This window comes from Methanobrevibacter sp. (genome assembly GCF_030539665.1).
In the GTDB taxonomy this organism is placed as follows: domain Archaea; phylum Methanobacteriota; class Methanobacteria; order Methanobacteriales; family Methanobacteriaceae; genus Methanocatella.
Window position 1 is genome coordinate 173,015 of the sequence record NZ_JAUNXR010000002.1, and the last position, 57,671, is coordinate 230,685.

59 protein-coding genes, 1 tRNA gene and 2 pseudogenes (2 of these 62 running past the window's edge) are annotated in these 57,671 nt (G+C 33.8%); 36 read left to right on the plus strand and 26 right to left on the minus strand.

The window, feature by feature from the left end; genetic code table 11:
• The 5 genes from Q4P18_RS03355 to Q4P18_RS03375 all read left to right on the plus strand — a co-directional run.
• Positions 1 to 382, plus strand: partial view of a homocitrate synthase family protein gene (locus Q4P18_RS03355; RefSeq protein WP_303335573.1) — the end only. The gene continues 788 nt to the left of window position 1, outside the view; the window shows 382 of its 1,170 coding nt (coding positions 789-1,170); its start codon lies beyond the left edge, outside the window; it ends in the stop codon at positions 380 to 382.
• Positions 383 to 385: 3 nt separating this feature from the next.
• Positions 386 to 1,645: a homoaconitase large subunit gene (hacA, locus tag Q4P18_RS03360; protein WP_303335576.1), complete on the plus strand. Its 1,260-nt coding sequence runs from the start codon at positions 386 to 388 to the stop codon at positions 1,643 to 1,645.
• A 1-nt stretch (position 1,646) separates the two neighbouring features.
• Positions 1,647 to 2,210, plus strand: coding sequence for a chorismate lyase (locus Q4P18_RS03365; protein ID WP_303335578.1), 564 nt, complete (start codon positions 1,647 to 1,649; stop codon positions 2,208 to 2,210).
• A 12-nt stretch (positions 2,211 to 2,222) separates the two neighbouring features.
• The gene (gene fen / locus Q4P18_RS03370; protein WP_303335581.1) at positions 2,223 to 3,206 is read left to right on the plus strand and encodes a flap endonuclease-1; all 984 of its coding nucleotides are present in this window, start codon (positions 2,223 to 2,225) and stop codon (positions 3,204 to 3,206) included.
• Between the two features lie 427 nt (positions 3,207 to 3,633).
• The gene (locus Q4P18_RS03375) at positions 3,634 to 4,026 is read left to right on the plus strand and encodes a C-GCAxxG-C-C family protein (protein ID WP_303335586.1); all 393 of its coding nucleotides are present in this window, start codon (positions 3,634 to 3,636) and stop codon (positions 4,024 to 4,026) included.
• Between the two features lie 25 nt (positions 4,027 to 4,051).
• Here Q4P18_RS03375 and Q4P18_RS03380 read toward each other — a convergent pair whose 3' ends face one another.
• Positions 4,052 to 4,702 carry a DUF2119 domain-containing protein gene (locus tag Q4P18_RS03380; RefSeq protein WP_303335589.1) on the minus strand — a complete coding sequence of 217 codons (651 nt, stop codon included), beginning with the start codon at positions 4,700 to 4,702 and terminating at the stop codon, positions 4,052 to 4,054.
• A 112-nt stretch (positions 4,703 to 4,814) separates the two neighbouring features.
• On the opposite strand from Q4P18_RS03380, the gene Q4P18_RS03385 reads away from it, so the two are divergent.
• The gene (locus Q4P18_RS03385) at positions 4,815 to 5,264 is read left to right on the plus strand and encodes a MarR family winged helix-turn-helix transcriptional regulator (protein WP_303335592.1); all 450 of its coding nucleotides are present in this window, start codon (positions 4,815 to 4,817) and stop codon (positions 5,262 to 5,264) included.
• A 21-nt stretch (positions 5,265 to 5,285) separates the two neighbouring features.
• Here Q4P18_RS03385 and ahcY read toward each other — a convergent pair whose 3' ends face one another.
• Positions 5,286 to 6,536, minus strand: a complete 1,251-nt coding sequence (gene ahcY, locus Q4P18_RS03390; RefSeq protein ID WP_303335594.1) for an adenosylhomocysteinase — start codon at positions 6,534 to 6,536, stop codon at positions 5,286 to 5,288.
• Positions 6,537 to 6,650: 114 nt separating this feature from the next.
• Between ahcY and Q4P18_RS03395 the strand changes: the two genes are divergently transcribed.
• The 5 genes from Q4P18_RS03395 to Q4P18_RS03415 all read left to right on the plus strand — a co-directional run bounded on the left by Q4P18_RS03395 (position 6,651) and on the right by Q4P18_RS03415 (position 11,792).
• A complete protein-coding gene (locus Q4P18_RS03395) occupies positions 6,651 to 7,388 on the plus strand; it encodes a hypothetical protein (RefSeq protein WP_303335597.1) in 738 nt (245 codons plus the stop codon).
• 49 nt (positions 7,389 to 7,437) lie between these two features.
• Positions 7,438 to 7,546, plus strand: a tRNA-Met gene (locus Q4P18_RS03400).
• Between the two features lie 132 nt (positions 7,547 to 7,678).
• The gene (locus Q4P18_RS03405) at positions 7,679 to 8,434 is read left to right on the plus strand and encodes a HesA/MoeB/ThiF family protein (RefSeq protein WP_303335599.1); all 756 of its coding nucleotides are present in this window, start codon (positions 7,679 to 7,681) and stop codon (positions 8,432 to 8,434) included.
• 277 nt (positions 8,435 to 8,711) lie between these two features.
• Positions 8,712 to 10,067: a type I glutamate--ammonia ligase gene (gene glnA / locus Q4P18_RS03410; protein ID WP_303335600.1), complete on the plus strand. Its 1,356-nt coding sequence runs from the start codon at positions 8,712 to 8,714 to the stop codon at positions 10,065 to 10,067.
• Positions 10,068 to 10,115: 48 nt separating this feature from the next.
• Complete coding sequence (locus Q4P18_RS03415) at positions 10,116 to 11,792, plus strand: DUF128 domain-containing protein (protein ID WP_303335602.1); 1,677 nt, start codon at positions 10,116 to 10,118, stop codon at positions 11,790 to 11,792.
• A 60-nt stretch (positions 11,793 to 11,852) separates the two neighbouring features.
• On the opposite strand, the gene Q4P18_RS03420 is transcribed toward Q4P18_RS03415, so the two are convergent.
• Positions 11,853 to 12,149: a DUF2097 family protein gene (locus Q4P18_RS03420; protein WP_303335603.1), complete on the minus strand. Its 297-nt coding sequence runs from the start codon at positions 12,147 to 12,149 to the stop codon at positions 11,853 to 11,855.
• Between the two features lie 262 nt (positions 12,150 to 12,411).
• On the opposite strand from Q4P18_RS03420, the gene Q4P18_RS03425 reads away from it, so the two are divergent.
• Positions 12,412 to 13,788 (plus strand): MFS transporter, encoded by a 1,377-nt coding sequence (locus Q4P18_RS03425; RefSeq protein WP_303335605.1) that lies wholly within the window; start codon positions 12,412 to 12,414, stop codon positions 13,786 to 13,788.
• 51 nt (positions 13,789 to 13,839) lie between these two features.
• On the opposite strand, the gene Q4P18_RS03430 is transcribed toward Q4P18_RS03425, so the two are convergent.
• From Q4P18_RS03430 to Q4P18_RS03465, 8 genes are read right to left on the minus strand one after another with little or no spacing between them, the layout of a single operon-like run.
• Positions 13,840 to 14,130, minus strand: a complete 291-nt coding sequence (locus tag Q4P18_RS03430) for a DUF2097 domain-containing protein (RefSeq protein WP_303335607.1) — start codon at positions 14,128 to 14,130, stop codon at positions 13,840 to 13,842.
• Positions 14,131 to 14,164: 34 nt separating this feature from the next.
• Entirely contained in the window at positions 14,165 to 15,040 is an 876-nt protein-coding gene (locus Q4P18_RS03435) for a formylmethanofuran dehydrogenase subunit C (RefSeq protein WP_303335609.1), read from the minus strand.
• Positions 15,041 to 15,045: 5 nt separating this feature from the next.
• Entirely contained in the window at positions 15,046 to 16,755 is a 1,710-nt protein-coding gene (locus Q4P18_RS03440; RefSeq protein ID WP_303335924.1) for a formylmethanofuran dehydrogenase subunit A, read from the minus strand.
• A gap of 5 nt (positions 16,756 to 16,760) precedes the next feature.
• Positions 16,761 to 18,137, minus strand: a complete 1,377-nt coding sequence (locus tag Q4P18_RS03445) for a formylmethanofuran dehydrogenase subunit B (protein WP_303335611.1) — start codon at positions 18,135 to 18,137, stop codon at positions 16,761 to 16,763.
• Positions 18,127 to 18,696 carry a molybdopterin dinucleotide binding domain-containing protein gene (locus Q4P18_RS03450; protein WP_303335612.1) on the minus strand — a complete coding sequence of 190 codons (570 nt, stop codon included), beginning with the start codon at positions 18,694 to 18,696 and terminating at the stop codon, positions 18,127 to 18,129. Before Q4P18_RS03450 ends, Q4P18_RS03445 begins: the two co-directional genes overlap by 11 nt.
• Before the next feature lie 11 nt (positions 18,697 to 18,707).
• The gene (locus Q4P18_RS03455) at positions 18,708 to 18,938 is read right to left on the minus strand and encodes a ferredoxin family protein (RefSeq protein ID WP_303335614.1); all 231 of its coding nucleotides are present in this window, start codon (positions 18,936 to 18,938) and stop codon (positions 18,708 to 18,710) included.
• Between the two features lie 8 nt (positions 18,939 to 18,946).
• The gene (fwdF, locus tag Q4P18_RS03460; RefSeq protein WP_303335616.1) at positions 18,947 to 20,038 is read right to left on the minus strand and encodes a tungsten-dependent formylmethanofuran dehydrogenase subunit FwdF; all 1,092 of its coding nucleotides are present in this window, start codon (positions 20,036 to 20,038) and stop codon (positions 18,947 to 18,949) included.
• Position 20,039: 1 nt separating this feature from the next.
• Positions 20,040 to 20,501 (minus strand): 4Fe-4S binding protein, encoded by a 462-nt coding sequence (locus Q4P18_RS03465; protein ID WP_303335618.1) that lies wholly within the window; start codon positions 20,499 to 20,501, stop codon positions 20,040 to 20,042.
• A gap of 410 nt (positions 20,502 to 20,911) precedes the next feature.
• On the opposite strand from Q4P18_RS03465, the gene mobB reads away from it, so the two are divergent.
• The 3 genes from mobB to moaA are packed head-to-tail and all read left to right on the plus strand — an operon-like array spanning position 20,912 to position 22,920.
• Complete coding sequence (gene mobB / locus Q4P18_RS03470) at positions 20,912 to 21,628, plus strand: molybdopterin-guanine dinucleotide biosynthesis protein B (RefSeq protein ID WP_303335620.1); 717 nt, start codon at positions 20,912 to 20,914, stop codon at positions 21,626 to 21,628.
• Between the two features lies 1 nt (position 21,629).
• Positions 21,630 to 21,989 carry a hypothetical protein gene (locus Q4P18_RS03475; RefSeq protein ID WP_303335622.1) on the plus strand — a complete coding sequence of 120 codons (360 nt, stop codon included), beginning with the start codon at positions 21,630 to 21,632 and terminating at the stop codon, positions 21,987 to 21,989.
• Positions 21,990 to 21,993: 4 nt separating this feature from the next.
• On the plus strand, positions 21,994 to 22,920 hold the full coding sequence (gene moaA / locus Q4P18_RS03480) for a GTP 3',8-cyclase MoaA (protein WP_303335624.1): 927 nt from the start codon (positions 21,994 to 21,996) through the stop codon (positions 22,918 to 22,920).
• Between the two features lie 114 nt (positions 22,921 to 23,034).
• Here the strand turns inward: moaA and Q4P18_RS03485 are convergent, their stop codons facing one another.
• The 3 genes from Q4P18_RS03485 to Q4P18_RS03495 form a co-directional block, all read right to left on the minus strand.
• Positions 23,035 to 24,240 carry a Coenzyme F420 hydrogenase/dehydrogenase, beta subunit C-terminal domain gene (locus Q4P18_RS03485; protein WP_303335626.1) on the minus strand — a complete coding sequence of 402 codons (1,206 nt, stop codon included), beginning with the start codon at positions 24,238 to 24,240 and terminating at the stop codon, positions 23,035 to 23,037.
• Between the two features lie 5 nt (positions 24,241 to 24,245).
• Entirely contained in the window at positions 24,246 to 26,309 is a 2,064-nt protein-coding gene (gene fdhF / locus Q4P18_RS03490) for a formate dehydrogenase subunit alpha (RefSeq protein ID WP_303335628.1), read from the minus strand.
• 78 nt (positions 26,310 to 26,387) lie between these two features.
• Complete coding sequence (locus Q4P18_RS03495) at positions 26,388 to 27,191, minus strand: formate/nitrite transporter family protein (RefSeq protein WP_303335630.1); 804 nt, start codon at positions 27,189 to 27,191, stop codon at positions 26,388 to 26,390.
• Between the two features lie 713 nt (positions 27,192 to 27,904).
• On the opposite strand from Q4P18_RS03495, the gene Q4P18_RS03500 reads away from it, so the two are divergent.
• From Q4P18_RS03500 to Q4P18_RS03510, 3 genes are all read left to right on the plus strand, one after another.
• Entirely contained in the window at positions 27,905 to 28,132 is a 228-nt protein-coding gene (locus Q4P18_RS03500; RefSeq protein ID WP_303335631.1) for a hypothetical protein, read from the plus strand.
• Complete coding sequence (locus tag Q4P18_RS03505; protein ID WP_303335633.1) at positions 28,092 to 28,793, plus strand: right-handed parallel beta-helix repeat-containing protein; 702 nt, start codon at positions 28,092 to 28,094, stop codon at positions 28,791 to 28,793. Before Q4P18_RS03500 ends, Q4P18_RS03505 begins: the two co-directional genes overlap by 41 nt.
• Positions 28,794 to 28,856: 63 nt before the next feature.
• Entirely contained in the window at positions 28,857 to 29,147 is a 291-nt protein-coding gene (locus tag Q4P18_RS03510) for a hypothetical protein (RefSeq protein ID WP_303335636.1), read from the plus strand.
• Between the two features lie 25 nt (positions 29,148 to 29,172).
• Here Q4P18_RS03510 and Q4P18_RS03515 read toward each other — a convergent pair whose 3' ends face one another.
• The 3 genes and pseudogenes from Q4P18_RS03515 to Q4P18_RS03525 form a co-directional block, all read right to left on the minus strand.
• Positions 29,173 to 29,748, minus strand: a complete 576-nt coding sequence (locus Q4P18_RS03515; protein ID WP_303335640.1) for an FmdE family protein — start codon at positions 29,746 to 29,748, stop codon at positions 29,173 to 29,175.
• Between the two features lie 9 nt (positions 29,749 to 29,757).
• Positions 29,758 to 30,568 (minus strand): annotated as a pseudogene (locus Q4P18_RS03520) (ABC transporter ATP-binding protein).
• A 9-nt stretch (positions 30,569 to 30,577) separates the two neighbouring features.
• Positions 30,578 to 30,831 (minus strand): annotated as a pseudogene (locus tag Q4P18_RS03525) (iron chelate uptake ABC transporter family permease subunit); the annotation flags it as partial.
• Positions 30,832 to 31,369: 538 nt separating this feature from the next.
• On the opposite strand from Q4P18_RS03525, the gene fdhD reads away from it, so the two are divergent.
• Positions 31,370 to 32,119: a formate dehydrogenase accessory sulfurtransferase FdhD gene (gene fdhD / locus Q4P18_RS03530; protein WP_303335642.1), complete on the plus strand. Its 750-nt coding sequence runs from the start codon at positions 31,370 to 31,372 to the stop codon at positions 32,117 to 32,119.
• A 9-nt stretch (positions 32,120 to 32,128) separates the two neighbouring features.
• Here fdhD and hxlB read toward each other — a convergent pair whose 3' ends face one another.
• Positions 32,129 to 32,719: a 6-phospho-3-hexuloisomerase gene (hxlB, locus tag Q4P18_RS03535; protein WP_303335644.1), complete on the minus strand. Its 591-nt coding sequence runs from the start codon at positions 32,717 to 32,719 to the stop codon at positions 32,129 to 32,131.
• 65 nt (positions 32,720 to 32,784) lie between these two features.
• Between hxlB and Q4P18_RS03540 the strand changes: the two genes are divergently transcribed.
• The 5 genes from Q4P18_RS03540 (at position 32,785) to lysS (ending at position 38,400) form a co-directional block, all read left to right on the plus strand.
• Complete coding sequence (locus Q4P18_RS03540) at positions 32,785 to 33,651, plus strand: LysR family transcriptional regulator (RefSeq protein WP_303335647.1); 867 nt, start codon at positions 32,785 to 32,787, stop codon at positions 33,649 to 33,651.
• Positions 33,652 to 33,795: 144 nt separating this feature from the next.
• Positions 33,796 to 34,716, plus strand: coding sequence for a carbohydrate kinase family protein (locus Q4P18_RS03545; protein ID WP_303335650.1), 921 nt, complete (start codon positions 33,796 to 33,798; stop codon positions 34,714 to 34,716).
• A 166-nt stretch (positions 34,717 to 34,882) separates the two neighbouring features.
• Complete coding sequence (gene thiC / locus Q4P18_RS03550; RefSeq protein ID WP_303335653.1) at positions 34,883 to 36,181, plus strand: phosphomethylpyrimidine synthase; 1,299 nt, start codon at positions 34,883 to 34,885, stop codon at positions 36,179 to 36,181.
• Between the two features lie 91 nt (positions 36,182 to 36,272).
• The gene (locus Q4P18_RS03555) at positions 36,273 to 36,725 is read left to right on the plus strand and encodes a hypothetical protein (RefSeq protein ID WP_303335656.1); all 453 of its coding nucleotides are present in this window, start codon (positions 36,273 to 36,275) and stop codon (positions 36,723 to 36,725) included.
• A gap of 91 nt (positions 36,726 to 36,816) precedes the next feature.
• Positions 36,817 to 38,400: a lysine--tRNA ligase gene (lysS, locus tag Q4P18_RS03560; protein WP_303335658.1), complete on the plus strand. Its 1,584-nt coding sequence runs from the start codon at positions 36,817 to 36,819 to the stop codon at positions 38,398 to 38,400.
• Here the strand turns inward: lysS and Q4P18_RS03565 are convergent.
• Genes Q4P18_RS03565 through Q4P18_RS03575 form a run of 3 tightly spaced genes read right to left on the minus strand, consistent with a single transcriptional unit; the run spans position 38,397 to position 40,178 of the window.
• A complete protein-coding gene (locus Q4P18_RS03565; RefSeq protein WP_303335660.1) occupies positions 38,397 to 38,855 on the minus strand; it encodes a GNAT family N-acetyltransferase in 459 nt (152 codons plus the stop codon). The two genes, lysS and Q4P18_RS03565, sit on opposite strands and share 4 nt — an antisense overlap.
• Positions 38,855 to 39,325, minus strand: a complete 471-nt coding sequence (locus Q4P18_RS03570; RefSeq protein WP_303335663.1) for a nucleoside deaminase — start codon at positions 39,323 to 39,325, stop codon at positions 38,855 to 38,857. The genes Q4P18_RS03565 and Q4P18_RS03570 overlap by 1 nt, the downstream gene beginning before the upstream one ends.
• 34 nt (positions 39,326 to 39,359) lie before the next feature.
• Complete coding sequence (locus Q4P18_RS03575; RefSeq protein WP_303335666.1) at positions 39,360 to 40,178, minus strand: acyltransferase; 819 nt, start codon at positions 40,176 to 40,178, stop codon at positions 39,360 to 39,362.
• 198 nt (positions 40,179 to 40,376) lie between these two features.
• Between Q4P18_RS03575 and polC the strand changes: the two genes are divergently transcribed.
• Both polC and nrdD read left to right on the plus strand, forming a co-directional pair.
• The gene (polC, locus tag Q4P18_RS03580; RefSeq protein ID WP_303335668.1) at positions 40,377 to 43,670 is read left to right on the plus strand and encodes a DNA polymerase II large subunit; all 3,294 of its coding nucleotides are present in this window, start codon (positions 40,377 to 40,379) and stop codon (positions 43,668 to 43,670) included.
• A gap of 223 nt (positions 43,671 to 43,893) precedes the next feature.
• Positions 43,894 to 46,209 (plus strand): anaerobic ribonucleoside-triphosphate reductase, encoded by a 2,316-nt coding sequence (gene nrdD, locus Q4P18_RS03585; protein WP_303335671.1) that lies wholly within the window; start codon positions 43,894 to 43,896, stop codon positions 46,207 to 46,209.
• Positions 46,210 to 46,237: 28 nt separating this feature from the next.
• Here nrdD and amrS read toward each other — a convergent pair whose 3' ends face one another.
• Positions 46,238 to 47,095: an AmmeMemoRadiSam system radical SAM enzyme gene (amrS, locus tag Q4P18_RS03590; protein ID WP_303335673.1), complete on the minus strand. Its 858-nt coding sequence runs from the start codon at positions 47,093 to 47,095 to the stop codon at positions 46,238 to 46,240.
• A 63-nt stretch (positions 47,096 to 47,158) separates the two neighbouring features.
• Complete coding sequence (locus tag Q4P18_RS03595; RefSeq protein ID WP_303335676.1) at positions 47,159 to 47,710, minus strand: hypothetical protein; 552 nt, start codon at positions 47,708 to 47,710, stop codon at positions 47,159 to 47,161.
• 394 nt (positions 47,711 to 48,104) lie between these two features.
• Here Q4P18_RS03595 and Q4P18_RS03600 point away from each other — a divergent pair, with 394 nt between their 5' ends.
• The 7 genes from Q4P18_RS03600 to Q4P18_RS03630 all read left to right on the plus strand — a co-directional run bounded on the left by Q4P18_RS03600 (position 48,105) and on the right by Q4P18_RS03630 (position 52,930).
• Positions 48,105 to 48,722: a queuosine precursor transporter gene (locus Q4P18_RS03600; protein WP_368660185.1), complete on the plus strand. Its 618-nt coding sequence runs from the start codon at positions 48,105 to 48,107 to the stop codon at positions 48,720 to 48,722.
• Positions 48,723 to 48,867: 145 nt separating this feature from the next.
• Positions 48,868 to 49,785, plus strand: a complete 918-nt coding sequence (locus Q4P18_RS03605) for a manganese-dependent inorganic pyrophosphatase (protein ID WP_303335681.1) — start codon at positions 48,868 to 48,870, stop codon at positions 49,783 to 49,785.
• 225 nt (positions 49,786 to 50,010) lie between these two features.
• The gene (locus tag Q4P18_RS03610) at positions 50,011 to 50,304 is read left to right on the plus strand and encodes a 50S ribosomal protein L21e (RefSeq protein WP_303335684.1); all 294 of its coding nucleotides are present in this window, start codon (positions 50,011 to 50,013) and stop codon (positions 50,302 to 50,304) included.
• Positions 50,305 to 50,309: 5 nt separating this feature from the next.
• Complete coding sequence (locus Q4P18_RS03615; RefSeq protein ID WP_303335687.1) at positions 50,310 to 50,651, plus strand: RNA polymerase Rpb4 family protein; 342 nt, start codon at positions 50,310 to 50,312, stop codon at positions 50,649 to 50,651.
• Between the two features lie 149 nt (positions 50,652 to 50,800).
• A complete protein-coding gene (locus Q4P18_RS03620) occupies positions 50,801 to 51,439 on the plus strand; it encodes a DUF655 domain-containing protein (protein WP_303335690.1) in 639 nt (212 codons plus the stop codon).
• Between the two features lie 7 nt (positions 51,440 to 51,446).
• Positions 51,447 to 52,343, plus strand: coding sequence for a 16S rRNA (adenine(1518)-N(6)/adenine(1519)-N(6))-dimethyltransferase RsmA (rsmA, locus tag Q4P18_RS03625; RefSeq protein ID WP_303335693.1), 897 nt, complete (start codon positions 51,447 to 51,449; stop codon positions 52,341 to 52,343).
• Between the two features lie 8 nt (positions 52,344 to 52,351).
• Positions 52,352 to 52,930, plus strand: a complete 579-nt coding sequence (locus tag Q4P18_RS03630; protein WP_303335695.1) for a HemK2/MTQ2 family protein methyltransferase — start codon at positions 52,352 to 52,354, stop codon at positions 52,928 to 52,930.
• Positions 52,931 to 52,951: 21 nt separating this feature from the next.
• Here Q4P18_RS03630 and dapF read toward each other — a convergent pair whose 3' ends face one another.
• Together dapF and lysA are read right to left on the minus strand one after the other, a co-directional pair.
• Positions 52,952 to 53,812: a diaminopimelate epimerase gene (gene dapF / locus Q4P18_RS03635; protein ID WP_303335697.1), complete on the minus strand. Its 861-nt coding sequence runs from the start codon at positions 53,810 to 53,812 to the stop codon at positions 52,952 to 52,954.
• A gap of 9 nt (positions 53,813 to 53,821) precedes the next feature.
• Positions 53,822 to 55,105, minus strand: a complete 1,284-nt coding sequence (gene lysA, locus Q4P18_RS03640) for a diaminopimelate decarboxylase (protein ID WP_303335700.1) — start codon at positions 55,103 to 55,105, stop codon at positions 53,822 to 53,824.
• A gap of 158 nt (positions 55,106 to 55,263) precedes the next feature.
• Here lysA and Q4P18_RS03645 point away from each other — a divergent pair, with 158 nt between their 5' ends.
• A complete protein-coding gene (locus Q4P18_RS03645) occupies positions 55,264 to 55,668 on the plus strand; it encodes an NUDIX domain-containing protein (RefSeq protein ID WP_303335702.1) in 405 nt (134 codons plus the stop codon).
• Positions 55,669 to 55,678: 10 nt separating this feature from the next.
• Here the strand turns inward: Q4P18_RS03645 and Q4P18_RS03650 are convergent, their stop codons facing one another.
• Complete coding sequence (locus tag Q4P18_RS03650) at positions 55,679 to 56,845, minus strand: aspartate aminotransferase family protein (protein WP_303335705.1); 1,167 nt, start codon at positions 56,843 to 56,845, stop codon at positions 55,679 to 55,681.
• A gap of 74 nt (positions 56,846 to 56,919) precedes the next feature.
• Here Q4P18_RS03650 and Q4P18_RS03655 point away from each other — a divergent pair, with 74 nt between their 5' ends.
• Positions 56,920 to 57,351, plus strand: a complete 432-nt coding sequence (locus tag Q4P18_RS03655) for a peptidylprolyl isomerase (RefSeq protein WP_303335707.1) — start codon at positions 56,920 to 56,922, stop codon at positions 57,349 to 57,351.
• Positions 57,352 to 57,393: 42 nt separating this feature from the next.
• A protein-coding gene (locus Q4P18_RS03660) for a hypothetical protein (RefSeq protein ID WP_303335710.1) crosses the window boundary here: on the plus strand, positions 57,394 to 57,671 show its 5' portion. The gene runs 13 nt beyond the window's last position; only the first 278 of its 291 coding nucleotides appear in the window; the start codon lies at positions 57,394 to 57,396; the stop codon falls past the right edge of the window.

Here is a 57,671-nt window from a genome sequence, read left to right on the forward strand (position 1 = left end):
AGGATTTAAGACCAAATACATAAAAGAGCTATCCGAAATTGTTTCCAAGGCCAGTGAGCTTCCAATCCACTACAACAAGCCAGTTGTCGGTAAAAATATATTCAGACATGAATCAGGAATACATGTGGATGCTGTTGTGGAAGAGCCTTTAACCTATGAACCTTACATTCCAGAGCTTGTAGGTCAAAAAAGACAGCTTGTTTTAGGTAAGCATTCAGGTTGCAGAGCCGTAAAGGCCAAATTGGATGGCTGCGGAATGGAAGTGAGCAATGACAAACTTCTTGAAATTGTGGACAAGGTCAAGAAGAGCAGAGAAGAAGGAAAATACATTAACGATGAAGTGTTTAAGGAAATCGTTAAGAGTTGTAACGAAAAGGAATGAAAAATGAATATTACAGAAAAAATCCTATCAAATAAGGCAGGATATGAAGTTAGTCCTGGAGAGATTATTGAAATTCCAGTGGATTTGGCAATGTCTCATGATGGAACTTCACCACCTGCAATCAAAACCTTTGAAAAAATATCCGATGAAGTCTGGGACAATGATAAAATAGCCATTGTTTTTGACCATAATGTCCCTGCAAATACCATAGGCTCTGCAGAGTTCCAGAAAGTATGTAGAAACTTCATAAATGACCAGGGAATCAGTAAAAATTACATTCATGGAGAAGGTATCTGCCATCAGGTCCTGCCTGAAATGGGTTTGGTTGAACCTGGAAAGGTCATTGTCGGTGCTGATTCACATACCTGCACATATGGAGCTTTTGGAGCTTTTTCAACTGGAATGGGAGCTACAGACTTAGCTATGGTTTATGCTACTGGTAAAACATGGTTTATGGTTCCTGAAGCCAACAAGATGATTGTCAGCGGCCAGTTGGATGAGTACACTGCAGCAAAGGACATTATTTTAAATATCATTGGAGATATTGGAATAGCTGGCGCAACATACCAGACTGCAGAGTTCTGCGGAGAAACCATAGAGAACATGGGTGTTGACGGAAGGGCAACCATGTGTAATATGGCCATTGAAATGGGTGCTAAAAACGGAATTATGGAACCTAACAAAGAGGTTATCCAATACGTTTCTGCAAGAACCCATAAAAAGCCATCCGAGCTCAACGTAGTCAGGTCAGATAAGGATGCTGTCTATAAAAAAGAGCTTGAATATGATGTTACAGATTTGGAACCGCAAATTGCCTGTCCTAACGATGTTGACAATGTGAAAGATATCTCAAAAGTGGAAGGTACGGCTGTTGACCAATGTTTGATTGGTTCCTGTACCAACGGCAGATTATCCGATTTGGAAGATGCATACAACATCTTGAAGGATAATGAAATTAATAATGATGTTAGACTTCTCATACTTCCTGCTTCCCGTGAAATCTATAAGGAAGCTATCAATAGAGGCTATATCGATGCATTCATTGATGCTGGAGCTATCATATGTAATCCTGGATGTGGACCATGTCTTGGAGGCCATATGGGAGTTTTATCTGAAGGAGAGGTTTGTATTTCAACCACAAACAGGAACTTCAAGGGAAGAATGGGCGATCCAAAATCCGAAGTCTATTTAGCTAATGCTAAAGTAGTTGCTGCTTCTGCAATTGAAGGAGTTATTACACATCCAAAGGATGTAGTGAACTAAAATGCCAATGAATAAGAATGAAGCTAACAAACGCTTAATTGAAAAAATAAATGTGTTGGAAAGGGACAACGACAAAAACTTTTCCAATACACAAAAAATATTGCTTACAACAGACGGATCAATAACTGCAATATTGGATGTTCTTTACGGAAAAATCGACTTGTCAACACTTGAGCAACATACCGAAATTGCTAATGAAGAGAATGCCAAATTGATTGATTCCGAAGCAGGTGACGAGATTAATTTTAGAGAAATTATAATGCATAAAGATGGCAAGCCTTTGATTTATGCTGTTTCATACATTCCATTAGATAGGCTTACCGAAGAGATTAAATGCGATTTGATTAGTGCGGACATACCTATTGGAAGAATTCTTAAAAACTACCGAATCGAATCAAGAAGGGAAATAAAGAACATCTTTATCGAAAAGCCAAACGAAACCCTAAAAGAGCTTTATGGAACAGATGAGGAATTCCTATCAAGAGATTATGTCATTATCCATAAAGGTGAAATTTTAATGTGGATCAAGGAATCTTTTCCAATTAGCTATTTTACAGAAATATGAACGGTGGGGAATATGGGAGTTAAGTTAAAGGACATTATAAAACCAGAACCAATTAATTTTAAGGATTTGGAAGGACGATCCGTTGCGATTGACGCATTCAACACACTTTTCCAATTTTTATCAATAATACGTCAAAGGGACGGAACTCCCTTACTGGATCAAAACGGAAATATAACTTCACATTTAAGTGGAATTCTTTATAGAAACTCCTCAATGATTGAAAAAGACATAAAGCCAGTTTATGTTTTTGATGGAAAGGCGCCTGAGCTTAAAAAGGAAACACAGGAAGAACGCAGACAAGTCCGCAATGAATCAGAGCAGAAATGGAAAGATGCCCTTAAAAAAGGAGACATCGAGGAAGCCCGCAAATATGCAATGCGCTCATCCAAATTATCCCCTTACATCATCGAATCCTCTAAAAAATTGCTGACATTAATGGGAATACCATATATTGAAGCATGTGGAGAGGGTGAAGCACAGGCAGCATACATGGTAAAAAATGGAGATGTTTGGGCCACTGCTTCGCAGGATTATGACTGTCTCCTATTTGGATCTGCAAGAGTTGTTCGTAATTTGGCCATCAATTCCAACCTGGGAAATCTTGAATATTATGAACTTAAAAAGGTCCTGGGAAATCTTGACATTACTCGGGAACAGCTAATAGAAATGGGAATTCTCATTGGAACTGACTTTAATGAAGGTAAAAAAAGAGTGGGTGCGAAAACAGCATTGAAATATGCTCAAAATGGAAAATTAGAAACTGTTTTTAAGGAATTTGAAAAGGAAAGCAATCAGAATCTTGAAGCTGTGAAAGAGATTTTCCTAAATCCGACTGTAAATAAGGACATTAAAATCAAATGGAAAAAACCCCAAAATGAAAAGATTATAGAATTCTTATGCGGAGAGCATGGATTTTCAGAAAGTAGGGTTGAAAATGCATGTAAAAAGTTGAAAAATTTAAATTCAGGACAAAAAAGCTTAGAGGATTGGTTCTGAAGAAAGAATTTCAAGGGTTTTGCAAATTATTATATGATATTTGTTTAACCAATCCTAAAACTTTTTTAAGAAGTTATATAAAATACCATTTTAGACATTTATCGGAAGTCGGCAACCGTATTCCGATATACATATATTGTTTTTAGAGATATATAAATGTTTCACTAATTTTAAAATTGATAAAAATAGGTCAAATAATAAATAAAGTCTATTATGATATGTATATATGTAAATACAGATATAAATAACTTTACTTTCAAATTAAAGCAATTTTAAAAAAATAAACAACAATTAAACCATTCATACAAAGACAATACTACTTTTATGCAACAAAAAAACAGCAATGATGACAACCTCCCATTTATCACAAATGTATAACTTTAAATATAAGATAGCACTATGGAATAACAATTAGGAGGTGTCTGATATGGACAAAAAATTAATAGATAAAGATATTGAAACATTTAAAGAAACACACAACTGTGCACAATCAACAACAATAGGTATTTTAAAAAATACCGATTGCAAAATGAGTGAAGAAGAAATAGCTATTCTATCCAGCGGATTCGGCGGAGGAATCGGAAGCACATTTACAGATGGAACATGCGGAGCAATCACTGGAACTGTAATCGCATTAGGATTAACAAATGACGATGCAGGAAAAGTACAAGAAATGTCCAAAATAATATTTGAAAGCTTTAAAGAAAAGTTCTCATCAGTGCAATGCGGAACCCTTACAGAAGGAGGATTAAACAAAAGACACTGTATCGAATACTGCAAATTTGCAGGAGAACTCTTTGCAGATTTAATGGATGATTAAGTGCTTAACCGCACTTCTCATCTAATCAATACGGCGGGAAATTCTTGCCGAAAATAAGTTTGGCATACTTAATTGCCAATTTCGCCTGTTCCAAGTAATCCTTCATGATCTCTTTTTCATAATATGCTCTTGACGGAGCAATAGCCAGCATTTTAAGAATTTTGTTATAGACTTCCATGGATTCCTTTAAATCGAAACCATATTCCTCACAAACCTCAGAATTCAATTTATCCAAACAAGGAAACTCCAATGTTTGACATATAACTTTACGAGAAAAATATTTGGTCCTTATTAAAGGAGAAACAGAACTTAAAAGAACATAGCTGCCCAAATCCAGCAACGGAGGAACTCCAGTTTCATCAAAACGTTCCATTGAAGTTAGTTTTTCGAAGTTTTTTATGTTGTAGCAATGCAATTCAATGTAAAAATCAGGCTTTATCTCTTCAATCAATCCCAAAACCCTTTTGCCGATATCCGATTCATAATATCTTGAATCAATAGTGGAAATGTATTTTGTTTTATCAAAATTGTAGATATAAATCTGACCATTGGAAAAATCTGATTTTTTTAATGATTTTAAAAACTTAATGGCAGTCCTACCCTCATTTCCATGAAGACCACCAATAAACAGTTTAGTTGGACCTTCCCCATTGTCAATATATCTAAAATAAGCCATAATAAAAATTTTAATTTGAAACTATTTAAAATTATTAACTCCCATTAAGGAAATTTTATTAAAATGATTATATAAATTAATGAGTAATCACCATTAAATTGAGGGATTTATGATGAAAAATATCAAGGAACTGACAGAGGATGACGTGGATGATGTGAATGTATGGCAATTATTGTCTATCGTTAACCGCTATTTTTCAAGTTTTGTGGATAAGAAATTGGCAGAATATGACATAACACGTAGTCAGGCTCATTTTTTACTTAGTTTATCCCAAAAAGACCATATTTCTCAAGAGGAACTCTGTAAGCAATTTAATATGACTGAAGGAACAGTAGCTAGAACAATGAAAATATTGGAAAACAAAGAGCTAATAACAAGAGAAACAAATCCTGAGGATAAAAGAAAAAAGGTATTGATTCTAACTTCAAAAGGCAGTCAAAAGGTTGAGGAAATAATCAAATACGATGAAAAAATGCAAAATAAAATAAATGAAGTTCTACAGGAAGAAGAAATACACAATTTTAAGATTACTCTGTTGAAGCTTATTGATTTATCATCATGAAAAAAATAGAAATGGAAGGAATTATGTTCCTTCTTGCCAATTGTTCATATACTCTTTTTGACGTTCAGATAATGAATCTATTTCAATATCCATAGATTTTAATTTTAAGCGAGCAACAGTATCATCAATTTTGTCTGGTGCTTTTTGAACATCAATCGGCAATTCATTGTTTAAGATATATTTGGCTGAAAGTGCTTGAACAGCAAAACTCATGTCCATGATTTCTGCTGGATGGCCTTGTCCACGTGCCGCTGCAAGGTTTACAAGCCTTCCATCAGCTAGCAAGTAAATTTTTCTACCATCCTTCATAGTGAATTCTTCAATACTTTCACGTACTTCCTTTACACTGACGGATTGAGCTTCCAAATCGTTTCTGTTTATTTCCACATTGAAATGACCTGAATTAGCTAACATACAGCCATCTTTCATATATTTGAAATCATCACCATGAATAATGTTGATGTTACCAGTTACTGTAATTATCAAGTCAGCCTCTTTTACTGCTTCCCTAATCTTCATTACTCTGAAACCATCCATTCTAGCTTCAAGTGCTCTGATAGGATCGATTTCAGTTACAATAACGTTTGCACCAAGCCCTTGTGCTCTTGCTGCGATTCCACGACCGCACCAACCATATCCACATACGACAATAGTCTTACCTGCTATCAACATGTTTGTAGTACCCATAATAGCATCAAAACTTGATTGTCCAGTACCGTACCTATTATCAAACAAATATTTGGTGTAAGCATCATTTACAGCAACAACAGGGAATTTTAAAGCTCCATCTTTATTCATGGCCTCCAATCTGTGAACACCGGTTGTTGTTTCTTCACATGCACCCATAATGTTTTCCAATACGTCCTGACGTTCATTGTGGAGAACCATAATCATGTCCGCTCCGTCATCAATTATGATGTCAGGATTATGATCAAGAACTGCGTTGATGGTTTCGTAATATTCCTCGTCGGTTTGTTCTCTCCAACCATAAATATTAAGACCTAATTCCACACCACCAGCTACTGCATCATCATGAGTTGATAATGGATTACAACCAGTCATAGCTACTTCTGCTCCTCCTGCTTGTAAAGTGAGACCTAAATTGATGGTTTTAGGTTCTAAATGTAAACATGATCCAATAGTAATGCCTTCAAAAGGTTTTGTTTCTTCAAATTCTTTTTTAATGTGTTCAAGAACAGGCATGTGTTTTTGAACCCATTCGATTTTTCTTACACCTTCACTTGCAAGTGACATGTCTTTTACTTTACTCATAACATCACCTAATATTATAATCTATTAAAATTATTGTTTATTAAATATTCGTAAATCCCATATAAAATTATTTTATTATTAAAAACAAAAATACTGTCAATGAAAGACAAGCCCATGAAAGATATTTTGAAAATATCTTTAAAATACACAATTTCCAATAAAAAAGCAATATTGACATTGGGAATTTTAATTTTATTAAACGATATGCTCCAAATCCTTTTGGAAACCGATACTGAAAATTATTTGATCTTGCTAGTAATAATATTGATTGCCGTTTTTTATATCTATTATGTTGGATTTATAGGCTATATTGTAGAGGAAGTGATAAGCAATCCGGAAAATACACCTAAACAGGATTCCAGAAAAATTTTAAGAAAGGGATTGAGGGAAATAATCTTCTTTACATTTTACTTAATAGTTACACAGGCAGCATACGGATTTTTCAATAGTGCCGGGACCATTTTTCCAAGCTATGAGGAACCGATTGAAATAGTTAAAATTTTAATTGTAAGTGTGCTTAGCCTTCTTCCAATGACTTCAATGATCTATGTATTCTTAAACGATGAGTCCATAAAAGCCGGTTTTAAAATCAAGGATATAGTTAACTTGATATTGAACCTGAAAACTTCCAAATTCCTCTGGATTGTTGTTTTGACATTGATAGTTGAAAACTTAATTATTGATGAATATGCGATTGTAGGTGGAACTGTAAACATCGGCATCGTGAACATAATCCTCAACCTTATTGTAATTCCTACACTTTACATATTTGTCCAGTTTATTAAGACCATCTCCATTTTAATCAGTAATGAAAATCCATACAGGGAACAATTATTAAACAAAAAAGTATGATTACCGAAATGTTTATATTAAATAAAAAAATAATATATTAACATACTGTGCCGGGGTGGCTCAGCTGGTTAGAGCGCACGGCTCATAGGGTAATTAAGCAGTGCTCTGACAATTCCTGGGATACCGTGAGGCCGCGGGTTCGAATCCCGCTCCCGGCATCCTTAAATCCCAGGAAAACTTTTTATAAACTTTTTTTACAGAAATTTTACTTTAAACTTTTTTTATAGTATGGTTAATAACAGTGTTATAATCAGAAAAATTAAATTATCAAAATCAATATAATAAAAACCATGCCAACCAGATTTATAGGAGACGGATACTGGGAAATAGTAACACGTCAAATGAGTATTGTAACAAAAAGCGAACAGACCAGATTCAAAGATGCCGAAATATCCGTAATCGGATGTGGAGGAATTGGCGGAGACGCTATAAGCATGCTTGCACGTATGGGAGTAGGAAAATTAAATTTAGTCGATGAGGACAGGTTTGATTTATCAAATTTAAACAGGCAAGCATTATCAGACCTAACAAAAATTGGCATTTCCAAAAGCGAAGTAGCAAAAGAAACCGTCCGACTAATAAACCCATATACCGAAGTTACAGCATTTAACGAAAGACTGGATGAGGACAATATCGAAATGATAATTTCAAATTCGGATATTGTAATAGATGCCGTTGACAATCTGATTACAAGAATTATAGTATCCAGATATGCGAAAGAAAATGATATCCCATTTGTTCACGGTGCAATTCACGGCACAATGGGGCAACTTACTGTCTTTAAACCAGAAAATGACGTCAGCTATGAATCAATGTTCGGATTGCCTTCATACGGAAAAGAACTGACCCCAGAAGTAATTGATGAAGTTTTACAATTGACCAGTGGTGTTCCACCTGTAATTGGACCTAATCCCAATATAATCGGATGTTTGGAGGCTATGGAAGCCTTTAAAATAATCACAGGAATAGGAGAGGTTTTAGAAGCCCCACAATTGTTGACCTATGATCTTTTAAATTTCAATAGTTTTAACGTTGAAACATTGTAATTTAAAAAAATTAGCAAATCTGCGAAAATGGATTTGCCTTGCTTTTTTCTTTAAATATGATGAACATGAATAATTAATTTTAATAAAAATAGCCACTTTTTTTAAAAAATATAAAAAATTATGTTCAAATCAACAATATTTTCTATTTTTTATAATATTTAATCTAAAATTTTTTTCAAAATGTTTATATAATATGAGGTGGAAATATATTTCCAGTGTTGGAAAAACATTTCCGACTATTAGACTCACATCTCAATTAATCAAGGAGTATGATTTGATGAGCGAAATTAATGAAGAATTAATGGAAAATGTAATTAAACAAATGAAAGAGGACAATATTAAATTCATAAGATTACAATTCGTTGACATTAACGGAACTGTAAAAAATATTGTTATCCCATTTAAAGAAGATGAAATGGAAGATTTATTCACAGAAGGTATGTTATTTGACGGATCCTCCATTGCAGGATTTGTAAACATTAACGAAAGTGACCTTGTTTTAAAACCAGATATAAACACTTATTCCAGATTATCCTGGAGACCTGAAGAGTCTGCTGTATGTAGATTCATTTGTGACGTATGGACCCCAGAAGGAAAACCATTTGCAGGAGACCCAAGAGGAATCTTGAAAAAATCATTAGCAAAAATAGCTAAACTCGGATTAAGCTATAACATCGGACCAGAACCAGAATTCTTTATTGTTGACATTGACGATGAAGGATATCCAATGCCATACGATAAAGCAGGATACTTCGATGTAGAACCATTAGACATGGGACCAGATTTCAGAAGAGAATTAACCTTAAACTTAGAAGAACTTGACTTTGAAGTAGAAGCTTCTCACCACGAAGTAGCTCCAGGTCAAAACGAAATCGCATTCAAATTTAAAGATGCATTGAAAACTGCAGATGCAGTAATTACTTTCAAACAAGCAATCAAAGCTATCGTAGACAATATGGCTACCTTTGACCAAATGGACTACAAAGTTACATTTATGCCAAAACCATTCTTCGGAGTAAATGGAAGTGGAATGCACTGTCACCAATCCGTATTTAAAGGTGACAAAAACTTATTCTCCGACCCAGACAGTGAAACCGGATTATCCAAAGATGCAATGCACTTTATGGGAGGATTACTTGAACACGCCCCTGCATTAACTGCAATCACTAACCCAATCGTAAACTCATACAAACGTTTAGTACCAGGTTATGAAGCTCCAGTATACAGAGCATACGGTCTTAAAAACAGATCTGCATTAATCAGAGTTCCTGCAGCACGTGGAAAAGCAACCCGTATCGAATACAGATCACCTGACCCAGCATGTAACCCATACTTAGCATTCGCTGTAATGTTAGAAGCTGGTATCGACGGTATCCAAAATAAAATCGACCCAGGTGAACCAACCGAAATCAACATTTACGAGTTAACTGAAGAAGAAAGAGAAGCTCGTGGAATCAAGGTTTTACCATCCAGTTTATGGGAAGCATACCACGCACTTGAAGAAGACCCATACATACTCAACACTCTTGGTGAACACATCAGTGAAAAATTCTTAGAATTGAAATACCAAGAATGGGACGAATACCGTGTACAAGTATTCGGATACGAACAAAGAAAATACTTAGATATCTAAGTATTTTAACTTTTTATTTTTTTTACTTCTTTTCATAGGAGTTTTTTCATGACAGAATCAGAACATAGAATGATTGAAATATTGAGGATATTAAATAAACAAAAAAAACCTACCGGATCCAAATTAATAGCTACCGAATTAAAGAATAAGGGATTTAATCTTGGAGAACGTGCAGTAAGATACCATATGCAAATTCTCGATGAAAAAGGCTATACGGAAAAGATGGGTTACTCCGGCAGACAGATTACTGATTTAGGTCGTGAAAAACTCGAAAAAGGATTAATCTACGATCAAGTAGATTCCATCTATTCAAAATTCCAGGATATGATATATCTAACCGATTTTGATTATAGAACACAAAAAGGAAATGTTGTTGTAAACACATCAACTGTTTATGATGAGGAAACTCTCAATCTAGTAAAAGAAACATTCGATAGTGGCCTTTGTGTAAGTCCTTATGTTAAGTTCCAGAAAGTTGATGATGACAAATACAACGTTAAAACCATCTGCGGAACAACAATCGATGGAATTTTTCTAAACGAAGGAATATTGTCCCATCCATTATATGGAGGACTTCTGAAGATTGAAGATTATAAACCTACAAAATTTGTAGAGCTTATTTCATACAAAAAAACATCAATACCGCCATTAGATGCATTTATAGTCAAAGAAATGACTTCAGTTTCAGATGTAATAGAAACTGGAGAAGGAGTGATTCCTGCCAACTTTAGAATAGTGCCTAGCATTTTACGGGAAAAGGTGGAAAATATCGTAAATGAACTGGAAAAAATAGGCATTGGTGGAGTACTGGATATCGGTTATGAAGGAGAAAGCACATTAGGAATTCCAGTTAGTGAAGGAATGATAGGAATAGGAATTATTGGAGGAGTAACTCCATTCTGTGTAGCTCAAGAACAGAATCGCAATATCGACATTAAAATAGCTGAAGAGATAGAAAACTTCAGCAACCTTAAAAGTCTTGGAAAAATCGACGAATTCATTTTAAAACCGTCAGACAAAAATCATTATAAGGAAACACCATTTTTACTTTCAAAAATGTTGAACCTGATAGAACAGGTGGATTTTGATATAAATACCAAAAAAGGAAATATTCTGGCCAACATTTCATATTTGGATAAAGATCATTTTGATAAGGTAATGACAATAATGGAAGACAGCTATAATCAGAACCCAGAATATATGAATCCTTTCTATAAAATCATCGACCATCCCTATGATGAGGACAGGTTTGGAATTGGAACCATCTGCAGCCTGACAACCGACGGCATTCTTATAAAGAATGGAATCATGATAACCCCGAAATATGGAGGGTTGTTGGAACTTTCGGAACCTCCATTATTCATTGACCTGATTTCATACAACGGTTCTTCAATAGATCCACATAAAGTGTTCATAGCTAAAGGAATGACAAATATCAACAGAATAGGAACAAAAAGAATTATGGCATCCATCAAGGAAATCCCATATGTTTCCAGAGACCATGCCGTTGAAACATTGGAGACATTAAAGTCAATCGGTCTTTCAATATACAAGATAGGAAAACCAAGAGAGCTGATTTACAATGCAAAAGTAGACAATTATAATTTCGGTATTGTAATTGGAAGTGGCCTTAATCAGATTGCTGCCATAAAAGAAGAGAATATTGACATCAATGTTAAGGCTATGGAAAAGCTAATTCCATTTGAGGAAATGGATAGAATATAATTAAAAATAAAAAATAATTATAGCTACATTTAAAATAATAGTAGCTACTCTTTTTTTCACTTATTTATCAACTACTGATACATATAACTCTTCACCATTTCTATGATAAATAGTATATTCAATTAAATCATCCGCAATTTCATACACATCTATCTCAATAGTTGGATTAATTGAATCTGCATCAAGACTTACTAAAATTTTAAACCCAGGTTCTCCGAAGTACTTGGAAAAATCAATGTTTAAAACCTCACCCTCAGCAAAAACCCTATTGTATGCAATTTCAAGAGTGTCATGTATCTCAAGATTTTCTTTTAAAAAATCTACCGCTTCTTCTACAGATAGTTCAAATTTTTCCATATCTATCACCCCATTATTTTTAATTAATAATTAAGTTATTTATTATAAATACTTTTACATGAAACGATATTTAAATCATCACCATCCAATAAATTTATAAAGGAAAACGGATTTCAATGACTATCATAGGATAGGAATGATTATAAAACGATTATAGTCCGTTTAAAAGTTGACAGTTGACATATGTCCTAATCAGCACCGAAAAATAAGTGAAATTGTTGGAGCAAAATGATTTTAATTAAAAAATCAAATATTAATGAATATGAAAAAGTTTGACCGATCGGATTATGTTATACTGCTTGCTTCAATAGCTGCATTTATTGTAGCATTCATATCAACAGCACCTACCGTGGCATTGCCGGAAATAGCTAAAGAATTCGGATTGACAAATCTGGAGCAAAACTGGGTAATGAATTTGTTTTTGTTTACGGTAGCTGTGCTTACAGTACCTTTTGGTAAGATATCCGGAAAAATAGGAATCAGAAATTCATTCATAATAGGAATGGTTCTGTTTTTAATCGGAGCCATTCTTACTGCATTTTCATTTGATATGGCATCATTGTTAATATTTAGGGCATTTCAGGGAGTTGGAGCTGCATTTGCTTATGATGTTATGACAACAATCATAGTGCTTGACGTTGATGAGCATAAGCGAGGAAGTGCATTGGGAATATTGATATCCTGCGTATTCATAGGCCTCGCATTAGCTCCTGTTCTTGGAGGAATCCTAACCTACAATCTGGGATGGAGAGGAATATTCTACTTCCCAATACCGTTCTGCCTAATAGTAATATGGCTATTGTTCAGTAAAGTTGAAAAACAATGGGAGCTTTATAAGGATGAAAGATTGGACAAGTTGGGATGCATTCTTTATGGGTTTGGAATATTGCTCACAATATACGGGTTTACAATAATTAACTCAATAATCGGATTTGTAGTTACTGCAATTGGTTTGGTTCTTTTGCTCTCATTTATCATATGGGAACTTAAAGTAAAAAATCCGGTATTCAAAATAAGATTATTTAAAAACAAAGTCTTTCTATCAGCAAATAGCGCTTCATTCATAAGCTATATAGCTACATTCATTGTGAATTATCTGTTGAACTACCATTTCCAGTACATATTGAACCTCAATCCACAAACTGCAGGTTTAATATTGATTGTGAATCCTTTAACAATGGCTATCATAGCACCAATATCCGGAAGGTTATCCGACAAGGTCAATGCTCAAAAATTAGCTGCTTCAGGTATGGCAATAGTGACTCTCGGATTGATAATGCTGATCTTTTTGGATCAAGCCACACCACTTTGGGTCATTGTAGTTGCCATGATGTTTGAAGGTATCGGATTTGGAATATTCACATCCCCGATTACGAATATTGTGATGAGTGCTGTTCCTCCAGAAGACAGCCCATTTGCATCAGTGGCTGTAACATTTATGAGAGTGGTTGGACAAAGCACTAGCTTAGCTATGCTCACAATTATTTTTACAGTGATAATGGGAGATGTTATAATAAGCACATCTAACTTTAAAAATCTGATAGTAAGTTCACAAACAACATTTATTATATCAACTATTCTATGTGTAATAGCTACTTTTGCATGTTTAGTTGGAATAAAAGTAAAACCCAAAAATTAGTTATTGATGATTTTCAATAACTTAAATTTTATTAAAAAAAAAGTAAATGAATTATTCGATTTCGATAACTCTTTCTCCATCATCATTTATATGACGGAATTCAATTAAATCATCTTTAATTTCGTTAAAATCAATTTCAACAGTCTGGTTTAAGATTTCACCATTTAATTGTAAGCTAACCCTAAGACCTTCTCCAGTCTGTTCGTCTTCTTCAATAATATTTAAAACTTCACCAGGAGCAAAAATCCTATTGTAAGAAAGTTCTAAAATATCCCTAATTTGAACATTGTTCCTAATATACTCAATTGCTTCATCCACAGGCATTCTAATTTCTTCAACCATTGAAACCACCAAAAAAGAAAAAGAATAAAAGGAATTATAAATTCCTGTATTCTCTAATTGAAGTATATTCGTCGTCGATTTCTCCATATTCAGACATTTTTTCTCTGTTAGCTTCAGCGTCTAAGTATAAAGAACCTTTACCGTTAAGACCAATGTCCCCAGTATATTTGATGTATTTTCCTTTGAAGGTTTCTCCATCTACTTCAGGATCTTCTACGATACCGTTGTAAATGAAACCTTCGAGTAATCTACCTAATTTACCGTGGATAACGATAGTACCGTTTTTCATTTGTCCACCAGGCCAACGGTTTACGTTACCATCAATTTCGATAATACCTTTGGTCATGTGAATACCAGCTAAAATATCACAGTCACCTTTGACACGGATTTTACCACCAGTTAAACATTCACCACATTGTTTACCAGCATTACCGTAAACGATGATTTCTCCACCAGTCATACCTCTCCATTCACCAATGTAAGAAGCACCAGTGAATTCTTTGGTATTTCCAGTAATTTCAAGAGTACCACCAGACATTTCTCTTCCAGCGTGAGCAGCTGCATTTCCGTATACTTTAATGTGTCCTCCGGACATTTCAGCACCCACGTGAAGGTCTACGCTACCATTACATACAATGTCACCATCAGACATTTTACAACCGATGTATTTAACTCTGTTTAAATCTCCGTTGAGAACCATTTTTACATCGCCAGCGCCAGCAGCTTCTCCTTCAACAGTAATGTCAAAGTAATCTGTAATTGGGAATCTGGAATTTCCAACAGGAACTTCATATTTTGCAAAATCTTCTTCAGTCCAGGTGTAAATTTCATCTGGAATTAACTCATCAAATTCTAAAGCGATTGAAGAAGTTTTTATTTGATCGAAAGTTATTGTTTTCAAACTAAACACCTCATTTATCTTTCAACATCTATTCTAATTGGGTTTGATAAGTAGTGATCATGTACTGGATAGTTTTCCCATTTTACAGAGTAATATTGAGTGAAGAATGGCATGATTTTATCAATTACAGCTTGTTCTTCGTTTTCGTATCCTTTTACGTTAACCCAAATGTTTTGACTTTCTTTAACTTTTACGATTTCTTTATCTTTTACTAATATTTGACCATCTTTAATAGTGTATAAAGCAGTGTTGAAACCTTCTTCAATAGCTGCGTATTCTCTATTAGGATCAATTTCATTAGGGTTTATGTCGTAAACAGCAATGTCAGCTTTGTATCCAGGAGTAAGTGCTCCTCTGTCAGCAAATCCGTGGATTTTAGCAGGTGCTGCTCTGGAAATAGTTGCAATATCATAGAAGTCGTAAACTCTGTCAAGTTCTGGAAGACCAGTTCTTTTGTGAGCCCATTTGTGAACTTCGTTGTCCATCATTTCTTGTCTTCTGTCACTACTCATTAACCAGGACATAATTCTTGGGTATCTTATGAATGGACCTGCGTTAGGGTGGTCAGTAGTTAAACATACTTTCCATGGGTCGTCAATTCTTAAGAACAATTCAAGACCAATAGCCCATTGTAAGGCACTAACTGGAGCTTTTGGTGCGTAGATACATGGAATGATACCAGCAGCGGTTTCACATTCAATATCTTTGTTAGCCCATTTTAATCCGGATAATTTGAATAAGTCGTATTCCATAGGTGCGTCTGCAGTCATAGTAGTTGTTTCATCGAGAGTTACTTGACCGATATCACAAGTTACGTGGTCAGCACCGTTAATGTATTTAGCAACTTCTTTTGCACCTGAGTCAGCATCTTTCCAGCTGTTTCCACCGTAGGAGTGGAATTGAAGGTGACAAATGTGTACAGTTTGATCCCTGATAGTAGCTTTAGATGATTTTTTAATGTTTTTAATTGAATCTAAAGTTTCAAGAGTTGTAGGTACGTTTCCAGGGTGTCCTAAATCATTAGGGTGGATGTGGATTGAGTGAGGAAGACCTAATTTTTCGTTTGCTTTAGCTAATGCTTGTACAACTTCTTTGGAGGTTACGTCAAAGTATGGTGCTTTGTCATTGTAACCGTGTACGTTCATACCCCAACCCCATGCTTCACTACCACAAGGGTTTACGATTTTTACACCGTATCCTTTGGATACTTTTAACCATGCAGAGATAAATGCTGCTAAATCTTCAATGTTGTTTTCTCTTGCATATTCCATTACAAACCAGTTGTTACCGAATAAGGATAATGCTGGAACATCTATGTTAGGAATAGTTGCGATTTCTTCGTGAGTGTGTTTTGCTTCAAGAGGTGGCATAGCTGCTTCTACAACAGTACCGTAACCTAATCTTGAGTATCTGTAACCAGTTGCAGGACAACTTGGGATAGAGAATCCTGATTCTGATCTTAAAATTTTAGTTTTTTGGGTTACTCCTCTTCTTGAATCTTCAGGTCTGTATAACCTTCCTACTACTAATTTTGGACCTGCAACGTGAGCGTGAGGGTCAACTCCAGCTGGCATAACTACTTTGTCAGTTACGTCAATTACTTCAGCATTTGGAGAAACACTGTCGACAATAATGTCATCTTTAATCATTATGTCCATTTTTTCTCCGTTTATTCCATTAGCTGGATCATAAACAATACCATTTTTAAGTATATACTCCATTATATCACCTATAATGCGTTTGGATTTGGCACGTATTTAGGAGCTACATTTGGCTCCGGCCTGAGTTTCATAACTCTTTCTTTAAGTTCTCTGACAATCCATTCGTCGTCACGACAGGTTTCTGGTTTGTCAATAGCTTTTTTCATCCAAATAGGAACTCCGTCCATACGGTAACTTGTTCCTCCACATTCTACCGCAATGAATGAACCTGGTAATACTACATCAGCAAGTTCGGTGGAAGGTCCCCAGTGGATATCGATTTGAATAACAGGAATGTCAGCTAAGTGTTGGTTTGCTCCGTTAGGGAAGTGAGCACCAGGGTCAGCTGCAATAACCATGAAACAGTCTGGTTCTTTTCTGGTTAATAAATCGATAGTGTTGGTTTCTCCTAACATATATCTTGGAGTACCTCTAGCGAAGTCAACACCAAATGCAAATCCAGTTTCGAAAGCCATGAAAATGTTGAAACCGTTTACGTTAAAGTGACCTCTCATAGGAGTAAGTCCCCATTTACTGTATTTGTTTAAGTCTTGAACCATTTTAATTGCAATATCAATGTTTCTTTGTTTTGATAAAGTGTGGGTTAAACCTAAACCGAAGAATAAAACACCGAATTCAGCAGCTTTCATTTCTTCTACTAATTCGTAAATATCTTCTTTAGGAATTCCAGAAATTACATCTTGGTATAATTCTTTTCCTCTTAATACAGCTCTAATAGCATTGTAGAAACCGTAGTCCCCGTTTTGTTCGAATCCAATCCATTTGTCAGACATTTTTGCAGTATCTGAGAATTTAGGATCCATGGTAACAACAGTTCTGTCGAATCTTCCTCTTTGTCTGAAGTATCCACGACAGAATACAGCATAACGTGCCATGTGTCTTGGGTGAGAGTTCATTGCGTTACTTCCAGAGTATGCAACAACATCTGCTCTGTTTTGAACTTCCCCTAAAGTTTGAATAGGGTAACCTGCGTTTTGAACAGCTTGTAAACTTGGTCCGTGACAGATAGTAGCTTGGTTATCTAATACAGCACCGATGTATTCACCTAATTCTAAACCTTCTTTCATACATTCGGTGGAAGTTTCAGACCAACCGTAGAATACTGGTCTTACAGAGTTTGCAATGTATTCTGCAGCTTTATCTAAAGCAGTATCCCAGTCTACTTCCATAAGTTCTCCGTTTTCATCCCTAATCATAGGAACTAATAATCTTTGGTCCATATCTTCCATAATTTTACTTGCACCTAATCTGCAAGCGTGTCTTACAGCTACAACATGACCATCTTTTACTAAATAATCTAAATCATCACAGTTACATCCACAGAATGCGCATGTACAGTTTTCTACAATTTCATCGTAATCTGTTACAGGTGGCTCATAACTCATGATCAATCAACTCCTTCCATTTACGTCCTTTATATACTGGTAATTCTCCTAATGATTCCATGTTTTCAACTACGTCATCATCATCTTCATCGACGTATTTTTTGTAAACCCATCTCATTAAGTCAGCCATGAGTAATACTTTTCTGTCGGTTTTTTCTACAGTACATTTAATTCCTTTGTAGGTAGGGTCAGAACAACAGTAAGTATCTGGACTTACGATGGTGTTAGCCCAAGGTCCTTTACAAATGAATACGGTACCTTCGTGAGGTGCATCTCTTGAAACTGCAGCGTTTAAAACAACTTCACCCCAGTCGGTTTTAACAAGTACAGTATCCCAGTTGTTTACACCTAATTTTGCCATGTCTCTTGGATCCATGTAACAAGTACCTGAAGCGTTTTTGTATTCTTCTTTTAAGGTTGAACCTCTTTTCTTACAAGCTCCTTGGTAGATGTCTGATCCAGTATTTAACATACATTTGAGAACGTCAGTGGTACCTTCTCCAGTAATTTTTACATCTGGTACTACTGGTTTTTCTAAATAAGTATTAGCGTAATGCATATTATCATCCTCTATTCTAACCATATAGCGTTTACAGGACAGAACATTTGACATGTTCCACATTCCTCACAGTTTTCGACAGTAAAAAGTTTAATGAATCCATTTTCTACCATCATGATAACTTCTTCAGTTTTTGCTCCGTTACCACCAGCATTTTCCGGACTGATACGAGCATTTACAGGACATGCGATTACACAAACACCGCAACCTAAACAATTATCTTGATTTACTCTAAGTTCCATCTTATCACCTAGTTTTTAAGTGCGTTAATAGCATCAATCCAAGTTTCGGATTTAGTAGGAGTACAGTTTACACCAGTTCTTGTTACAGTAATAGCGCCGTTTGGACAACCATTAGCACAAGCACCACAGCTAATACAGTATTCTTTTTTAACAGACATGTGTTCTAATCTGTCACCTGGTTCTTTGGAAACAGGGAATGCTAATGCATCACATGGACAAATATCTACACAAGCACCACAGGTTTGACATAATTCTTGGTCAATGTTAATGTCTCCTTCAAATGGTTTAGAATGAGTTGCTGCTCCGGTAGGACAGACACCTTGACACCATCCACAGTATACACAAACGGTTTCATCTATAATGGAGTTACCTTTTGTAACTGCTTTTGCTGGGTCAATATCATATTCACCGTAGGAACAAGATCTACATACTGCTTTAATAGCTTTTTCAGGACAAACTTTTTTACAGATAAGACAGTAAACACATTTGTCTTTGTCTATTACGATAGATTCTTCACCGGTAACAGGGTCTACGGTAATTGCTTCAGCAGGACACATTTCTTCACAAATACCACAGTAAATACATTTTTCATCATCTACTGAAATTTCACCAGATACTAAGTCTCTACGTACTGGTAATTCTCTTTCGATGGTGATTGCGTCACGAGGACATGCAATTTCACATTTTTCACAGTAAATACATTCATCATCATCAATAGCGGAATAGCTAGTGTAATGAGGATATGCTTCAATTTCACTGATTGGAACTCCGTCAATGGTTAATTGTAATGCTCCAACAGGACAAACTCCACTACACATACCACAGAGAACACATTTGTCTTCGTTGATGTTTAATTTTTCAGCATCAATATCTGCTATGATGTTTTGTGCGATTTTTTCATGACCACTGAAATAGGTGTTGATTCTACGACGAGCGTTAGTAGCAATCGCATTTAAGTCAATAGCACCAACAGGACAAGTTGATTCACAAAGACCGCAACCAATACAAATATGATTTTTAAAAGACAAATCTCTGATTTCCTCTGATGACCTAGTTATTTTAAAGTCATTGCCTTTAACATCTTTTATATTATTGATCATTTTAAATCTCCAAAATTTTAATTGAGTTTGTTGGGCACTCATCTACACATAGATTACATCCACAACAATCACTGGAGTCTATTTGAGCTTTAAGAGATTCTAATTTAATAGAATTCATAAAACACAAATTTACACACAATCCACAGCCAATACAAGTATTGCCTATATGTCCTTCAAATTGTTTATCTTGACATATTTTAACAATTTTACGACATTTTTCCGGTTCATCAAAAAGAACTTGGGACATTGATAAAAAATCTGCAGGAGTTAATTCTGTAATTGTTTTAGCAACATCTATAGAATTCCATGATAAGTTTCGACCATTCAAATAATGAGAAACAGTAGACCTATCAATACCTAACTCATCAGCTATATGCTGCTGACTTTTACCTTGTTCTTTTAACTTGACTGCCGCCAAGTATTTTAAACCAGATGCAATATGTTTTGGCATTTCATCCACCATGTGTAATATATACACATATGTTTCCTATTAATAAATACTTGTTGTCTAGAATTAAATAGAAAGACATATATATTATTGTGTTGTATCTACACTTTTTAAAAAAATTTTATGGGTTAAAACAACCAATAGAAACTAAAAACAGTTATTAATAAATATTAAATTAAAACAAGTTCAATTAAAACTAATATAGTAATATGCATGATTATAAGTCCTTGAAATTACTATTTTTTAAGAAAAATGGGAAAATTTAGTAATAAAATATAGGTAAAAAAGTAATACAAAAATGGCCTTTTTCAAGGAAAATTTTTAAGTTTGCCTAAAATGTGTAGTTACTACACATCATAAAACACCAAATTAAATATAATACAAAATACATATTATTAATTAACACATTAAAGGAGCTAAACATCATGCAAATAGTTTCAGTTGTTGGTAAAAAAAATAGTGGCAAAACCTCATTGACTATAAAACTTATAGAAGCTCTAAGAAAAAGGGGTTATAAAGTAGCCACTATAAAACATTCACATCACACAATGGAAATGGACAAAGAAAATACTGATACCTGGAGACACAAGCAAGCAGGATCACAACTAGTAGTTGGAATTGGATCCACCACATTTTTCAATGTGCAGAATATCCTGGATTTGGACAGGCTACTGTTTCTAATTGAAGTGATGGATGATGTGGATTTTGTTGTAATTGAAGGGTTTAAAAACTACAACTATCCAAAAATAGCCACATCACCAAATGTTGTTGATGAATACACAATAACAGAAGTTAATTCATTTGAAATAACACCTGAAGAAATAGAAGAATTAATTGACCTTATTGAACAAAAAGGTTATGGAATTGTAAATACCCTTTACAATGACGAATGCGGATACAATGACGGGGATTCCATTGCAAAAGAAATAATAAAAGGAAACGTATCCCTCGATGAATTGGATTCAGTGGATGTGGCGCTATCCGTAGACGGCAAAGTGGTAGGACTTAACGAATTTGTAAGTGATTTTATAAAACAAACATTTCTCGGCATGCTTAAAACCTTAAACATAGAAAACTTCGGTGCAAAAGATTTAAATAAAGTGGAGTTACTAATAAGAAATACAAATCATGGAGATGATTAACATGCATTCAGATTATGTAAATGATGGAATTGAATTATTAGTAAACAATACTGAAATCGGTTTAAATGAATTTGCAAGTAGCTTTTTAAAAGACAGCTTATTTGGAATGATCAGTGCTTTAAACACTGAAGAATATGACATTAGCTCAATTGAAAAAGCTACCATTGAAATCGAAAAAATAAACCCTGAACATATGAATAGAGCAGAAATTGCTTTAACAGTCAATGAAAAAGCTATCGGCATTAACGAATTTGTAAGTGGAATAATGAAAGAGTCCATTTATGGAATGGTAAAAGCATTAAACACTGAAAAATTTGGAATCGATGCTATAGAAAACATTGATATAAAAATTGAAAAATGATTTTATGAAACCCATTAAAGACCAATATCAAAGGCCAATTATCTCTTTACGAATAACAATAACCAATTTATGCAATGTAAACTGCATATACTGCCATCATGATGGAATGGAATATTCTAAAGATGAAATGACATCAGATGAGATATATGAAATATGTAAAATTGCTAAAAATATAGGTGTTAAAAAGATAAGACTTTCAGGCGGTGAACCTTTAGTTAGAAAAGATATTGTTGAAATAGTAGAAAAAATATCTACATTAGGCTTTAAAGACATATCTTTAACAACAAACGGTGTCTTACTTGAGAAATATAGTGAAGATTTGAAGAAAGCAGGCCTTCACCGTATCAATGTAAGTTTAGATACTTTAAATCCGGAAACTTATAAATTTATCACCAAAAAAGACTATCTTGAAAAAGTTAAAAGAGGATTGATAAAAGCCGTTGATGCTGGTCTTTACCCTGTTAAAATAAATATGGTTTTGATGAAAGGCATTAACGAAGATGAAGTAGAAGAAATGTTTGAATTTACAAAAAAACATGGCATGATACTTCAGTTAATAGAGCTTGTAGATAGTGAAAACTGCGAAGATGACAAGTTTAGTGAAGAATATCATTACAGTCTAGAACCTCTTGAAGATGAATTAGCTGAAAAAGCTGATGAAGTCGTAACAAGAGAATTTATGCAAAGCCGTAAAAAATACTATATTGACGGTGGAGAAATAGAAGTTGTAAAGCCGATGGACAATACAGAATTCTGCAAAAATTGTACCAGACTTAGAATTACTCCCGACGGTAAAATCAAACCATGTTTACTTAGAAATGACAATTTAGTTGATTTGGTGTCATATATCCGTAATGGTGATGGCGAAGATCAATTAAAAGAAAGATTCCTTATAGGAATAAACAATAGAAAACCATTCAATATGGAATAGCATAACTGTCGAAAAACAGTACTTTTTTTATTTTTAAATTAATTCAACATGAACTGTTGCTTTTAGCAACAATTATTTTTCTAAAAAAAAGAAAGATAAATAAGGTTAGAAACCTTATCTGTTATCTTTTGTTGGATATTCGGTAAATGGAATACAATCATCAGATTTGAATCCACTAACGTATCCGTAAATTTCTCTAACTTTGTTGTTTACGGTGTCCCATACTTTAGCTACTGGAATTTCACAAGGGCATACTTCAGTACATTGACCACAGTTAGTACATGCATCTACCATGTGTACCATACGGGTTAAGTGGAAGAATGGAGCTGCAGGGGTGTATCCACCAGGTACCCATTCAGGTCCTTCAGCTTCAAGACAGCAGTCTTCACAGTAACATAATGGACATGCTTCACGACAACCGTAACATTTCATACATTTGGAGAACTCATCAGCATAAGCGTGGAATACATCAATGATGTCACCAGTGGTTCCTTCCATATCTTTTGCTTTTTTCTCTGCAGATTCTTTGAGCATGAAGTTGTTGATTTTGTCTCTGATTTCAACTCCTTTTGGAATTGGTTCAGCGGTTTCGATTACACCAGCTTCAATTACTTTGGATAATACATCTGCACCTTTTTCACTGAATACTTCAACGAAAGTAGCTTTTCCAGTGAGATCTCCGATTACTCCCCAGTTTCCTAATGCCATGTCAGCGTTGGATGGGATTTTAAGTTCACATCTTTGACAGTTGTCTCTTCTACCCATACCTTCTTTTTCGAGTTCGCCAATTTTGAAACCTTTTTCTTCACCGTCAGCGGTTTCCATGATAAGGCTTCCTTTAGCAATTTCTTCTTTGACAACATCTTTAGGGTTTAATTCGTAAACATCTTCGATCATTTGGATGGTTGGAACAGGAGACATGGTTCCACCACAGTTTACACCAATCATGATTACGTTGTCTTCGATGATTTTTCCTTTTTTCATTAATTCGGTAATGGTCATTGCGTCACATGGTTTACAGGTAACTGCAATTTTCATGTCACGGCAACCGTCAAGGTATTTAGAAACAAATTTAGCTAAGTTTAAAGTTCCACAGTGGATGGAACCTGCAGATTTAATTACATCTTCAGGATCGGTTATGAGACATGGTACTGCATCATAAATGTCGCATCCTTCTTCGACTGCAACAACTGCATCAACTATGTTGTTTTCTAATAAGTATTTCATAATAGTTGTTACTACTCCACCGTATTCTCCTTTTTCTTTGATCTCAGCGTTAGCGGAGTATGCATAACATTTATCGCCTACATTTACAGCCATTTTAATTACTCCTCAATTTTTTCTACTTTAATAGCACATGCTTTTAATTCAACCATTTTACATTTTGGATCGAAAGAATCGGAATTGGTTAACATGTTTGCAGCACATTCGGTAAAGTGCATTGGGATGTTTACGATTCCTTTCTTAATATCATCAGTTACTCTAGCAGGAATTTCGATTTCTCCTCTTCTGGAACTTGCTTTAACAATTTCGTTGTTGAGAATACCTAATTCTTTAGCATCTTCAGTATTAATTTCTATGAATCCAGTTTTTACTTCGTTGTCTAAAGTTTCACATCTTCTGGTCATTGCAGCGTGATAGTGGAATAATACTCTAGTAGTAGTTAATAATAATGGGTATTCTTCATCAGGAACTTCAACAGGTCCTCTGTGTTCAAGAGCTTGGAACATACCGAATCCATGTGGGTGTGCGAATTTATCTTTGTGCATTAAAGGTTGACATGGGTCATCTTCAGATGGACAAGGCCAGTGGAGTGCTTCTGGAGTATCTAATCTTTCTCTGTTCATACCTGCCATAATTGGTGCGTATTCTCTGATTTCGTCGAAAATTTCTTCTGCAGATTCGTAATGGAATTGATCTTTGAGATCTGGGTTCATTCTTACTGCAATTTCTTCCATTATCTTCCAATCGAGCATTGCGCCTTCAGGTGGTTCTTGTGCTTTGTGTAAGCATTGAACTCTTCTTTCACCGTTGGTGAAAGTACCTTCTTGTTCACCCCAACCTGCTGCTGGTAATACAACATCTGCACATTCTGCGGTGTCAGTCATGAATAATTCTTGAACGATTAACATGTCTAAGTTAGCTAATGCTTCTTTAGTATGTTTAATATCTGCATCGGAGAGAACTGGGTCTTCACCGTGGATGTATAATACTTTTAAGTCACCAGCATGAGCAGCGTTCATCATTTCAACAAGGGTTAAACCTGGTTTTGCAGGTAAGTTGGATCCGTAACGTTCGTTGAATAAGTCGGTAGTTTCTTGGTCAGCAACTTTTTGATAACCTACGTAATCAGATGGGAGAGCTCCCATATCACAAGCACCTTGTACGTTGTTTTGTCCTCTTAATGGGTTTACACCAGTACCTTCTCTACCAATGTTACCAGTTAACATTGCTAAGTTAGCACAGGACATTACGTTGTCTGCTCCGTGAGAGTGTTCGGTAATTCCTAAGGAGTATACAATAGCTGCTTTGTCTGCTTTAGCATAATCTAATGCTGCTTTTGTAATTTCTTCTACAGAAGCTTCAGTAATTTCAGCAACTTTTTCTACATCGTATTTCATTACAACTTCTTTTAATTCTTCGTAACCTTTGGTTCTGTTAGCGATGAATTCGTCATCTTGTAAGTCGTTGTCGATGATGATTTTCATCATACCGTTTAATAAAGCAACGTCAGTACCGGTTTTGAATTCAATGTAATCATCAGCTAATCTAGCAGTAGGAGTGTATCTTGGATCTGCTACGATTAATTTAGCTCCATTTTTTTGAGCTTGGATGATTTTACGACCGAATAATGGGTGTGCTTCCATGTTGTTTGAACCAATACAGAAGATTACATCAGCTTCTTTAATACTGTCGAATCCGTTGGTCATAGCACCTGAACCGAAGGTGGTTGCGAGACCTGCTACAGTAGGACCGTGACAGATACGTGCACAGTGGTCTACGTTTTGAGTACCACATGCTGCTCTTGCTAATTTTTGAGTAATGTAAATGTTTTCGTTAGGGGAACGAGCACATGCGTAGAAACCTACTTTGTTAGGATCTTCATCAGATACTTCTTTAAGTTTGTTTGCTACTAAATCTAATGCTTCATCCCAAGTTGCTTCTTGGAATTCTCCATTTTCATCTTTTATTAACGGAGTGGTTAATCTGTCTTCTCTGTTAATAAATTCGTATCCAAAGTTACCTTTTGGACATACTTTACCCTCGTTTACAGGGTGTCTTTTGTAAGGTTCAACACCAACAATTTTACCGTCCTTTACTACAAAGTTGATTCCACAACCAGTACCACAGTAAGGACAAATTGTTTTTACGTATTCTATTTCAACCATTTTATAATCTCCAAAATTATATTAAAAAAGTTTAATGAAAGCTTATGTGAAATAAGCTTTCCGTGTTTAAAAGTCTGTTTATGCGTCGTCTGAATCTTTTAAATATACGAAGTAGTAGATACAAGCTACAAAGAGTCCTCCACCTACAATATTACCTAAGGTTACTGGAATAAGGTTATTCCAAATCATGGTAGCCCAAGTAATTCCTTCTCCACCTAAGAACATACCTAATGGGATAAAGAACATGTTTGCTACACTGTGCTCGAATCCGATGGTTACGAAAGCCATAATTGGGAACCAAATACCTAAAATCTTACCAATTATGTCATCGGATGCAAATGCAAGGTATACAGCAAGACATACAAGCCAGTTACAACCCATCGCTTTGATGAATGCAACATCCCATGCTAATCCTACTTTACCAGTTGCAACTTTAATTGCTCCTGCTTGGATAGCTGGGTCAGCGGTAATTACTCCACCCATGTATGCTAATACGTATGCAACGAATAATGCACCTACGAAGTTAAATATCCAACTTACAATCCAATTTCTTGCGAGCCCGGTAATGGTAGCTTTACCATGTAAGAGACCCATAATCATATACATTACGTTTCCTGTGAATAATTCAGATCCTGCAATAACAACAAGCATCAAACCAACTGGGAACACTGCACCGAATGCGAATTTTGATAACCCAATTGGGAAACCAGCTGCAACCATACCAGCGTTAGTTACTTCTGCTAATAATCCTCCAAATGCAATGTATGCACCTGCTAAGAATGAAAGTAAAATAGTATGGCTGAGTTTTGATGAATTTTTTACTCCACCAGTTGCAGCTACAGCTCTTGCTGTATCACCTGGACTTTTAAAAGATGAACTCATTTTTTTCAACCTCTTTTTCCTCTATATAAAAAATTTTATATAATACCCAGAACTCCCCGATATAATAAATTCATGGTATTATGTAAATTATATATGCTCGTTATTATAAAAAGGATTTCTTATTAGATTGAAAAAGAAATACTTAAATAAAACGTATAATAGAATTATATATAATTTTGATTGTCAATTAAGACATTTCACATCGACTTTTTTTCCTTAAAATTTAATTTAATATCCCAAAATACAATAAATAGATAAATAAAAACAGAAAAAGAGTTTATCTTATGAAATAAAAATAAACATTTCTTTTTATTATAAAAAAATGTTAACAATTATTTAAAAAAATTTTATAAAAAATTAAAACTTCGTTATACTAATTAAAAATTTTTCAAAAAAAATGGATATTGGTTGAAAAAATTTAGTTTCAACTAAATAAAAATTGCAACAATCAATATTACAACCCATAACAATTCAAAATAGATAACCGAATGTTATGGAAAAAATTATAAAGCTACTACAAACGTTAAGGGAGAGGCTAAACTTAAAATAAACCTAAAAACAGGAGTTTATACTGCAATATCCAAATATGATGGAAACAGCATTTATAACCCTTCAATGTTCAAGTAAAAATAACAATTAGCCAAGTCCAGATCGTTAAAAATGCAACCAATGATGAAATCCAAAATATCATCAATGGCACTGATGAAAACACTGTGATAAAATTAACAGCGAAAAACTATAATGGGATTTCAATTATCATCAATAAGCCAATAACATTAACCACCAACAGCTCCATTATAAAAGGAGAAAAAAATAAGAATGTTATAACTCTTAATGTAGATGGAGCTAACATAAATGGGTTTGAAATAATAGTTGAAAATGCATCTGCAATTAACGTTAATGGAAACAACAATAACATATCCAATTGTACAATTAAATAGTCTAAATCCTAGTTTAATTGACGATTATAATTCTGGAAAAATTACACTTCCAGGAAATGGTATTGAAATAATTTCCGGAGAAAACAATACCATAGAAAACAATGAAATTTCAAACTTCAAAAACGGAATATATCTTGAAAACTCAAAAAATACAACAATTCAAAACAACACCATAACAAAAAACAATTATGGAATTGAATTTGGAGAAAATGTCTCCGCTACAACAATTCAAAGCAATAAAATAAACGACAATATTGGACTAATCACTTTGGAAGTTGTTGAAGGACCATTAGGTTATGGAATAAGCATAAGAGACTCTGGAGTTGATGTAAATATCCTTAACAATGAAATAAACAACAATTACATGAGAATATTTATTGATGCAAAAAATTGCAGTGGAATAAAAATAACTGGAAATTCCATTTCAAACAATACAATTGAAGGATTGACCTTTAATGAAAATTATACCTTTGCTGAAGGTTCTCCAGAAGTGATTGTAGAAAACAATGCGATTTACAACAATGCAAAAGGTCCAAGCATGATTATTCTTGGTGAAGTAAGTGCAAATCCTGCAGGAATTTATGGTCCTGGAGAATGGGACGATACTAAAAAGTTATATTTAAGGGCAAATTGGTATGGAACAAACAAATACACAACATAGGAAAATATTACAGGCCCTGGAACAATCTGTCCAAGGATTTCAACTACACTCATTACTTTCAATATGAGCTGCATAGAACCTGGAAAGTATGATATAAGCTTCTACAACAATGGACAATTAGCTACTGCACTTCCTGATTTTAACATATATTTCATATTGAACTATTATACAGATAATGAAATAGAAGTAATTGCTAATGTGCATGAGGGAAAAGCTACAATCGAATTCCCTGTTGAAAACTATTATGATGCTCAAAACATAATAGAAGCTTCTTCAACATCACTATTCGATTCCAGCAGACCATTTAAAGTGATGTACACATATGCTGTTCCGGACAGCGAAATAAAAATATAAAAAAAGTTGAATAGTAATTCAATTACTATTCTTCATCTTCAATTACTTGATAATAGGATCCTTCTGCACAGGATTTACAAAGAGGCTTGCCACCTCTCAATACATGGCGTTCGTCACCTACTTTTTCACCACATTCAGAGCAAAATACTGAAGTGTGCATTGCTCCTGGAAGTTGTGGTTCAGGCAAAGTCACTTTAACTCTTTCTACATTAAACAATTCTTCAGGAGGAGTTTCTCTGAATCTTTTTCTCATTTCTTCCTTAGTTTCTTTTGCCTTATCTTTTCTATTAGCATCAGCATCAGATACTCTAATAGCTTCCCCAGTATCCATATTATAGAAAGTTACTGCAAATTTACCATAATACATTTGTTTTAAGGAACGTTTACCCATTGTACATTTAGTAACAGCCTGAACAGCGTCTGCCATACATCTGTCAATTTCAAGGAACACAATCAAATTTTTATGTCTTTTATTTAATTCCATTCCCATTAATTCCATACCGTACATTGCTAATTTGGTACCAATAGCTATTCCACCACAGATTTCACCATGAAAATCACCTGCGATTTTCAATTGTTCATCATAATCTTCAATATTCATAGTTTTCACCTATTTACTAAATTCAAGACTTAAAGAAAGGTCTGTTTTCATTGGGACACAAACTTTTCTATTTTCATCTAGATCAATTAATTTAACATCAATATCATAAGCTTTATTAAGATTTTCTTCATTAACCACTTCCTCAGGAGTTCCAAAATCAATGAATCCTCCATCTTTCATAATAGCTACTTTGCTGGAGCTTATGAAAGTATGATCTGGAAAATGTGAGGACATTATGATTGATAAGCCCAATGAATCTAGCTTATCAACTATTTCCAAAAACTTTATCTGATTTCCGAAATCCAAATGAGATGTAGGTTCATCTAAAATTAAAATATCTGGCTGCTGAGTTAATATTCTCGCAAGAAAAACAAGCTGACACTCTCCACCACTCAAATTTGTATATTCCTTATCCTTTAAGTCATATATCCCCAAATCCTTAAGTGCATTTTCAGCTATTTCTATATCCTCTTCCTTTGGAGAATCTGTAAGAGCCAAATATGGAGACCTTCCCATTAAAACAACATCCAAAACTTTAAACGGGAATGTCGGAGTGTGAGTTTGAGGAATATAACCGATATATTTGGATATCTCTTTAAAACTTAAATATTTGATATTTTTGCCTTCCAGAATTATTTCCCCATTATCAATGTCCTGCAATCCATTTAAACATTTGATTAAAGTAGTCTTTCCAGTTCCATTAAGCCCTAGAATACATAAAATATCTCCCCTGTCAATAGAAAAACTAATGTTCTCAAATATTTTTTTTATCGTCCTTATAATGAAAAGAGATATTTTTAACATCCAATAACTTTTCCATAAAATCACCTTAAGACCATTCCAAATATCCTCTTCTAAGCAAGTACAGGAATAAAGGAACTCCCACAATAGCTGTTAGAATACCTATCGGAATTTCTATTGTTATCAATGCCCTTGATAAGTTATCCATTATTAACAAGAAACTTGCACCAAACTTAAAGAAGCGGGAAGCAAAATTTTATTATCAGGACCTACAAGCATACGAGTCATGAGAGGAATGATTAATCCAATCCACCCTACAATACCGCTTATTGATACTGCAGCAACATCCCCATTTCCTTCATTAACAGAATCCAATATTAAATCCGGTTCAGATGCTATAAATTCTTCATAACTACCTGTTTGTGAACCAAACCATCCTCCAACTACTGGAAGGTTCCTATATTGGTTTGGTATATATTTTTCTTCATATTGGTTCCATGCAAAGTTTAATCCAGTTATTTTCTCTGGAGCGAGCATGTACATTATTGTAGTCATTGATGGTGATGTTGATACGACACGATCAACAGAAGCAGGAATTTGAAGAGTCCTATTTGCCATGTCTGTTATATTCTTAGAACCTTTATTTTCAACTGTAGAAGGTGTTAAAAATAAGGTAGCTGCTATCCCACAAACAACTAAAATAATCAAGATCAATATGATAATTTTACTCTTTTTTCCATAATATCAAAAAAATTATATAACACTTGACATATTATTCATAATAACTTTCATTAATATGATATGAAAATATTTGTAATACAGTTTATAAATAAATTTCTAAGAAAAAAAATTGAAAAAAAAGAAATAATATGGTGAAATAATGAAAACTGAAACTGTAAAAGCCATTAAATTTTATGATGGTGAAGCAAAAGAAGTGGATGAAGAAGTAGTTAAAGATGAAACAATAACATTAGTAATCAACAATTCCATAAGCCGTAGTTTGTCTGCACTAGAAGATTCATTGGAAGAATTTGCAATCGGATACTTATTTAACGAAAATTTAGTAAAATCATTAGACGACGTTCTAAATATTGATATAGAAGGAAATAAAATTAACGTTGAAATTAATGACGAATTACTTAAAAATAATGAAACAGTCCTATGTTCTGACTCTGCTGGTGGTTGGAGAACTAAAATTAACGATGTGAAACAAGTAAAATCCGAATTAAAAGTGACTTCATCCGAGCTAATAGCTAGAATTGAAGAATTGAAAAATAATGCTGAAATATGGCAAGCCACAGGAGGCACCCATGTTGCAGGAATCGTATATGAAGACAAATTTGTTGTAAAAGAAGATGTAAGTCGCCATGTTGCAGTAGACAAAGTAATAGGATACGGAATATTAAACGGATTTGATTTGAAAAACAGTTACGTAATATATAGTGGCAGAATGCCTGCAGATATGGTAATAAAAATAACAAGGGTTGGAATTCCTCTTCTAGCTTCAAATGCCGCCCCTGCATATTCAGGCTATAAAATAGCTGAAAAGGGAGACGTAACATTAGTAGGATTTATTAGAGGCCAACGCTTCAATGTTTATAATAATTTAGGTAGAGTAATATTTGATTAAATATTTACTCTATTCTAAAACTGTGTGACGTGCCTTTAAGTCACTTTCAGTTTGTTTCATTACTTCCATTAACTCAGATACCAACCCATCCAAGAACACAAGTGTTGTTAATTCAAATGCTGTTCCTAATGGAGTAAGGGAAGTATAATTTCCATGAATTTGACGTTTCATATAATTCTTATCGTCAGCTTCTACTTTTGTCCTTCCTTTTACGAAGATATAGGCATCAGCCAACTTTCCTAAAGTTGATTCTGGATAAGAAGTTAAAGCCAATACATTAGAACCTCTATTTTTAGCTATTTTAACAGCAGATACAATAGTGTTGGTTTCTCCTGAACCAGAAATAGCTATTAAACAGTCCCCCTCATTAATTGCCGGAGTAGTAGATTCACCAACAACAAAGGAGCTTAAACCCAAGTGCATCAATCTCATTGCAAACGCTTTTGCTGCTAAACCAGATCTTCCAGCACCAATTACAAAAATATTTTTAGATTTTACAATAACGTCAATAAACTTTTGAACCTCATCCTCATCCAAATAACTTTCTGCATTTTTAATATTTGACAAAATCGCATCAATAGCTTCTTTCATTATCTCCATTTAATTGCCCCAAATTTTTATGTTATTCAAAATATTAATTATATATTAATTTATATATTAAATTAATGAATTTCAAAAGTAAAGGATTGATTAGTTTGGAAATAGATGATGAAATCTATGACTATAAACTATACGATACCTTAAAATCACTTTCAAAAACTTATTCTCAAAGAAAATCAGCCAAAGAGCTTGGAATATCACATGCTGTTTTAAATAGACGTATCAAAAAGGCAGAAGACAAATTAGGAATCAAACTTGTTGATAAGATCGGTTCCGGAAGTGTCCTTACAAAAGATGGAATTGGAATTTTAAATGAATTTCAACATTATTACAATCAGATTTCAAAAACAACAAACATAACCATTGGCGGAGGACATATTGTTTCTGGACTTTTAGAGTCAATATCCCAACCATATGAACTGTCTGTTTATAGCAGCAATGATTTGAATTCCTTTAAACTGGCTGAACGTGGTGTTATAGATATTTTAGCATTGGATGATCCTTTAATTGCTTTTGAAAAAGATCTTAACTTTACTCCAATCGGTTTTGACTATCTTGTTTTAATCACTAATAAAAATTCACACGAAATTAAAAGCATTAACGACTTAAGCAACCTTAATTTTGTATCTGTTGCAGGTTCTGCTCAAAGGTTGGCATGGAATACATTGGAACACTATGATATAAATTATAACATATCAAAAACTGTAAATTCGCAATTCGATGCCTTTAAAATGGTTAAGAATTCAGATAATTTATATAGTTTTTTAAATGCCAGTTATTTTAAAGGCAGTGACATATTGAAACATGACACACGCCATGCCATTAGTTTGGTTCAAATAAACGAAGAAAAAGAGGAAATTGTTGATTTTATTGAATTTCTATTAAATGACGGACAAAAAGAAATAATTAAACAAGGATTTAGTTCCATTTAAATAATACTTTTTAATTGCTCTTCGACAATTATGATACTTTTTAAGGATTGATATATCATTATGGAAGTTATGGCATTCAAGTCAAAAACTTAAAATATAATTCATAATTAATAATAAACTATCGAAAGAAAAAGGGTAATGCATATGGTGAAAAACAATGACTTATTGGCAGTCGGTCATACTGCACTTGATTATATTATAAAAGTAGATGAGTTCCCTAAAGCTAATTTTTCAGCACCGATAAACGATATGAAAACCTTTAATGGTGGTGCTGCGGCTAATGTAGCTATAGTTGGTGCAACACTCGGTTTAAACACAGCTCTCGTATCTGCAGTTGGAGGAGACTTTAAAAATAGCGATTACTATCGGAAAATGAATGATTTGAATGTAAACACTGAATCATTAATTATAGTTCCGGGTGAAACAAGCCCTACTGCATTCGTATTAACTAACAATAACGACGATCAAATAAGTTACTTCTACTGGGGAGCTGCGAAAGAATTTGCAGAAAGCAAGGTTCCTAAAAAAACTATTGAAGAATCAGAAGCTGTCCATTTAGCTACTGGAGACCCTGATTTTAACTGGAAATGCAGTAAAGAGGCAAAGGAAAATGACTTGTTAATTTCCTTTGACCCTGGCCAAGACCTGGGAATGTATTCCACTGAAAAACTTAAGGATGTTCTTGAGAACACCACAATCCTGTTTGGAAATCATTTTGAAATTGAAAGAATCTGCGACTCTTTGGAAGTAGATATTCAAGGATTAAGAGAACTCGGGCCAGAAATTGTTGTTAAAACATGTGGAGCCAACGGTAGTGAAATTTATTCAAATGATGACAAAATCGTTATCGATGCAATTAAAACTACCGCTGCAGATCCAACAGGGGCAGGAGACTCTTATAGAGCAGGATTTTTAACAAGATTCCTCAATGGCGAATCCTTGTACGAATCAGCCAAATTTGCTTCAACCGTTTCATCATTTATTGTAGAAGAACAAGGTTGCCAGACAAAGGCTCCAAGTTTTGATGAAGCATATGAAAGAATGTCTGAATTCTACAAAAATTAATTCTTATTTTATTTTTTTTAAAACTCATTTTAAAGCCAACTTGATTTTACTCAAAAATATTTAACTAGCATCTTTAAATATAACTTTCACAATATTATAATTAAAGTTGATTTTATAACTTTATCAAGTATATTTTAATTAATTAAATCTAAATTAAGTGGTTTGAATGACACAAATTAGTGATGCAAAAAAAGGTATTTTAACTGAAGAAATGAAGATAGTTGCTGAAAAAGAAGGTGTAAGTGAGGATTTCATCTTAAAATCAGTAGCAGAAGGAACAATCGTAATTCCAAAAAATATAAATCATGATATTATACCTTCAGGGATTGGAGCAGGACTTAGAACAAAAGTGAATGCAACAATTGGAACATCAACAGACATTGTGAACTTTGATGAAGAAGAACTCAAAGCACAGATAGCTATTGATGCTGGTGCAGATTGTTTAATGGAATTAAGTATTGGGGGAGACATGGACGAAATCAGAAGAAGAATACTCAAAATGTCCCCATTACCAGTCGGAAGCGTGCCAATTTATCAAGCAGCTATTGAAACAATAAGAGAACAGGGTGCAGCAATATACATGGATGAAGATATAATGTTCAATACCATTGAAAAACAGGCAAAAGACGGTATTGACTTTATGGCTATTCACAGCAGCATCAACATTGAAACTCTTACAAGACTTAAAACCCAAGGAAGAGTTGCAGGACTCGTTTCAAGAGGAGGGGCATTTATATCCTCATGGATTGTAGAAAACGAACTTGAAAATCCATTATACAAAAACTTTGACTATGTATTGGAAATTGCAAAAGAGTATGATGTGGTATTGTCACTTGCAAACGGTATGAGAGCAGGAGCAATAGCAGATTCAACAGACAGGGCACAAGTTCAAGAACTAATTGTATTAGGAGAATTGATTGACAGATCCCGTGACTTTGGCGTACAATGTATGATTGAAGGTCCAGGACATATCCCAATTAATGAAATTCCAGCAAATGTAATGATTCAAAAGAAATTATGTTCACAAGCACCATTCTACATGTTAGGACCTATTGTTTGTGATATTGCGCCAGGATATGACCATATCGTATCAGCAATTGGAGCAGCAGAATCTGCAAAGGCAGGAGCTGACTTTATTTGTTATGTAACTCCAGCAGAACACTTAGCATTACCATCTCCAGAAGATGTAAAAGAAGGAGTAATAGCTACCAGAATTGGAGCTTATGCCGGAGATATGGCAAAAGGAGTGCATAACGGAGAAAGAGATTTGGAAATGGCATATGCAAGAAAAAATCTAGACTGGGAAGAACAATATAGAATTGCAATAACTCCTGATGTTGCACGTGCAAAAAGAGATGCAAGACCTCCAGAAGACTCCGATGCATGTACAATGTGTGGTAATTTCTGTGCTGTTAAACTCGTGAACGAATGGTTGGACAGTGGCGACCACGATATACTAAAATAGATTGTCATTATCATATAATGACAATTACATTACTTTTTTTAAATAAACTCATTTTTATAGAAACACTACAAATATAATAATAGGTGTGAAAATGGGTCAAACAATCAAACATAAATGTAATTCTTGTGATTTTGAATTTATTGAAGAAGATAAAGAGTTTTATTTTAATGAAGAATTAACAAAACTTACAGAAGAAACTCCTCTTTTTAACACATTCCAAAAAATAGCAAAATCACAACTATCCGGAAATATCTATTTGACATATTGTGACAATTGCAATAACTTCATAAAAACATATTCAGTTACCAAAAACGAAACATCCCTGGACGATGAAGAGATTAAAGAACTAATTATTGAATCAGGTGCAAGCGAACAGATAACCAACGAACCGGTTGAAAAGCTAGTTTTAATAAGAAATGATGATAGGTTAATCAAATGCCCAAAATGTGAAAATGAAATTCTAAAAACATTAACACATGGTTCTGGCTGTCCCAAATGTGAAAATGGAAAACTCTTAGCTAATATGTTTACAATAAATGATTAATTTTCATATTATTCCAACATAATTTTTTTATATTAAAAAGAATAGAATTATTATATTAATCTCATTTTTTTATTATTATTACGGTGATTTAATGAAACATTGGACTGAAAGAATAGCTGATGATTTAAGCAAAAGAGATGTTGATGAACATGTAATAGCTAGTGGAACTTCAATATCTGGATCAATACATATTGGAAACTCATGTGATGTATTCATTGCAAACGCAATCGGAAAAGAGTTACGTAAACTCGGTAAAAACGCAAAAACCATATGGATAGCAGACGACCATGACCCATTAAGAAAAGTCCCATATCCTTTACCTGAAAGTTATGACAAGTACTTGGGAATGCCTTACTCAAACATCCCATGTCCTGATGGCTGTTGTGATAGTTTTGTAGAGCACTTCGAAAGGCCATTTTTAGGAGTGATGGATGATTATGGAATAGAAATGGAAACCAAATCAGGTTTTGAGATGTATAAATCAGGAGCATATGACGAATACATAAGAATAGCTCTTGAAAAAGCACCTGAAATTAGAGAAATCTTCAACCAATACAGAAGAGAACCTTTAGCAGATGATTGGTTGCCATACAATCCTATTTGTGAAGAATGTGGAAGAGTAAATACCACATATGCTTACGATTACGATGGAGATACTGTAAAATACAGATGTGAATGTGGCCATGACGGTGAAATGGACATAAAAAGCGGAAATGGAAAACTTACATGGAGAGTTGAATGGGCTGCAAGATGGAAAATCTTTGGAGTAACCTGTGAACCATTCGGAAAAGACCATGCTGCTAGTGGAGGATCATATGATGTAAGTAGCGTGATTTCAAAAGAAATATTTGACTATGAAGCACCATACCCAGTCCCATACGAATGGATTACACTTGACGGGGAAGCTATGAGTAAATCCCATGGAGTATTCTTCACACCAAAAGAATGGTTGGATATTGGCCCTGCTGAAAGTCTCAATTATTACTTATTTAGAAGCAAACCAATGAAAGCAAAAGACTTTTCACCAAAAATGCCCTTCTTGGACTTTATGGATCAATTTGATAAAGTTGAAAAAGTATTCTACGGTGAAGAAGAAGCGCCATCTGAAAAAGAAGGTAAAAAGTTCAAGAAAATCTATGAAATTTCCCAAATTCACGAAGGAGAACCTTTACCATTCAGACCACCTTACAGATTCCTTGTAAACGCTTATCAAATAGCTGGAAACGATTTAGAAAAAATATTTGGAATTCTTAAAAGAAATTCCCAATTAACTGAAACCTTCGAGGAAAAAACATTTGCTGAATTGAGTGAAAAAGAATTAGAACAATTCCAACAACGTGTGGATAATGTAGCTAACTGGCTAGATGCTTATGCTCCTAAATTTGTAAAATTCCAAGTTCAAGAGAAAAGCATACCTAAATTGCCATTAACTGATGAACAGACACAATTCTTGAAAGACTTAGCAGATTTAATGGACAATCGTGAATTTACAGAAGCATCAGATTTACATGATGCCATGTATGAAATTTTAGAAGCCCAAGGCCTCAAACCTCAAAAAGGATTCCAAGCAATCTATAAAATGATTCTTGGTCAAAAACAAGGTCCTAGAGCAGCTTCATTTTTATTATCCTTAGATAATGACTTTGTAGTTAAAAGATTAAGAGGAGAAGCTTAATGGCTTCTTAACTCTTTTTTCATGCAAATACAAATGTCATCTTGTTTTAAAAAACCAAAATTTTCAATAATCTGATAACCTAATTTTTCATATGTTTTAACGGCAGGAATGTTAATCCTTCCTGTTTCTAAAAAAGAATATTTATAATTATTTTCAACTGCCACTTCCTCTAATCTTTTCATGATTTCTGTAGCAATTCCTTTTTTCCTATATTCTTTCTCAACAAAAACCCTCTTAATTTCGATGGAATCTTCTAAATCGAACTTCTTATAACTTCCACAACCAATAGCTACCCCGTCATCGATAGCAAGCACAACAACATGAGGAACAGTGATGGCATTGAATTTTTGATATTTTAAAGCCTCATCTCCATGAACCTCAATATATTCCTGATCCAATCTTTTTATAAGTTCTTGAAAATCAGCATTTTTATCGTCAGTTACTACAAATTCCATTAAATCAACTCTGTAGTGTTTCCCACTTTAGCCAATTCATCAGCCCAGACATCAGGATATTCTTCCAAATATATCTCAAAAAGTTTCCTGCATCTTTTATCGTTGAGGACTATTACCTCCACATTATTATCTTTTAAAAGATTTTCAGCGCCCATTAAGCTGGTATTGTCTCCAACAACAACTTTTGGAATATTATACAATATTACAGCACCAGAACACATTGGGCATGGAGATAATGTAGTAAAAAGAGTAGTCTTTTGATAATCTTCATAGTTGAGACGGCCTGCATTTTCAATTGCATCCATTTCTGCATGTAAAATTACAGAACTATCCTGTATTAACCTATTATGGCCTTTAGAAATTACTTTATTGTCTTTAACAAGAACCGCACCTATTGGAATGCCTCCTTCATTTAAAGATTTCTTGGCTTCCTCAACTGCAATTCCCATAAAATATTCATAAGATTTCATAATTTTTTAAAAAAAAAGTTAATAGTTGATGAATTTAATCATCAAATCTGATTGGTTTGTTTGAAAGTCTATCGAATAAACCTCTGTTTGAGTGTTCATTAATAGCTTTTTTATACCTGTTAATTTGTATTTTTAAATCGTTAATAGTTTTTTGAGATTCATCATATAACCTATCGTAGTTGCTTTGTTTGGTATTTAACTCATGGTTAAGGTTATTTATGATGTCTTTATATTTATTAACGGTTTTTGTAGATTCTGCATTAACTTCATCCTTGTAGTTGCCTAATTCAATAAGTTTTTTTCTTAAATCAAGAACCTCGGATTGTAATTTTGAAGATTTTTCTTCCAATTGTTTAATTTTAGAATCCTTTTCAGCTACACTTTTAGATAAAACTTCATTATTGTCTTTTAAAGAATTTATTTCCTGTACATCAAATTCTGCTAATTTAGATTTATAAAATTCAGTTTTATCGTTAGCTTCTTTCTTAATGTTTTCAATTGTTGAATCCAATTTGTCTAACCTAACTTTATTTACAGCATGTTCAGCGCTTACTTTAGTTAAATTATCACTTAAAACTGCATTTATATCCAATTGTTCATAGTATTTTTTAGTGCTTTTTTCTAATGCATCAGTTAAATTAATTTTAACAGCCCTAAGTTCTTTAACCTCTTTTTTAAGATTAGGAATAATAGTGCTTGTCAAATAGGTTAATTCTTCTGATTGTTTAGCTATTCTTTCATCCTTTAAATCTTCTTCACTTTTTGCAGTTTCTTCATTTGAAGCCTCTATAGCTTCAACATTACTTTCTTCAACATTTTTTTCTTCAACATCGGTTAACTTTTCTTCAGACATTAGACCACCATTAATATTAGTCTATTGTAAAATTCAACAACAAATTACTTAATAATAGATTTATTTGATTTAGAATATATAAACTTTTAGAAAATGAATTGGGCAACATGAAAATGTGAATATCTAACAATGATTAAATACTAAATTTTATAGATATAATGAATACATAATTTTTTTAATCACACACTTGGAGATATTATGGATTACTTTGATAGACTTGAAAGAGATACAAAAAAATTATATGAAATAGCTAATGAGGCCAGAGCAAAAGGGTTGGATGTTGAAACAGAAACAGAAGTTCCTCTTGCAAAAGATTTAGCTGAAAGAGTAGAAGGGCTTGTTGGTCCGAAAGGTGTAGCTAAAAGAATTAAAGAATTAGAGGAAAACATTACAAGAGAAGAAGTGGCATTTGAAATAGCCGCCGAAATTGCATCTGGAAAATTTGAATTAATAGAAGAGGAAAAGGCCGACTATAACCAGGAGCAGAAATGTGATCAGGGATTAAGAACAGCTTTAGCTATTTTAACAGAAGGAGTGGTAGCTGCTCCTTTAGAAGGTATTTCACAAGTAAAAATTAAAGAAAATTTCGATAAATCAAAATATATTGCAGTTTACTTTGCAGGCCCTATTAGAAGTGCTGGAGGAACAGCTGCTGCACTTGCAGTACTTCTTGGAGATAAAATCAAAGAAGCAATAGGGCTTAGCAATTTTAAACCAATAGATGACGAGATTGAAAGATATGTGGAAGAAGTTGAACTTTACGAATCCGAAGTTACCAATCTCCAATATTCACCAACTCCTGAGGAAGTAAGATTTGCCGCCACACATATCCCAGTAGAAGTTACTGGAGAGCAAACTGATGCAGTTGAAGTGTCACATAGGGATTTGGAAAGGGTTGAAACAAACAATATTCGTGGCGGAGCATTGCTTGCTATGATTGAAGGGGTTGTTCAAAAATCCAAAAAGATTCATAAAATCTCCAAAAAATTAGGTCTTGATGAATGGGATTGGTTATCCGAATATTCCAAGCCAAAAAAAGAAGAGAAAAAGGACGATGAGAGTAAGGAAGAAAAGGCAGACATCGTAACTGAACCTAAATACATCCAGGATATTATTGGAGGAAGGCCCGTTCTTGGATACCCTTCTGAAAAGGGAGGATTCCGTTTAAGGTATGGAAGATCCAGAAACACAGGTCTTGCCGCTATGGGAGTCCATCCGGCTACAATGACACTTCTTGATTTTTTAGCTGTTGGAACACAACTAAAAATTGAACATCCTGGAAAAGGTAACTGTGTTGTTCCTGTAGACTCTATAGAGGGACCCATTGTAAAACTTAAAAATGGAAATGTTGTAAAAGTTGATACAATAGACAAGGCGAAGGAATGTAAAAATCAGATTAGTGAAATTCTCTTTTTGGGAGATATGCTGGTGGCATTTGGAGAATTTTTAAGAAACAACCAACCGCTCCTTGAATCAGGATGGTGTGAGGAATGGTGGAGTGGTATCTTAATTGAAAAAGGAGTAGCTGATGAACTTGATTTGGAAAGACTTGAAAAAGGAGATTTAAGTGCTGAGGAAGCATTTGAACTATCTAGAAAATATGAAGTTCCACTACATCCTCTTTACACATACTGTTACAATGACGTAACAATAAATGATTTGAATTCCGTTATTGACCTGATTCTTGAGAATAAAGACAAATACGACTATGAAAAAGGATTGGAAATTCCTTTAGACTACAGGAAAAGAGTATTGGAAATTATTGGCCTCCCACATACCGTACAGGATCAAAAAATAATTATTGCTCCTAATGATGCTTATGCTTTAATCAATACGTTGACTAGGACATTAGACTCTGCAGATTCAACTTTGGATGCATTAAATGAAACAATAGATATTGAAATTAAAAATAAGGCTCCTGTTTATATTGGAACTCGTGTAGGTAGACCTGAAAAATCCAAAGAAAGATTAATGAGGCCTGCTCCTCACAGCCTATTCCCGATTGGGAATTATGGTGGAAGCAGAAGATTGATTGCTGAAGCAGCGAAAAAGGGAACCATTAAGATTAACCTTGCAAGACGTATTTGTACAAAATGTAAATTAGGTTCTTATAATTCCATATGTCCTCATTGTGGAGCTCCAACAACAATCGGAAAATCAGGGGACAAATCAATTAACCTTGCAGGAATGCTTAAAAAGGCCTCTGACAATGTAGGTGTCCGTAAAGTGGATGAAGTTAAAGGGGTTGTTGGTATGATTTCAGAATCAAAGCTTCCAGAACCTTTGGAAAAAGGAATTTTAAGAGCTAAAAATGAAGTATTTACATTTAAGGATGCTACAATACGTCACGATTCCACTGATTTACCATTGACTCATTTCATTCCAAAAGAAATAGGAGTTACTGTAGAAAAGCTCTTAGAAATGGGTTATGAACATGACTGCTATGGACAACCAATTGAAAGAGACGATCAAATCGTAGAACTTAGAGTTCAGGATGTTGTAATTTCTGACAACTGCGCAGATTATCTTGTCAGGGTTGCCAATTTCATCGATGACGAGCTTGAAAAATACTATGGAATGGACACATTTTATAATGTGGAAAGCAAATCTGATTTGATTGGCCATTTAATAGCAGGTCTTGCTCCCCATACATCAGCAGGAGTTCTTGGAAGAATTGTTGGATTTACAAAAGCTTTAGCATGTTATGCTCATCCTTATTTCCATTCCGCTAAACGTAGGAACTGTGATAGTGACGAAGATGCAGTTATGCTTCTTTTAGATGCTTTGATAAACTTTTCAAAATCTTACTTGCCAAGTACAAGAGGGGGAAGTATGGATGCTCCTTTAGTTTTGTCTTCCAGAATTGATCCGGAAGAGATAGATGATGAATCCCATAACTTAGACATATTTGCAAGATTCCCAGTTGCATTTTATGAAAAAACTAAAGAACCATTAAAGCCTGCCGAAGTTCTAGATTATATTGACAACGTTGAAATGCATTTGGGAACACCTAAACAATATGAAGGTTTGATGTTCTCACATCACACTTCAAGCATACATGCCGGACCTACAGTATGTTTATATAAAAGGTTGCCTTCAATGAGAGAAAAGGTAGATGCACAGATTTCACTTGCCGAAAACATTAGGGCAGTAGATCAACGTGGTGTTGTTGAAAAAGTTTTATCATCCCACTTTTTGCCAGATATTATGGGTAACTCAAGAGCGTTTTCAAAGCAAAAAGTTAGATGCACTAAATGCGGTGCAAAGTACAGACGCATACCACTTACAGGAAAGTGCAAATGTGGAGGGAATTTGATATTAAGCGTATCAAAAGGGTCTGTTGTGAAGTACTTGGAAATCTCAAGAGATCTTGTAAATAGATACCCAGTTTCCCATTATCTAAAACAAAGACTTGAAATTCAAGAATTTGGTATAAACTCTTTGTTTGAAAGTGATAAATCAAAACAAAGTTCATTAGATGCATTTTTCTAATGAGCTAAAATTTACTTTTTTTTCTAAAAAATCTTTGTATTTATAAGCTTGCAATAACGTTTAAATGCAGAATAAATTATAGTATTATTTACGAATTTTTCTAATATTTTTATCATTGTTCGTAGCAAGGCGAACAATTTATATACAACAAAAAATAGAATTAATAATTAAGTGAATAGACCATTTATGGCCTATTCTTATTAAAAAATAGTGGGTGTAAAAAATGGATAAAAGTTCTGATGTCGCTAACATATTAAATAACAATATCGATATTAGCGTAGTAAAAAATAATGGAATTAAAGAAAGATTCAGCTATGAAAAGCTAGTAAAATCTTTAATCATGGTAGAAGTTCCATTCTTTGAATCTGACAAAGTAATTGCAGAAGTCATAAGTCAAATCTACGATGGAATTACAACAAAAGAGTTGAAAAAAATTGTATATGAAACTCTCGTAGACATTGACGGTGAAATAGCTAACAAATATTTAGCAACCGCACAACTTAAAGTACGTACTTCAAGAGATACAATTGAAGCATTTGACATGGCTAAAATCGCAAACACTCTGATTGAAGAAACCGGTGCTTCACAAGAAACTGCATTTGAAATCGCTTCCGATGTATGGAAAGAACTTAAAAAATTAAATGTGGAATATCTAACCGCTCCAATGATTAGGGAAATGGTTAACACTAAACTTTTAGAATACGGATTAGAAGATTTAAGAAAACAATATACTCGTCTTGGTATTCCAGTATACAATATCACTTCATTAATCGAAAATGGAGACCGTAGTAATGCTAATATGATTCACAATCCTGAAAGTATTCACAAATATGTGGCTGATGAAGCATTGAAACAATATGCATTGCTTAAAATGTTACCATCACACTTGGCAGATGCACACATGTCCGGTGATATTCACATTCACGATCTTGAATTCTTTGCAGGAAGACCATTGAACTGTATGCAACACGATATTCGTACTTTTATCAAATACGGATTAAAAGTGGACGGAACAGGAGACCACACTTCAGTAGCTGGTGCACCATCACACATGGAAACCTTAATGAACCATACTGGAGAAGTTATGTTGGCTGCTCAGCAAAACATGAGCGGCGGTCAAGGAATGAGTCTCTGGAATGTATTCGTAGCACCATTTGCAACAGGAAGAACCTACGATGAAATCAAACAATGTATCCAAATGCTCGTTTACAATTTAAACATGGCTTATGCAGCAAGAGGATCACAGGTTCCTTTCACAAGCATGGCTCTAGAATTTGGAGTTCCAAAATTCCTCGAAGATGTAACAGCATACGGACCTAAAGGAGAAGTTGTAGGAACTTACGGAGACTTTGAAGACGAAACCAGACTTATTCAAAAAGCATTTACAGAAACTTTACTTGATGGTGACCAAGAAGGAAAACCACACTTATTCCCAAACACCATTTACACCCTACGTGAAGAAACCTTAAAAGGAGATTATGATGATGATTTACGTCTTGTGCATGAATTGTCTGCAAAATACGGTTCATCATACTTTGTAAACATGCTTCCAGATTACCGTAATGACATGGCAAACTACATGGGTTGTAGAACTTGTCTTCAGGATACCTGGACTGGTGACTGGGACGAAGACTGTCTCCGTACCGGTAACCTCGCATATGTAACCTTAAACTTCCCAAGAATCGGATACCAATCCAAAGACGAAGACCAAGTATTCGAATATCTTGACGAATACATGGATTTAGCTGTTGAAACCTTAATGATACGTAGACAACAAGGAATGAAATGTTTCGAAGACTTTAAAATATTACCATTCCTTAACCAATCAGTAGAAGACGACACATACTACCGTATCAGAAACTCAACATTGTCCTTTGGTTTCGTAGGACTTAACGAAATGTTACTCTCATTATTCGGAGCAGGAATCGACGATAAGGATGCAAATAAATTTGGTGTAAAATGTCTTGAATATATAAACGCAAGAGCAAAAGCATTACAAGAAGAAACCGGCCTCCGTTGGTCTGTATTACAAACCCCAGCAGAATCTACTGCATACAGATTTGCAACTCTCGATAAAGAACAATTCGGAGATAAAGCAATCGTTCAAGGAGAAGGAAATGCAAACTATTACACCAACTCATCACATGTGCCAGTAGACACTGGAGTATCACTTATTGACAAAATAAAAATCGAAGAACAATACCACAGCCTCACCCCTGGAGGACACATATTCCATGCATTCATGGGAGAATCATATGCAGATCCAGATTCATTAATGAGCTTAACTAACAAAATAGCTAAAAATTCAGACATTGGATTCTGGGCTTACAGTTCAGCAATGAGTTTCTGTCTTAAATGTAAAACATTAATGAAAGGATTAAACAATGAATGTCCATCCTGTGGAGAAAAAGATGACGTAGAATGGTATGATAGAATAACAGGATACGTACAGCAAGTAGGAAGAGCCAAATCATCCTCTGGAGGTTGGAATCCTGGAAAAAGACAAGAACTTTTAGATAGAAAAAGATGGGAACAATAAATCCCATCAAACCACTATTTTTTTTAAATCAAATATTTCCCAAATAAACGTATTTCATTCCAAAATCCTTAGCTATTTCTTCCGCTTTAAAAAGAGAATCAACATTTGTCGGACCAATATCATTCATTTTATAGTAAGGAAATGCTCTTGAAAAGTGGATTGGAACATCAGTTGACAAATTTTCAGCAATAAACTTAACCAGAGCAGTTATTTCTTCAACTGAATCATTCTTATTATTGATTAAAAGGTTTGTTATTTCAATATGCTTTCCAACATTGTAGATCCTTTCAATATTGTTTAAAACGACATCCAAATCTGCCTTGCATATTTTTTTATAGAATTCCTGTGACATGGCCTTCAAGTCTATGTTAAATGCATCCACAAATGTTAAAATCTCATCTATTGACTCATTTGACATATAACCGTTACTAACGTATATTATTTTAAGGTTATTCTGCCTACCCAACAATGAAACTTTTTTGTTGAAAGGCAAGTGTATAGTAGGTTCATTATAGGTCCAAGATATTGACTTACAATTATGATTAATTGCATTTTCCACAATTGTTTCTGCTGTCATTTTAATTGATGGTGAAAATTCATTATACTCATGTGAAATACTATAGTTCTGACAGTGTAAACACCCCATATTGCATCCAAAACCACCTAAAGAATAAGTCATGGTGCCTGGTAAAAATCTGGCCAGCGGCTTTTTTTCAATGGGATCAACATTAACGGCAGAAATTATTCCATAGCCAATATCAATCATTTCCCCATTAACATTCTTAAACTGATTACACTTTCCAAATTTATCATCAGCTATTTTACAATAGTTTGCACATATTTCACATCTTAATTTATTACTTTTAGAGCTTTTTTTATATCTCATGCTTCCACCAACATTTCATCCAATAGATATTATACATTAAAGTATTTAACTGAAACCCCAAATTTATCCAAAGGCATCTTTAAATTTTGAAAATCTTTTACTGGTAAATGTTGGTTGAGATTTGTCTGAAGATGTGCTAACTTCCACCGGTTCTTTTGAATATTCTGCAGAATTATCTGAAGTCGAGTGAGTTTTGACTGCATATTTAGTATAATCCTCAACATACATGCTAAACTCGTTTGTTTTATTTAGAACAACCCCATCATGGTTATTGATAACAATATTTACATGAGTAACATCAGTCAAATTTTCTAAAACCATACCAAAATGCAAGAATGCCTTATCCTCATGAGAAGACTTGTTCAAATAGTATTCATCATAACCTACCACCCCATCATCATTATAAAAATAACAGCAAAACCTATAGTTCTCATTAGTTAGGTTTACAATTGTGCACTCAACGCTATATACATAAGTAGGATAATCCCCAGACAAATTACTGACATGAGCCTTAACGTCTTCGATTGCTATATTGTCCCTATTTTCTGCCGTATCATTAGTTAAAGGGACTTCATTTTTTGATTGAGCATAACTTTGGACAAATGGCATTGACACTAGACCAATTATAATAAGAATAAAAATCCACTTTTGTAAACTTATTTTATTGAATTCTGTCGGTTTTTTAAAAAACTTAATTGAATTTTCTTGAATCATACAAATCCTCTGTTTTAATCATATGATTAAATTGTCATTAAATCAACATTTTTTTGTTTCAGTGTAAAATAATTATCGGTTTTAAGCACGTACAATTTAATTAAATAATAAATCAAATATATTTGAAATTTATCAATAGAGCTTTAATAATTGAAATACAATCAAAAAATAAATCAATTTATCTTTAAACGAAAATAAATAGCTTTTTATTAAATAAAAAATAATAATATACATAATTGTATGATATGGAGGAATTAAAATAAATTTGAATTTTAATTATTTGGAGAAAAAAATCATATTAATAACTGTGTTCTGTGTTGCTTTTGTAACAACAAATATAGTTACTGTTAAAATATTGAACTTAGGATTTTGGGGTTTAACTGTTCCTTGTGGAGTAATAATTTATCCAGTTGTATTTATTCTTACATCAGTTATAGCTGATGTTTATGGTGAGCGATCCGCTCAAAAAACCATCATATTTGGTGTTTTATGTAATCTGCTTTTCGTAGTCGTATCAACAATTGCATTGATTCTTCCTGCAGCACCATTCTGGGAAGGACAAGCTAGTTTTGCATACATTTTCTCACAAACACCAAGAATGTTGATCTCATCATTCACCTCATATTTAATTGGTAACTTCGTAAATGCTAAGTTAACCACCATGATTAAAGATAGCTCCGCTAGTGGAGATGCAGGATATAAGGCAATCGTTGCTATTGCAATTGGTGAAATCGTAGACAACACAATCTTCATTACAATGGCATTTGCGTTTGAGGTGGATTGGTACAACATAGCAATTATGATAATTGTTCACTTCTTAATAATGTTCGTATGGACATTTGTAGCTCAACCACTCACAGTACGTGTTGCTGAATGGGCTAAAAAAGGTAAAGGGGAAGCAATCACTTGCTAAACCTTACCTTTTTATTTAAATAACGTCATAAAACTTGTTATTGTTTGTTTTATGATATTTTCTTTTTTTCAAAACAAAATTTATGCAAAAATTTTATAAAAATATAAAATATACTATAATTAGAAAAAATTTTTGAGGACATACAATGGTAACTTATATTTTTGGACATAAAAGTCCTGATACTGATACAATAACATCCAGTATAGTAATGGCTAATTTAGAACGTGAACTTGGAAATGAAGATGCAAAAGCATACAGATTAGGAAATATAAACAAAGAAACCGAATATATTTTAAATTATCTTGATATTGAAGCTCCTGAACTTATTGAAAGTGTTGAAGATGATGCGGAAGTTATATTAGTGGATCACAATAGCCCATCCGAATCTGCAGAAAACATAGAAAATGCAAAGATAACAAAAGTTGTAGACCATCATAAAATTGCTTTCAACACTGCACACCCATTATTTGCAAGATTAGAACCAGTGGGCAGTACTCAAACCATCCTTTACAAATTATATAAAGAAAATGATGTTGAAATAACAAAAGAAATTGCTTCTTTAATGTTATCTGCAATTATTTCCGACACATTGCTTTTAAAATCACCTACAACAACTGAAGATGATAAAAAAGCTTTGAAAGAACTGGCAGAAATAGCAGAACTCGATTATGAAACATATGGATTAGACATGTTGAAGGCAGGAACTGACCTTTCAGATTTCTCAATTGAAGAAATTTTAGCTCTTGATGCAAAGCAAATTGACTTCAAAGATGTTAAGTCAATCGTAAATCAAGTGAATACCGCAAGCATTGAAGACGTTTTGGAAATGAAAGACGAATTGGAAAAGGGCATCGAAGAAATTATCGAAAGAGAAGGTCTTGATTTGTTCATGCTTTTAATTACCGATATTGTAAATAGCAATTCCCAAGTATTGGTTCTTGGAAATGCTGCAGATTTGGTAGAAAAAGCATATGGAGTAAAATTAGAGGACAATACTGCATTGCTTGAAGGTGTAGTATCCCGTAAAAAACAAGTAGTTCCAATTATGACAGAAAATGCATAGTACTACTTTTCTTTTTTTTCTTTATTATTTATTAAAAGCAATAAGCTACATGAAACCTAAAAGTATATTAATATCTTTAAAGTAATAGATTAATATTATCAAGTTTTGATAATTTTAATTTTATAATTTTTACATACTATGTTACTAGTATTATGGGCATTTATACTAGGTAGCTGATAACATAGTTTTTACCCAGACGCTATTGATAAAAAAGAGGTTATACAAATGCAAAGATCAAGAGGATTTAGAAGCAGATCCAGAAATAAAATGACTAAAGTAAACAGACCAGGTAGAACTAACCCAATCACCAACAGAATGCAAAGATTCGAAGAAGGAGATTTAGTTCACATTATTATTAACCCAAGTATCCAAAAAGGTCAACCACATCCTAGATTCCATGGAAAAACCGGTAAAGTTATTGGAACCCAAGGAAGAGCATACATGGTAGCATTAAACGATGGAAACAAATACAAAGAATTAATTATTAGACCTGATCACTTAAAACTTCAAAAAGACTGATTCCTATGATAGGAAAAAAAATAATTGCAACAGAACCGATTTCATCTGTTAAAGTAAAAGAAGTTCTTGACGAATATGCTGAAGGAAATGAACTTAATTACGAACAGAACATTACATTAAACCATCTTTCAAGACTTCCTCACTTCTCTCTTGAAGACAGTGAAAAAATTATTGAAGAACTTGAAGCTATGGATATAAAAAATAAAGTTGCAGTTCGCATTGTTGATTTAATACCAATCGATTTATCAGATTTAAGACTAATATTTGCAAAGGAAGTCAAACAACCTTCCAAAGAAGAAATGGAAAAAATTCTTGAAATATTAGAAAAATATGATATCGAAGAGTAGTTAAATTAACACTCTACTTTTTTTTATTTTTAACTTAAAACTAGCCTTTTTTAGATATGTTTATTAAGCATCACTTTATAATATTTAAATATTAGCTAAACATTTGAAGTTTTACTTTAAATAATTTTAGACTGTAAAGAAGTGATATAATGAACGATAAAAATAGAAAACATAGGGCACCTCCTGAAAGAAGAGAGGAAAATGCATTGATTTTGGATTATCTTAGTTTAGGATATGTGAAAAATGATATGTCAAAATTTAAAGGTAAAGCGATTGCTCAAGCTATTGGTGCTGATTATTTCACTTTATTAGAATTAACTCCAATTGATGATAACGAATTTGATATCGGAGATACAGTTTATATTGGTAAAGACCGCTCTAAAGCAAAAGCTAGAGTATTTTCTAAATTAGACTTTGAAAATTTAACAGCAACAAGTAGAATTGAACTTGATTATGCAATTCGTGACCTTGTATTAGCCCAAGAAGCTAAATTTGTTGAATTTTTCAATACTGCAGAGCCAATAAGTACAAGACTTCATAAATTAGAACTTATTCCAGGAATTGGAAAAAAACACATGTGGAAAATCATTGAAGCTAGAAAAGAAAAACCTTTCGAAAGTTTTGAGGATATTAGCGAAAGAGTTCCACCATTATCCGATCCTGTTGGAATGATTGTAAATAGGATAAAACAGGAACTGGACACAACCGTCACTAAAAAAGGTAAGAACAAATATCATTTATTTACAAATATTCCTAGAAAAAATTTTAATAAAAATGTAAAAAAATAGTGATAAATTGAGTGTAAGCAACATCGATTCTTTAGCTAAACAAACTAAAAGTATTCTTAATAAGAATAACATAAAGTTAAACAAAAATCTTGGTCAGAATTATCTTATTGATAAAAATAAAAGAGACCAGATAATTAAATTTGGAAATTTAACTAAAGATGATGTTGTTCTTGAAATAGGGCCCGGAATTGGGACCTTAACCACAGAATTATCAGCAAAAGCTAAAAAAGTAATAGCCATTGAGCAAGACCCGATTATTTTTAAAATATTAGAAGAAAGATTGGAAAAAGAGAAAATAGATAACGTTGAATTGATTAATAATGATGCATTGAATGTTGACTTTCCAAAGTTCAATAAAATTGTCTCAAATTTACCTTATCAAATCTCTTCTCCAATAACCTTTAAATTTCTTGAATATGATTTTGATAGTGCTATCCTAATGTATCAGAAAGAGTTTGCTAATCGTATGGATGGTAAAGTTGGCACTAAAGATTATTCCCGACTCTCTGCAATGCTTTATTTCAAATGCGATGTTGAAATATTAACCCAAGTATCAGCAGAATCATTTATTCCAAAACCAAAGGTTGATTCAAGTGTTGTAAAACTAACACCTAAACTACCTGAGCTTATAGGTAAATTGAATGCCATAGAGAATGATGAGATTAGCGACCCTGCTTTTAAAACTTATTCTAATTTTACAAAAGCTCTATTCCAGCATAAAAACAAGAAAGCCAGAAACGCTTTAATAGATTCAAGACATGAGGTGTGTAATCTGGATAAGAAAGAAATGAAAAAGAAATTGAATTCAATTACATCCCATAAGATTAATGATCTATTAGATCAGCGCGTCATTACAATTACGCCGGAAGAGATTTTATATTTATCCGAACATTTGACTTTTTAGGGATTTTTATGGATTTTAAGATTGACACAATGGAAACCGTTTACATACCTGCTGAGGATTCTTTTTTACTTGCTGAGAATTTGGCCATAAAGCCTGGCGATTCCGTTTTAGAAATCGGGACAGGGACTGGAATTGTGGCCATGTATGCATCGAAAATTACAGACAAGATAACCGTAACGGACATTAATTTGGATGCGGTTACCCTAGCTGAAAAAAACTTCAAGAAGAACAATATAGAAAACATTGAAATCTTGTTTGGAAACCTGTTTGAACCTGTAAAAAATAGAAAATTTGATGTAATTTTATTTAATACTCCATATCTACCAACCGAAAATGGTGATGTTATAGATGATAATCTAAATTATGCATTTGATGGTGGATTAAATGGTAGAAAAGTAATTGATAATTTTTTAAATGAAGTGAAAAATCATTTAAATGAAAAGGGAACTGTCCAGATTATACAGTCTTCACTTTCAAACAATGAAGAAACTTTAAAAAGACTAGACGAATTAGGATTTGTAAGCGAAATAGCAGCTAGTGAACACTACTTTTTCGAAGACATTACATTAATTAACAGCTATTTATAAAAAAAATAAGAAGAATGGAGATTATTGAATTTCTCCATCGAATACGAGTTCTGCAGGACCTTTCATTAAAGCTCCCAATTCACCATCTTTTTCATAGACATTGAATTCTAAATCTCCTCCAGGAAGATGTAATAAAATGTCCTTATCAAAAAGACCTAATTTAAATCCGGAAATTGCAGTAGAGGTTGCTCCAGTTCCACAAGCAAGAGTTACTCCAGCTCCTCTTTCCCAAGTTCTCATAATTCCCTCGTTTTCAGAAATCACTTGAACAAAATGAACGTTTATTTTTTCTGGGAAAACTTCATGACATTCAATAGCTGGACCGAATTTATCAATATCAACAGAGGCAACATCTTCAACAAATATTATTGCATGTGGGTTTCCAACGCTGATTGCAGTTATTGCATAGGTTTCATCTAAAACTTCCAAGTCCCCATCCAAGAATTCTTCTTCATCTGCAATCATTGGAATTTCTTTTGTTTTGAATGTAGCAGTTCCCATGTCCACCTTAAATAATACCGGTTCTCCATCTTCTACAGTGATTTCAATTGTTTTAATTCCTGATTTTGTTTCTACAGTCATTTTTTCCTGTTTTAATATTCCTTTTCTGTAGACAAAATCAGCGAAACATCTGATACCGTTTCCACACATTTCAGCTTCACTGCCATCTGGATTGAACATTCTATATCCAATATCGGCCACTTCAGATGGAACTACAAAGAGAACACCGTCCCCTCCTACACCAAAGTTCCTATGACACAAGAATCTGCATGCTTCAGCCTTTTCTGCTTCAGGAATAACTTCCCCTTTTGATTCGTCAATTATTGGGAAGTCATTACCGATTCCATGCATTTTTGAAAATTTTAATCCTTTGAGATTCATATTACCAACCTATTGTAAGTGTTCTGGAATGGTTTGTTTTGCCATTAAGTCTTCAAAGGTTTCTTTTTCACGTACTAAATGACATTTGCCGTTTTCAACAAGGACTTCTGGAGTTAATGGTCTGGAATTGTAATTTGAAGACATTGTAAATCCATATGCACCAGCATTTAAAATAGCTAAAAGATCTCCTTCTTCTATTTCAGGCATGAATCTGTCTCTTGCAAACAAGTCTCCGGACTCACATACGTTTCCTGCAATGTCCACTTCTTGGGTGTTTGGCTCGTTCATCTTGTTAGCCACTACGATGTGATGGTATGAATCATACATTGCAGGTCTGAGCAATGTGTTAAATCCAGCATCTACACCAATGAATTTTCTGTAGCTTTGTTTAACACTGTTTACACGTACAAGCAATACACTTGCATCCCCTACAAGATATCTTCCAGGTTCTAGGTACATTGTTGGGTTGCCCATATCATATTCTTCAAGTTTTTCTTTGAACAATGCAATGTTTTCCTTTGCAAAGGTATCGATGTCTACAATATTTTCATCAGGAGTGTATGGAATTCCTACTCCACCACCAAAGTCAACAAATTCAAAGTCAATGCCTGCTTCTTGATGTACTTTGCCTGCAATGTCCATTGTTGATTCGATAGCTAATTTAAATGGTTCTGGATCAAGAATTCCTGAACCGATGTGAGAATGCATTCCAACTGGGTTGAAACCTAATTCTTTTGCAAGTTTGTAAACTTCTACAGCCTCATTATCCATAATACCGAATTTACTCATTACACCACCAGTGATACAGTGATCGTGGTGTCCTGCTCCAACCATTGGGTTTACTCTAAATGAAATTTTAAGTCCGTTTGGTTCAATGATTTCAGCTAATCTTTTTAATGCAGATACTGAGTCTATGTTTAAAACTGCTCCTTGATCTAAAACAAATTTTAATTCATCGTTGGTAATGTTATTTCCTGTAAATAATATTCTGTCTCCTGAAAAACCCATTTTTCTTGAGATATATACTTCTCCAGGAGATACTGCATCAATACAACAACCTTCTTGTTCGAGGATTTTTAAAACTGAAAGGTTAGTATTAGCTTTACATGCATAGAATACTTTAAAATCTGGATAATATTTTGAAAATGCTTCGTAAAATCTTTTATAATTATCTCTTATCCTATTTTCATCAATCACATAAACTGGAGTACCAAATTCATCAGCGATATCGCAAGCATCTGCTCCACCAATATCCAAATGACCTTTATCATTAATTTTAATATTTAAATCCATTTTATCACCTACGAAAAAAAAGGTATAATAAAACCTCAAAAAAAGTTATTTTTTTTATATTTGTAAAACATCATATATAAATTTTAGGCATTCCTAAATTGAAATTATAAAATTTAATATAATAAAAAATTTTTATAAATTAACAAAGGAGTGATAAAATGGAGAAAGGTTATGGGCTGACAATGAGAGGAATAATAAAAAACGAAAATGGAGAAATATTACTTTTAAAACGTTGCCCCAATTGTCATTATGGCTCTGAAATGTGGGAACTTCCCGGCGGAAAAGTCGATAAAGGGGAATTTTTTGATGAAGCATTAATACGTGAAATAAAAGAAGAAACCGGCCTCAACAGCAAACTAGGAGATTTTTGTGAAGGAATAAGTGAGAAATATCCTCATAAAAGAACAGTACAGATCATAATGTATCTAAAAGATGTGGAAGGCGATGTAAAGATTAGTGATGAGCACATAGATTATATGTGGGCAGATATTGAAAAAATGAAAAAATTGGAAATAACACCTGCATTGAAAAAATTATTAGAAAAAAAAGAATTTAAAATATAAAAAAATGAAGTTATAAAACTTCATCTAAAGCTACAATTAACTTGTCAATCTCTTCTTTGGTGACTGTTAACGGAGGAGCGAATCTTAAAACATTTCCGGCAGTACAATTGACAAGGAAACCTTTTTCTCTCATGATGTCAACGAATTCGCCACCTTCTTTGTTAAGCTCAACACCAATAAGTAAACCAAAGCCTCTTACTTCTTTAATTATATCATGATTGTCCATTAACCCTACTAGTTTTTCAGATAGATATGCACCCATCTCTACACAATTTGTAAGAAGATCATCTTCATAAAGAACATCCAAAACCGCATTAGCGGATGCACAAACAAGAGGACCACCACCAAATGTAGTACCATGATCTCCTGGTTCAAAGCCTCTAGCCACTTCTTCTGTTGCGAGGAAAGCTCCCATTGGAACTCCTCCACCAATACCTTTTGCAACGGACATGATATCTGGTTTTACCCCATAAATTTCATGTGCAAATAAAGGTCCGCATCTTCCAAAACCGGTTTGAACCTCATCCACAATGAAAACAATGCCGTTTTCCTTACATAACTTTTCGATTTCAGGCAAGTAGTCATCATTAGGAATATTTACTCCACCTTCACCTTGAATAGGCTCTACAATAATAGCTGCAGTTTCATCAGAGATTGCTTCCTTTATAGCGCCAATATCATTGTAAGGCACTTCAATAAATCCTTGTGGTAAATTCTTAACGTATGGAGCTTTATATTTTTCCTGACCAGTTGCAGTGACTGTTAAAAGAGTCCTACCATGGAATGAATGTGTTGTTGTAATAATTTCGCTTTTCCCAGTGTATTTTAAAGCTAACTTAATAGCTCCCTCATTGGATTCAGCACCACTGTTAGTATAGAAAATTTTATCAAAGCAGGTTAAATCAACCAATCTTTTTGCAAACTCAATTGCAGGTTCATTATAATAAATATTGGAAATGTGAATTAATTTTTCTGCTTGTTTACTAATAGCATCTACAACTCTCGGATTTTTATGACCTAAACAGTTAACAGCTATTCCTGCGAAGAAATCCAAATATTCCTTTCCTTCGGTATCCCATACCTTGAGACCTTCACCATGATCCAATACAATTGGCTGTCTAGTGAAAGTATTCACAAAGTATTCATCTTCAGCTTCCATTAATTCTTTAGTGTTCATAATAATCACCATAAAATATTTTATATATAAGTAAATATATTATTAATGATATTTAAAATTTAAGAAGTGGTATTATGAAAAAAGCAATAATAGAAACTGAAAAAGGTACAATCGAATTAGAATTATTCCCTGAAGATGCACCAGGAACTGTAGCAAACTTTGAAAAATTAATCAAAGAAGGATTTTACGATGGATTAACTTTCCACAGAGTAATCCCTAACTTTGTAATTCAAGGAGGCTGTCCTGTAGGAAACGGTACTGGCGGACCAGGATATACAATAAAATGTGAAACCGAAGGAAATCCCAATAAACATGGAACCGGTGCACTTTCAATGGCACACGCTGGAAAAGACACTGGTGGAAGCCAATTCTTCATTACACATTCTCCACAACCTCATTTAGATGGTGTTCACACCGTATTTGGTCAAGTTATCAAAGGTATGGATGTTGTCAATGAAATCGAACAAGGAGACAAAATGTTAAAACTTGAAGTAATTGACGAATAGTTGTTTAATTAACAACTATTTTTTTAACTTTTTTAGATTTGAATGGAAAATCAATTTGAATGTCCTGAATGCGGAACTGTTTTTGAAGAAGGACAGACTGAATGCCTGGAATGTGGATATAAAATAAGAAATTACAAGTTAATTGCAGTTTTGGGTTACATTTTCTCCTTTTTATTCCCTATTGTTGGAATCTTTATTGGTTTTTATCTGCACGGCAAGCAACAGAAGAATGGAAAATATGTAGTTGTCCTTTCTTTGGTTATGCTTTTGATAATATTGCTTGTTCCTTGGGCTTCAGATATTAATCTCAATTATTACTA

What these genes read in the sequence shown, in the direction of transcription:
- nrdD (WP_303335671.1), top strand. Translation starts at nt 43,894, where the DNA reads ATGGATAAAAGTTCTGATGTCGCTAACATATTAAATAACAATATCGAT.
- Q4P18_RS03645 (WP_303335702.1), top strand. Translation starts at nt 55,264, where the DNA reads ATGGAGAAAGGTTATGGGCTGACAATGAGAGGAATAATAAAAAACGAA.
- Q4P18_RS03545 (WP_303335650.1), top strand. Translation starts at nt 33,796, where the DNA reads ATGGTGAAAAACAATGACTTATTGGCAGTCGGTCATACTGCACTTGAT.
- Q4P18_RS03405 (WP_303335599.1), top strand. Translation starts at nt 7,679, where the DNA reads ATGCCAACCAGATTTATAGGAGACGGATACTGGGAAATAGTAACACGT.
- Q4P18_RS03415 (WP_303335602.1), top strand. Translation starts at nt 10,116, where the DNA reads ATGACAGAATCAGAACATAGAATGATTGAAATATTGAGGATATTAAAT.
- Q4P18_RS03540 (WP_303335647.1), top strand. Translation starts at nt 32,785, where the DNA reads ATGAATTTCAAAAGTAAAGGATTGATTAGTTTGGAAATAGATGATGAA.
- Q4P18_RS03365 (WP_303335578.1), top strand. Translation starts at nt 1,647, where the DNA reads ATGCCAATGAATAAGAATGAAGCTAACAAACGCTTAATTGAAAAAATA.
- Q4P18_RS03380 (WP_303335589.1), bottom strand. Translation starts at nt 4,702, where the DNA reads ATGGCTTATTTTAGATATATTGACAATGGGGAAGGTCCAACTAAACTG.
- Q4P18_RS03570 (WP_303335663.1), bottom strand. Translation starts at nt 39,325, where the DNA reads ATGAAATCTTATGAATATTTTATGGGAATTGCAGTTGAGGAAGCCAAG.
- glnA (WP_303335600.1), top strand. Translation starts at nt 8,712, where the DNA reads ATGAGCGAAATTAATGAAGAATTAATGGAAAATGTAATTAAACAAATG.
- Q4P18_RS03565 (WP_303335660.1), bottom strand. Translation starts at nt 38,855, where the DNA reads ATGGAATTTGTAGTAACTGACGATAAAAATGCTGATTTTCAAGAACTT.
- Q4P18_RS03610 (WP_303335684.1), top strand. Translation starts at nt 50,011, where the DNA reads ATGCAAAGATCAAGAGGATTTAGAAGCAGATCCAGAAATAAAATGACT.
- fdhD (WP_303335642.1), top strand. Translation starts at nt 31,370, where the DNA reads ATGAAAACTGAAACTGTAAAAGCCATTAAATTTTATGATGGTGAAGCA.
- Q4P18_RS03575 (WP_303335666.1), bottom strand. Translation starts at nt 40,178, where the DNA reads ATGTCTGAAGAAAAGTTAACCGATGTTGAAGAAAAAAATGTTGAAGAA.
- Q4P18_RS03495 (WP_303335630.1), bottom strand. Translation starts at nt 27,191, where the DNA reads ATGAGTTCATCTTTTAAAAGTCCAGGTGATACAGCAAGAGCTGTAGCT.
- Q4P18_RS03445 (WP_303335611.1), bottom strand. Translation starts at nt 18,137, where the DNA reads ATGAGTTATGAGCCACCTGTAACAGATTACGATGAAATTGTAGAAAAC.
- Q4P18_RS03375 (WP_303335586.1), top strand. Translation starts at nt 3,634, where the DNA reads ATGGACAAAAAATTAATAGATAAAGATATTGAAACATTTAAAGAAACA.
- Q4P18_RS03465 (WP_303335618.1), bottom strand. Translation starts at nt 20,501, where the DNA reads ATGGTGGATGAAATGCCAAAACATATTGCATCTGGTTTAAAATACTTG.
- Q4P18_RS03620 (WP_303335690.1), top strand. Translation starts at nt 50,801, where the DNA reads ATGAACGATAAAAATAGAAAACATAGGGCACCTCCTGAAAGAAGAGAG.
- hxlB (WP_303335644.1), bottom strand. Translation starts at nt 32,719, where the DNA reads ATGGAGATAATGAAAGAAGCTATTGATGCGATTTTGTCAAATATTAAA.
- moaA (WP_303335624.1), top strand. Translation starts at nt 21,994, where the DNA reads ATGAAACCCATTAAAGACCAATATCAAAGGCCAATTATCTCTTTACGA.
- Q4P18_RS03430 (WP_303335607.1), bottom strand. Translation starts at nt 14,130, where the DNA reads ATGGTTGAAGAAATTAGAATGCCTGTGGATGAAGCAATTGAGTATATT.
- Q4P18_RS03395 (WP_303335597.1), top strand. Translation starts at nt 6,651, where the DNA reads ATGAAAGATATTTTGAAAATATCTTTAAAATACACAATTTCCAATAAA.
- ahcY (WP_303335594.1), bottom strand. Translation starts at nt 6,536, where the DNA reads ATGAGTAAAGTAAAAGACATGTCACTTGCAAGTGAAGGTGTAAGAAAA.
- Q4P18_RS03650 (WP_303335705.1), bottom strand. Translation starts at nt 56,845, where the DNA reads ATGAACACTAAAGAATTAATGGAAGCTGAAGATGAATACTTTGTGAAT.
- Q4P18_RS03655 (WP_303335707.1), top strand. Translation starts at nt 56,920, where the DNA reads ATGAAAAAAGCAATAATAGAAACTGAAAAAGGTACAATCGAATTAGAA.
- thiC (WP_303335653.1), top strand. Translation starts at nt 34,883, where the DNA reads ATGACACAAATTAGTGATGCAAAAAAAGGTATTTTAACTGAAGAAATG.
- amrS (WP_303335673.1), bottom strand. Translation starts at nt 47,095, where the DNA reads ATGAGATATAAAAAAAGCTCTAAAAGTAATAAATTAAGATGTGAAATA.
- hacA (WP_303335576.1), top strand. Translation starts at nt 386, where the DNA reads ATGAATATTACAGAAAAAATCCTATCAAATAAGGCAGGATATGAAGTT.
- fdhF (WP_303335628.1), bottom strand. Translation starts at nt 26,309, where the DNA reads ATGGTTGAAATAGAATACGTAAAAACAATTTGTCCTTACTGTGGTACT.
- lysA (WP_303335700.1), bottom strand. Translation starts at nt 55,105, where the DNA reads ATGGATTTAAATATTAAAATTAATGATAAAGGTCATTTGGATATTGGT.
- mobB (WP_303335620.1), top strand. Translation starts at nt 20,912, where the DNA reads ATGCAAATAGTTTCAGTTGTTGGTAAAAAAAATAGTGGCAAAACCTCA.
- Q4P18_RS03510 (WP_303335636.1), top strand. Translation starts at nt 28,857, where the DNA reads ATGAGCTGCATAGAACCTGGAAAGTATGATATAAGCTTCTACAACAAT.
- dapF (WP_303335697.1), bottom strand. Translation starts at nt 53,812, where the DNA reads ATGAATCTCAAAGGATTAAAATTTTCAAAAATGCATGGAATCGGTAAT.
- polC (WP_303335668.1), top strand. Translation starts at nt 40,377, where the DNA reads ATGGATTACTTTGATAGACTTGAAAGAGATACAAAAAAATTATATGAA.
- Q4P18_RS03475 (WP_303335622.1), top strand. Translation starts at nt 21,630, where the DNA reads ATGCATTCAGATTATGTAAATGATGGAATTGAATTATTAGTAAACAAT.
- lysS (WP_303335658.1), top strand. Translation starts at nt 36,817, where the DNA reads ATGAAACATTGGACTGAAAGAATAGCTGATGATTTAAGCAAAAGAGAT.
- Q4P18_RS03420 (WP_303335603.1), bottom strand. Translation starts at nt 12,149, where the DNA reads ATGGAAAAATTTGAACTATCTGTAGAAGAAGCGGTAGATTTTTTAAAA.
- Q4P18_RS03615 (WP_303335687.1), top strand. Translation starts at nt 50,310, where the DNA reads ATGATAGGAAAAAAAATAATTGCAACAGAACCGATTTCATCTGTTAAA.
- Q4P18_RS03385 (WP_303335592.1), top strand. Translation starts at nt 4,815, where the DNA reads ATGAAAAATATCAAGGAACTGACAGAGGATGACGTGGATGATGTGAAT.
- fen (WP_303335581.1), top strand. Translation starts at nt 2,223, where the DNA reads ATGGGAGTTAAGTTAAAGGACATTATAAAACCAGAACCAATTAATTTT.
- Q4P18_RS03425 (WP_303335605.1), top strand. Translation starts at nt 12,412, where the DNA reads ATGAAAAAGTTTGACCGATCGGATTATGTTATACTGCTTGCTTCAATA.
- Q4P18_RS03555 (WP_303335656.1), top strand. Translation starts at nt 36,273, where the DNA reads ATGGGTCAAACAATCAAACATAAATGTAATTCTTGTGATTTTGAATTT.
- fwdF (WP_303335616.1), bottom strand. Translation starts at nt 20,038, where the DNA reads ATGATCAATAATATAAAAGATGTTAAAGGCAATGACTTTAAAATAACT.
- Q4P18_RS03630 (WP_303335695.1), top strand. Translation starts at nt 52,352, where the DNA reads ATGGATTTTAAGATTGACACAATGGAAACCGTTTACATACCTGCTGAG.
- Q4P18_RS03515 (WP_303335640.1), bottom strand. Translation starts at nt 29,748, where the DNA reads ATGAATATTGAAGATTATGATGAACAATTGAAAATCGCAGGTGATTTT.
- Q4P18_RS03505 (WP_303335633.1), top strand. Translation starts at nt 28,092, where the DNA reads ATGGAAACAACAATAACATATCCAATTGTACAATTAAATAGTCTAAAT.
- Q4P18_RS03450 (WP_303335612.1), bottom strand. Translation starts at nt 18,696, where the DNA reads ATGCATTACGCTAATACTTATTTAGAAAAACCAGTAGTACCAGATGTA.
- Q4P18_RS03455 (WP_303335614.1), bottom strand. Translation starts at nt 18,938, where the DNA reads ATGGAACTTAGAGTAAATCAAGATAATTGTTTAGGTTGCGGTGTTTGT.
- Q4P18_RS03485 (WP_303335626.1), bottom strand. Translation starts at nt 24,240, where the DNA reads ATGGCTGTAAATGTAGGCGATAAATGTTATGCATACTCCGCTAACGCT.
- Q4P18_RS03605 (WP_303335681.1), top strand. Translation starts at nt 48,868, where the DNA reads ATGGTAACTTATATTTTTGGACATAAAAGTCCTGATACTGATACAATA.